The sequence below is a fragment of the Microcoleus sp. CAWBG640 genome (assembly GCF_020883015.1).
In the GTDB taxonomy this organism is placed as follows: Bacteria; Cyanobacteriota; Cyanobacteriia; order Cyanobacteriales; family Microcoleaceae; genus Microcoleus; species Microcoleus anatoxicus.
The window spans coordinates 57,672-115,342 of sequence record NZ_JAHRFC010000011.1; the positions used below are offsets into that span (position 1 = coordinate 57,672).

Genomic DNA, 57,671 nt, shown 5'->3' on the forward strand with positions numbered 1-57,671 from the left:
TCAAGCGAGGGAGGGCTTCTTCTGGCTGATTTTTGAGCAAAAAGACCAAAGCAGCCCCAGCTTGCTCAGCGGCGCGAGCAGGACGGTTATTCTTGAGACGATGCCAATCTTTTTCGGAGATGGCGAGGCGGGTGGCAAGAGCTTGGGCTAGTTCTACTGTGGTAAGCTCGTTGAGGTTGACAGTTTTAGGCGTTTGTGTAGTTTCAAGCATAGTTGGTAATCATAGCGATTTGGCTACAGTTCCTGAATTTAAAAAATATACTGCACATAATAACAACTAAATTTTAATTATTGTCAGATTTGCGTATCACAATGCCTCAACAGCCGTCAGAGTTTAATCCAGAGACACCAGGAGATGATGACAGCGAGTTTGTTCAAGCCCTCTCAACGGTGGAGCGATCGCTCGCAGCAGTCAAAGAACGTTACACTCAAATTCAGGTCGATCGCCAGCGCCAAGCGGAACTGGGGCATCGGCGCGAAGCAATCCACCAGCAACAGCGCCAAAATCGCTTACCGCAACTGAAGAAAGAATTGCGGGAAATTGAGCAAGAATTAGAAACGATCGAGTTAAATTTAGAAAGCAGTCTGTTTTCCTGGGCTAGCATAAAACAACCTTTTTGGCAAGCAGTTCGTTTTGGGGGACTTGGTATTTTGCTAGGTTGGATTTTGAAATCCTATGCGGGATAGTTGGTGATTTTTTTTACCGCAGAGGGCGCAGAGGGCGCAGAGGAAGAGAAAACAGAGAAATATAGTGCAAAATATTAAATAAACGGGAGTGGATATGACAAATCAACGAATTGCTGCTATTTTGCGGGGTGGTGAACCTGATGAAACTGTCACTGTTCAAGGCTGGGTTCGCACTAAGCGGGAATTGAAAGAATTTGCGTTTGTGGAAGTCAATGATGGTTCGGCGATGGCTAATTTACAAGTAGTCATCAATGCTGATTTGCCAGATTTTGAAAATGTACTGAAACAATTAAATACAGGTGCATCTGTGGAAGTGTCGGGGGTGTTGGTAGCATCTCCAGCAAAGGGACAGCGCATTGAGTTAAAAGCGTCTCAAGTTCAAGTTTATGGGGATGCCGACCCCCAAAGTTATCCGCTGCAAAAGAAGCGGCATTCTTTGGAGTTTTTGCGAACGATCGCCCATTTGCGGCCTCGTACTAATACCCATGGTGCTGTGTTTCGGGTTCGCAATGCTTGTTCCGCAGCCATACACCAATTTTTCCAAGAACGGGGTTTTTTGTGGGTGCATACTCCCATTATTGCTGCTAGCGACTGCGAAGGTGCGGGGGAAATGTTTGCCGTTACTAACTTCGATTTGAAAAATATCCCGCGCACTGATTCTCAAGAAGTTGATTATGCGAAAGACTTTTTTGGTAAACGCGCTTATCTGACAGTAAGTGGTCAGTTGGAAGCGGAAATTATGGCGATGGCTTTCGGCAATGTTTACACTTTTGGCCCGACTTTTCGAGCCGAAAATTCTAATACTTCCCGGCATTTAGCTGAGTTTTGGATGATTGAACCGGAGATGGCTTTTTGCGATTTGCAGGGTGATATGGATTTGGCGGAGGCGTTTTTAAAGTATATTTTTAAATACGTGTTGGATCGTTGTCCGGAAGATATGGACTTTTTCAACGATCGCATTGACAAGACGGTTCTGGCTACTGCGGAAAATATCATTAACAATCAGTTCGAGCGGATTACCTACACCGAGGCGATCGCACTTTTGGAGAAAGCAGACAAAAAGTTTGATTTTCCCGTCAAGTGGGGTTTGGATTTGCAGTCGGAACACGAGCGTTATTTGGCTGAGGAATTGTTTAAAAAGCCGACAATTGTCACCGATTATCCCGTGGGAATTAAAGCATTTTATATGCGGTTAAATGATGATGAGAAAACCGTGCGAGCCATGGATATTTTGGCTCCTAAGCTGGGGGAAATTATCGGTGGTTCCCAGCGGGAAGAGCGGCTGGATGTGTTGGAAAGACGCATGGAAGCTCAGGGGATGAACAAGGAGGAATTGTGGTGGTATTTGGATTTACGCCGCTATGGTACTGTGCCTCATGCTGGCTTTGGTTTGGGCTTTGAACGGCTGGTGCAGTTTATGACGGGAATGGGGAATATTCGCGATGTGATTCCGTTTCCGAGAGCTCCTTTGAGTATTGATTTTTAGGATTGTGTGTTTCTTGGTAAAGACTTGACGGGTGATATCCCCGTCAAAACGTTACAGCAGTCCAAATCGCACTGTCCTACTTTTTCGGTTTATCACCAAGCAATCTAAGAACGGTTTTTGCAGCAGTCTCACAAATTGTCGCACTGAGCTCAAAGAGCTTCTGCTTTTGGGGAGAAAGGGTTTTCTGAGAACCCAACGATACTGCACTTCCGCCTGATATGATCGTAAGAGCCAGTGCGATCGCAAGGGCAGGGTTCGGCTTTTTTTTGTTAGTCATCGGTTTTTTGCTAAGAGTATGGTTGGACGGTTTACTGTTGTTCATTTGGTTTTTTCCTAAACGGGTTATGGGTTGAACCCAGCAGTGGCCTCAACTCCCTTAGTCTCTCAAGTCTCTATCGATGGCGAAAGGATCGCTAAAATTTTCGGCAGATCATTGACAAATTGGAGGGTATGTAGTAGTGGGTTGGATATTGCGATCGGACAAAGTGGCATTAGTCAAGGAAAGGCGGACTCAAAAAGGTGGTATACAACAGGTTCGTTGGCAAGTTGCTCAATATAAAATTGCAAAATCTTTGGCTATTCGCGGAAAAACACTTGACTCAGGACTAGATAAAAAAGATTTTGAATACTTAACTCAGGAAGGTTTCACCATTAGTGAGAACTTGATTGAAATGATACAAAAATTAGGTAATAATACATCAAACTTGAAAGAAATTAAAGATTGCTTTCTTAGCGATTATGAGATTGGAAAGATTGGACTAAAAGAATTTTTCGATGCTCATCTGAAAATAGACAACTATGGTAGTGCAAGTTGGAATAGGTTTTTCAATGGAGAAATAAGCATTGAAGATGAGGTTTTTCAGATTGTTTGTGATTTTCTAGGTTTTGATTGCGATGAAATAGGTACGGAAGAACCAAAAACGCCTCACTACAAACAACTAGAAACTTTGTTGTGGAAATTCAATCATAATTCCGAAGTTGGAACATTCCGAGACTTAGCTACAAAGTCGCACAATTTAGTTTGTTTAAAATTGCGATCGGTTCCAGGGAAGAATATTTCTCTGTTTTGGTTACTGAAAGCTCTGGTACAACCAGTTGATGGTAATATCAAAGAAGCTAAAATCGTGTTTTCCACTTCCAGTTTGTTTTACTCAGATTCTAGAGATAAGTTGAATACTATTATTCAGAACTTAAGGCTTCCTGAAGCACTTGAAAGAAAACAAGATTTGGGCAAAATTGCTAAGGCAATTTATGAAAAAATGCAAAAAGAAAAGAAAAATATAATTTTATGCTTCTACACAGAACAAAAGCAACAATTAACCGAGTTTTATGATTTATTCAATTTATTACATAAACCGCTAGAAAAAGAATTGTCCACAACTAAAAATAAGCAAAAATTATTAATGGTATGGATTGACTCGCAACCACAAGATGAAGATGAATCTGAAGCTTTCAATTTGGATGACGACAGCGCTCTAATCCCTCCAATCCATGAAATGTATTTGAACGATCAATTCAACAACAATGATATAATGGAATGGACAAAACTCGAAGCAGTCAATAGATTTATCCAGAAAACCAGAAATAGTGATTCATCAAATGAGTCATATAACGGTAACAATATCGCGGAATTTATTTGGAATCAAAGCCAAGGAAAGCCAGAAGTTTTGCTAGAGTCTGTCTATAGTCTTTGTAATATAAAATGGGAGGAGCATCAAGGTTCATGGCGAAAAATTTAGACTCAATCAAGCTTCAACTTAAATTCACTGGAAATTCGGATTTCCAGCCTAAATCTGGCGAAGAAATATATATAGATGAAGAGACAAAAAAAACAGAAACTTTTTATCCCTATTTAACAGATATTAACAAAGGCTTAGTTAAAGCTGTTGATTTGGCCATTAAGCTAAACAGGCCATTGCTGCTCGAAGGGGAACCGGGCTGCGGTAAAACAAAGTTAGCAAAAGCTGTTGCTTATGAATTTAGCAAAAACTATAACAATGGCGCTGGATGGCCCTATGCTTATTGGTGCATTAAATCCACAGACCGAGCGAAAGATGGTTTCTATACTTATGATGCTGTCAAACGACTTTACCACGCACAGATTGCATCGGTAGACCTCTCACAAAAAAACGAGATTCAACAGTACCTTAATGACCCCCTCCATAAAGAATACATTAAATGGGGAGCGCTTGGCAAGGCTTTCAAAGCTTCTCAAGAAGGTAAAAGTAAGCGCATGATTGTGTTAATTGATGAAATTGATAAAGGCGATGTGGATTTGCCGAACGATTTGCTCTGGGAACTTGATGAAGAAAAAAGTTTCACTATCAGAGAAACTGGAGAGGAATTTCGAGTTCAAAAAGAGCTTGAACCGATTATTTTTATCACTAGCAATGCTCAGAAAAAACTGCCCGATGCTTTTTTGAGGCGCTGTTTATATTACCATTTTGAATTTCCAAAAAAGCAAAACTTACTCAAAATAGTCGAAGCTAGAATGGGTGAAAAATGGCAGCCAGAATTGACAGAAAAAGCTCTGGATAGATTTTTAGAGCTTCGCAAACTAATGGAGGAAGAGAGAGGAGATTCTGGGAAAAAAATTAGCATTAGTGAATTGCTAGATTGGTTTAAGGCTTTGCACCTAAACAAATCTAAGCAAGATATTGAGGAACTTTTAGGAGAGCGTGAAATACCCTATGATAATACATTACTCAAAAGTAAAGATGATTTGCGAATAGCTTATGGCGAAGGAGATGAAGATGAATGATCTGAGTCAAATCGACTTACCTTTATACGAATTATTCAACCAACTGCGGAAAGTAGGATTTCCGCTGGGTATCTGCGAGTATAATTTATTGATTGAGGCTCTAGAAACAGATGTTTATCCATTGGACCCAGAGTCTCTGAAGCAATTGCTTAAAACTATTTGGGTAAAAACTAACTCTCAAAGACAACAATTTGAAGCGATTTTTGACCAGGCATTGCCTCAAAAATTAGACTCTAGTGATAAGTCTCCTAAATTAACAAATTTAGATACTTCTAACTCGCCAGAAGCACGGCAAATTCCTACTTCCACAATACCTGTAACTCCCAGGGAATTGAAGGGAAAGTCTTTCTTTTTTCCCGCCACTTCTCAAGCACCAGTTTCTGCTTCTCCAAGCCAGGATAGTGATGGAGATGTGAAGGCTGTCAAAACACGACAACCTGATTATGTAGCTTTTAAGCCAACACAACACTCGGACGACTATTTGCCAGTTACGGGACAGCAAATGGTACAGGGTTGGTACAATCTCAGGCGATCGGTCCGTACCGGAAATAAGCTAGAATTAGATGTTGCTGCAACTATTGAACAAATCAAATCTCAAGGTAAATTTGTTCTGCCTGTCTTGAAGCCGCGCCGACTTAAATATAGTTCCTTGTTGCTGTTGATTGACCAGAAAGGTTCTATGCAGCCATTTCATGTTTTATCCAGACAGTTAGTCGCTACCGCTCAACAAACCGGATGTTTGGCATCTCAGTCTTGTTATTATTTTCATAATTATCCTAATGATGAGTTGTATTGTGACTCGCAGTTTAATACTGAAATTTCTGTAGAAGAAGTTTTAGCGGGGCTTTCTTCTCAACATACAGTAGTTTTGATTTTTAGCGATGCTGGTGCTGCACGACGAGACTATATACCTAGGCGGATTCGTGAAACAAAAGATTTTTTAAACAAACTAAAACAGGAAGTAAAAACAATTGTTTGGTTGAATCCTGTTCCAAAATCTGCTTGGGAAGAGACAACGGCTGCGGCAATTGCTAAATTGAACAATATAAAAATGTTTGCCGCAGATAGTGCAGGGTTTCAAAAAGCAATTAATATTATGTCCTGTTATACTGAGATCTTGCACCATTCTCAAAAACCTGTAGGGGCGGGTTCGCCAACAGCTTTAAAGCTTGCAAACAGGTTAAATAAACCCGCCCTCCCCCATCGAAAATCCCTTTATTGACATTGCTGCAAGATGTGAGGTTATATCAACTTTTATGAGGTTGCATAGAATTTCGATCCCCCCTAACCCCCCTTAAGAAGGGGGGGACAAGATTCCGATCAAAGTCCCCCTTCTTAAGGGGGATTTAGGGGGATCGAGACTTGGATACAAACGAGATTTATCAAGGATTTTAGTCGATTATTGACACCAAATGAATGAATTTACAGAAACGGTAAACGACCCAAAACAACAAGAAGCGCTTGAATCTATTAAAAGATTCAGAAATCGCTTTACTGAAACTCATTGGCAATTTGCTTGTTATGCAGCTTTTCCGCTGGCTTTGACACCTGATTTGCTCTATCGCTTGCGGGATTACCTTTTGCAGGAAGAGAAGCTACAAGTGCCTTGGATTGTGGTTTCTGATTTGCTATTGTCTGGTTTGTGTAGGGAAGTTGATCAGGAACTATATGAGATGGATATCGCTGTTCGCAAAGAACTTTTAAAGGGTTTGAGCAAACAGCGTTTGCAGAAGCTATCCGAGTTTTTGCTCAAGTATGTCAAACGCAACTTTCGATCAAATATTACAGGGTTAAAAGATGCTCAACGTTGGACAGCTTTGGCTTATGTAGAACCAAGTAAAGCAGCAGCAGAACTAACTGCGATGCTTGGTAAGTTATTGCTAAAGCCAAATCTTTCTCAATGGTTCCAAAAATCATCTCTAGTAGAAACTTTGGCTGAACCTTTGCGAGAACATAATTTTCAAGCTTTGCTGACTCTAGGGCAGGCAATGAAGGAAACGGCACTAGGGCATTATACAAAAGCAAATGATTTGTTTGATAGCTTACCCAAAACAGAAACAGGAAAAGCTGCGACTGTGGCGGGAGTGACAGTTAATTTGCCTTCTCATCCTGTTCCGGCTGATATTTTTAGCTTTGAGACTGTCACGGTGAATCCTGAAGGTGAAATTATTAAACGCGAAACCAAAACAACTGCATATTTTACCGAAGATTTAGGCGATAACACTCTAGAGATGGTTTACATCCCTAGGGGTAGATTTATGATGGGTGCGCCGGAAACTGAAGCGGAAAGCCGTGACAATGAAAGACCTCAACATCAGGTGACGATTAAACCCTTTTTGATGGGCAAATATGCCGTTACCCAAGCCCAGTGGAAAACTGTAGCAAATCTACCTCAAGTTAATCGAGAACTCAACCCAGATCCCTCCCGCTTCAAAGGCGTAAATCGCCCTGTAGAATGTGTTTCTTGGTATGATGCGGTCGAATTCTGTGCCAGATTGTCTCAACATACTGGAAAGCCCTACCGTTTACCCAGCGAGGCAGAGTGGGAATATGCTTGTCGCGCCGGGACAACCACACCGTTTCATTTTGGGGAAACGATTACGACAGATTTAGCGAATTATGATGGCACAGATGATAAAGAGGGCAAGTGGTCTGGTTCCTATGGTGAAGGGCCTAAAGGGGTTTATCGCCAAGAAACAACGCCTGTGGGTAGCTTTGGTGTAGCCAATGCTTTTGGACTCTATGATATGCACGGGAACGTCTGGGAGTGGTGTGCTGACCCTTGGCATGATAGCTATCAAGGTGCGCCTACGGATGGTACGGTTTGGGACGAAACTTGTAATGATAATCGTTATCAAAACAATGTTGACTTATTAATCAATACTAAGGAAGATAACCGAACCCGGCTGCTGCGCGGTGGTTCGGGTCGCTTCATTCCGAGGATTTGCCGGGCGGCGATTCGCGACGACGATGCGCCGGACTTCGACAACGACTTCATCGGTTTTCGTGTTGTGTGTGTGGCTGCGTGGACTTAATAGCTCTTTATACTTTTACCATCTTGCTCTTTACACTTCTTAATTTTTCACTTTTAGGTCGCCGAAGGTGACTCGATTTTTTTTATCAAAAACGACACTAAACGTGGTAATATGATCCAATGCAAGAACTACCAATTATTCAAAAAACCTACGATTTGATCAAATGGTACGTGCCGATATTAAATCGGTTGCCCAGAGATCATAAATTCATCTTGGGTGATAGAATGATTGCTAGATTGTACGAGTTCCTCGAAAATCTGATTCAGGCAAGATATACAAAAGAAAAACTAACTATCTTAGAGCCGCTCAACAGTAGTTTGGACATTTTGAGACATCAAACCAGACTTTTAACTATAATTTAGAAACCGAACTGCCAAAACTAAAAACGCAACTAATCGATAAAACTTACTGTCCTGGCAAGTATAGAACCTTTGAAATTGTCGAACCCAAAAAGCGATTAATTTCGGCTGCACCCTATAGAGATAGGGTAGTTCATCATGCCCTATGCAATATTATTACACCGATATTTGAACGGACTTTTATTGGTGATTCCTATGCGAATCGATTAGGTTTTGGTACGCACCGTGCTTTGCGCCGTTTCACGGATTTTGCTCGTTCTAGTCGCTATGTTTTGCAGTGTGATATTCGCAAGTATTTTGCTAGTATAGACCATGAAATATTAAAATCTTTACTGCACCGCAAATTGAAGTGTGCTGATACTCTGTGGCTGGTTGATAAAATTAAGGAAGGGGCAAATTTTCTCGGTTTTCGGATTTTACCCGATCGCATTCGAGTCAGAACAGAAAACTTGCGCCGAGCTAAGCGACGGCTGCAACAAATGCAGGTACAATATGCGAAGGGGGAAATGGAGTTATCTCAAATTACCCAGTCATTGCAAAGTTGGGCCGCGCATTTGAAACACGGCGATACTTGGCAACTGCGACAACAGATATTTGCTTCTCTCGTGTTTGCGAGAAAGTAGAGAGGGGATGGGCACTTTCGGCTGCTGCGCGGTGGTTCGGGTCACAACAATCCGAGGAATTGCCGAGCGGCGATTCGCAACAACAATGCGCCGGACAACGACAACAACAACATCGGTTTTCGTGTTGTGTGTGTGGCTGCGTGAGCTCTTCAATATCGGAACTGGCGGATGGGAATTCGTCGGGTGTATGTGGAGGAGTCCAGACCTATTCCTGTGATACTAGCGATCGTATCCGAAAATCAAACTGAGTCGGGTAGCCTGGTAAGTGGTGACATTGAATGGTTGCTCGATTCTATTCAAGATTTATGATTCGGCGGTTGAAACCGCTTCTAAAAAAACAAAGTCTGCCTCCGCAGACTAAGAAATAAATAAAATGGTATAGGCTCATGGTTCTTCAAATCTCGTCGAGTTCCAAAGCACCAACTGTCACCTGGGAAGCCCTACCAGCCGACTTTGTATTACCGGATGATCCCGTGGAAAATATTCAACAACCACCCCTTGCTGCTGCTCTTACCGATGCTCTGGGGGCCGCTGGACGCATTCAACCCATAGCCCTAATTGGTTCCAATTTTGGACTGGTAGCGACAGTAAATAAGCAGACTGTAGTCAAAGCACCGGATTGGTTTTACGTGCCGCAAGTGCATCCAGTTGCTGAGGGGACGATTCGCCGCAGCTACACGCCCAATCTGGAGGGTGCGCCGGTATCGGTGGTGATGGAGTTTTTGTCTAACGAAGATTACAGCGAATTGTCGGTGCGATCGACTCCTCCCTATGGCAAGCTCTACTTCTACGAACAGATTCTGCAAGTGCCCACCTATGTTACCTACGACCCCTACGACCCCAAGTTGGAAGTGCGATACCTGCAAAATGGGAGTTATCTAACCCAGACTGCTGATGCACAGGGACGGGTGCGGATTCCAGAGTTGGATTTATGGCTGGGGATTTGGCCGGGGGAACGTTTGGGGCAAACTATTAACTGGTTGCGCTGGTGGGATGAAGCTGGAAATTTGCTGCTGTGGAGTTCGGAACAAGCGGAATATGAACGGCTGCGGGCCCAACAGGAACGGCTGCGCGCGGATTTATTGGCGGCAAAGTTGCGGGAGTTGGGTGTTGATCCCGATCGGCTAACGTGAAAAGAGAGGACTAAAGTCCTAACTACGAACCTAAAAATGGTTTGTAGTTAGGACTTTAGTCCTGATTATGAACTTATAGCAACTGTCAACTGTCAACTGTCAACTGTCAACTGTCAACTGTCAACTGATTACCGATTAAGTTGCAGAGGGAATTGTGATATCCACAGATTGCACTTTTACCGAAGTTCCCAAACTCGATAATGGTGGTTGAATTGCCCCAGTATTTCCCACTACTAATGTCACCAAATTCTCCGGTTTCAAGTAAGTATTGGCGACGCGCTGTACGTCAGCAATTGTGGCTTTTTCCACGCTGCGACGGTAGCTAAAAATGAAATCTTGCGGATAACCGTAGTATTCGTAGTTCATTAATCGCGCCAAAGTTTGACTGGGGTCTTCAAATTTGAAGATGAAGGAATTGATTTTTGAATCTTTAGCAAAAGCTAATTCTTCTGGGGTAATTGCTTCGGTGCGAATGCGATCGATCTCCGTGTTAATTGCTTTGATAAATGGTACGGTTGCTTCCGATCGCGTTTGGCCTCCTGCGACGAATACCCCAGGATAGTCAAACCTCGCACTCCAAGCAGCATAGACTGAATAAGCTAAGCCTTGGCGCGATCGCACGTTATTGAACAAACGACCACCAAAACCGTTCAAAACCCCATTCATGACATCCAAAGCACCGTAATCTGGACTATTGAGCATTCCACCCAAATGTCCCATTTGCACGTAACTTTGAGTTAGTTGGGGCTGATTTACGAAAAATATGCCACCTTTATTGGCTGCTGATACAGTGGGTAAGGGTGGCACTTCTGCCATCTGAGTCGGTTGCCAATTGCCAAATTTTTGCTCGATGAGCGATCGCATTTTTGCCGTATCAAAGTCCCCAGAAATCCCCAAAATCATATTTTTAGGGTGAAAGTATTTCTGGTAGAAACCCACCAAATCTTCGCGGGAAATATTCGCCAAGGTTTTGTATTCTACCGTGCGGGCGTAAGGACTGCGATCGCCATAAATCAGTTTTTGAAACTCCCGGCTGGTAATGTCGTCGGGATTGTCATTGCGGCGCGCGATTCCACCTTGCTCTTGTTTCTTCGCTAAATCCAACTTTTCCTGAGCAAAAATTGGCTGTTGAATGACTTCGGCAAACAAGTCAAATACAGGCTCTATATCCTCAGCTAAAGCCGTAAAATTAGCGCTTCCCGAAGTAGAGCTAATCCCTGTTTCTACCGAAGCAGCCCGACGTTCTAGCAACTGATTTAGTTCGTCTGACGTATGCTTTTTCGTACCGCCAGTGCGCATTACTGTCCCAGTTAAATTTGCCAGTCCGATTTTTTCGCTTGGCTCAACTCTTTCTCCGGTGCGAAATAGCGCATTTCCTCCGACTAAGGGCAGTTCTTTGTCTTCCATTAAGTAGACTCGCATCCCATTTTTAAGTTCAAAGCGAGTGTATTTAGGTAGTTTCAATTCTGGCAGTGCCGGAAATGTCAATTCGTCGTAGTGCTTCGGTCCCGCCGCGAAGGAAGGTAATAAATTAAATGTTGATAATGAAACTGTAAACAAGCAAAGCGCCAGCAGAAATAACTTTACTTTTTTCAGTTTCAATTTAGTCCTTTTCATTCTTTCTCCTAAGTTGCCTGTGGTAACTATTCTATCTCTTAGTCTGCGGAGGCAGACTTCGTTTGTGTAGACGCGGTTTCAACCGCCGAGTATAAATCGAGGCAGAGCCTCTGGATATTCGTTCCCAGGCAGAGCCTAGGAACGAGTCTTCCTTCTTCCTTCTTCCTTCTTCCTTCTTCCTTCTTCCTTCTTCCTTCTTCCTTCTTCCTTCTTTCTTCCTTCTTCCTTCTTCCTTCCTTCCTTCTTCCTTCCTTCTTCCTTCTTCCTTCTTCCTTCCTTCTTCCTTCTTCCTTCTTCCTTCTTCCTTCCTTACTTACAGTGGTAAAAGCTTACCAATAGTCTTATTTTCAGGGCGGAAAGTTGTCTGGGCGACTCGTTGAATATCCGTGGGACCTACCTTAGCAATAGCATCCAATTGCTTAAACAAATTGCGCCAAGAACCAGTTTTTACTTGATAATCCAGCAGGGAAAATGCCATGCCCATGTTAGAATCGAGCGATCGCAATAAACCAGCCCTCGCCTGAGTTTTCACTTGCTCCAATTCCTCCGCAGAAACCGGCTCTGTTTTCAGGCGCTCGATTTCCTTGCTCAAAGCCACCGCCACCTCATCAACCGTGCGCCCCGGAGCAGTTTGAGCGTAAAATAACATTAAATTCGGATACTTTTCTCCCGGATAACCGCTAAAACCTTGAGCCGCCAAAGCTAATTGCTTTTCTACTACTAAAGATTTGTAAAGTCGAGAAGTGCGACCATCGCTGAGCAAAGAACCAATTATGTCATAAATCGCATTGTCGGGATGGTTCATCGCAGGTCTGTGGTATCCTTCCAAATACCAAGGTTGAGTTTGCAATTTCAGCGTTACTTCCTTAGTTTGGGTTTGGGGAGGTTCGACAATTTGCAATTCAGGAGCCGCTGGCTTCGCTTTATAGCGCCCGAAATAAATTTGCGCCAGTCGCTTCACCTCCGAGGCTTTCACATCTCCTACCACTGCCACAGTCAGCTTGCTGGGGACGTAATGAGTGTCAAAAAACTTTTGTACATCGCTACGGCTGAGGTTTTGAATGTCTTGAGTGTAGCCAATTACGGGGCGACGATAGGGATGGACAGAGAAAGCTTTGTCAGCAAAAAGTTCCACCATTTGTCCGATGGGGGAATTTTCGGTTCGCATTCGGCGCTCCTCTAGAATCACCTGTTTTTCTTTGTAAAATTCCCGAAATACTGGTTCTAGAAATCGCTCGGATTCCAGGGACATCCACAGTTCTAATTTATTAGCTGGCAGGCTATAAAAATACATTGTGGCGTCGGTAGAAGTGGCGGCATTGAGCCCTACTCCGCCTGCTTGTTCGACAATTTTGCCAAATTCGTTGCGTTTGACAAATTGCAATGCTTCGTTTTCAACTTTGTCAAATTCTGATTGGAATTTAGCGATTTCTGCGGTTTTACCGCTGGCTTTGGCTGCTTGGATTTGCTCGAAGAGTTTGTCTTGTTTGTCTAGGAGTGGTTTTTCAGCTTTGTAATCCGTAGTGCCAATTTGGGGCGTGCCTTTGAAGGCTAAATGTTCGAGGTAGTGAGCAACTCCTGTTTGCCCGTCGGGCTCGTTTGCTCCTCCTACGTCAGCATGAATTAGAAAGGATGCTACGGGTGCTCTTGGTCTTTCGAGTACGATGAATGTCATGCCGTTGTCAAGCTTAAATTCGGTGACTTGGCGAATTACTCGATCGAGCGATGGGACAACAGACGCTGCTGCGGAGCCGTTAGCAGGGTTTTCGCGGGCGAGGGCGATTTGGGGGCTAATTCCCCACCACAGCACCACAGCGGCTAGCAGGGAGGCTAGCAGTCGTGTTTTCGATGTGAAGGAGTCCCTAGGGGATAGCTTCGGTTCACGAGGTTGTTGAGACGGCGGGGTCATGGGATTTGAGATTTGAGATTTGGGATTGGGCATTGTCACACAGCAAGATGTTTATGCCGAATAAAAGAGATTCTTTTTTTAAGCATAAAGATTTTTTGAGTCATAAGCGATCTGTTGCGTCGCAAGTGCTACGCTGATACAGCCAAGCTCAAAAATGATCTAGGGTTGAACAATCAAGTTTTGAGTTTAAGATTAAAGTCACTTACAACTTAAAACTTAACATAATTTAGTCCCTAAGTCCCTAAGTCGATATTCCAATTCGCCAATTACCGATTACAAAGCTATGCGAATTTTTAATCAGTCTCCTCCTGCTGAAACAGAAACCAAGAAACGGATTTTACAAGCGGCTCAACGCTTGTTTGCTCGTAGTGGATATGATGGCACTACCACTCGCGATTTAGCAGCGGCGGCGGGAGTGGCAGAGGGGACTCTGTTTCGGCATTTTGATAATAAAAAAGCAATTTTGATTGAGGTAGCCACAGAAGGATGGGTGGAATTACTGACTGATTTGTTGACGGAATTAAGCGAAATGGGCAGTTACAAAGCTGTGGCTCAGGTAATGCGGCGGCGGATGCTGAATATCCGCGAGAATAGCGACATGATGCGGGTGTGTTTTTTGGAGGCGCAATTTCACCCAGATTTGCGCGATCGAATTCAGTTAGAAGTAATTGGCAAGATGAGTGAGGTAGCCGAGGCTTTTTTTGAAACGGCAATGGAAAAAGGAATTTATCGGCAGATGAATCCGAAAATTGTGGCTCAGGTGTTTTTGGGGATGTTTGCAGTGGCAGGTTTTAGTCAAAATACGATTATGGAACCCAATGCTTCTCCGCAGCAAATGCAGGAAATGGCAGAAGGACTCGCCGACATTTTTCTAAATGGGGTTTTAATTAAAGATGAGTAATTACTCGATAAATTCGTACATTTGTTGCACCCAATTCTCCCGGTATTCCTGCCATTCCTCCGTCACTACTTCCCAAGTTGTATTGCTTTCTAGTTCCAACAATAGACTTGATACTTCTTCAAGAGTAGATGCTATTTGACATCCTTTTATCCAACTTTTACGGAGCTTTTTCCATTGACTTTGTACGGCTTCTGGCTGAAAGTTTGATTCTAATTCAACTAGCAGCATTGCTAGTTTTTTTTCGTCAATGGCTGCTGAAACATCGCTCACCCAATCGTCGCGAATTTGTTTCCATTCTTCCGTCACTGCTTCCCATTCGAGGTTTGCTTCAAACTCTAACAGTAATTGGTTTAGTTCTACCATGTTAAATTTTGTCTTGTTTGCAGTTTGTGCTAGGATTATACAAAAAATATTGATTCATCCTGTGGATTCTTTATAATGATTAATGAATTTACTAAGATTCAGTGGGTTCAGAGAGTGTTGTGGATAGGGATTGGTTGTCAACATGGAACATCGAGAGAATTCATCGAAAACGCGATTCAACAAGTATGCCGCAGCTATCATTTAGCGTCAAGTGCGATCGCCGGTGTTGCGACAATAGACACGAAAGCCAATGAAGCTGGAATTATGGAACTTTGTCAAGGGCACAACTGGCCTTTGAAAACTTTTTCTGCTAGTGTCTTAAATTCTGTAGAAGTTCCCCATCCTTCAAATATGGTAGTGGCCAAAGTAGGGACTAAAAGTGTAGCAGAAGCCGCTGCACTTTGCGCGATCGAACTTAGCTCTTGTCCCATTGTCAAAAACAGGCAAGATGCCTGTTCCATAAAGAGTGAATATTGTTGTGGGGTGGGCAAAATGCCCACCCATGAAAGGCTTTTAGTTCCTAAACAAATATTTCGATCGGAAGAAAAAGCAGGCTCTGTAACTGTAGCCGTTGCAGTTTGTGCGATCGCACATCTAAGATCGGATGTTACAGATCCAAAGAGCGATCGGCATTCACAAATCGACCAATCAAGCCAGAAACAAAGGACAAAACAATTGAACCAAACAAAGCAGGCCAAAAACCATTAACGGCAAAACCGATACTGAAGACACCAGCCAACCACGACGCCAAGGAAAGCGAAATCGCATTCACCACAAATAAAAACAAACCCAAAGAAAGAATGCTCAAAGGCAGCGTCAACAATGTCAGAATCGGTTGCACCACCGCATTCACAAATCCGATCACCACGGCTGCTAGCATCGCCGCCGGAAAGCTAACTACTGTGATACCTGGTACAATGTTAGCTGTAATCACCAGCGAAACTGCTGCTACTACCCAAGTTAATAAAAAACTTAGCATATCGTTTTTTTCATCTCCATCACTATTAATTGAGATTTTAACTCTTTAGTCGATCGCCCAAAGTTCGGAATACACTACCAAATATCCACCTTGCGAGAACACCCAACTTATGAGACTCCGGCTACTAGCTACCTTCCTATTGACACTCTGTATCTTAATCTTCCCCCTGCCGGCTTGGGGCCAATCTAAATATTATGCCCCACCCCTGTCCTTTAGCAACGCCGAACTGACAAGACGCGATTTTTCCGGTCAAGTCTTGCGGGCTGCGGAATTTTCTAATGCTAACATGGACTTGACTAATTTTTCTAAGGCCGATTTGCGGGGAGCAATTATGAGTGCTTCGGTGATGACTCAGGCGAATTTGCATGGAGCAAATTTAACTAATGCAATGATCGATCAAGTTAAATTTACTAATGCAGATCTGAGTGATGCTATTTTAGCAGAAACTATTTTGCTGCGTTCTACCTTTGAGGGAGTTGACATCACCGGGGCTGATTTTACTGATGCCATTATGGACGGCGCACAAATCAAAGAATTGTGCAAAATAGCTAGTGGGAGTAATTCACAAACTGGCATTGATACTCGCGATTCTTTGGGATGTCGCTGAAGTCCTCGGAGGGCCAGCACGGCGGCACAGCCCCTACCAACAATGAAACCACCTTGGGGCGTTCTTCTTCCTTCTTCCTTCTTTTCCCCCCTTGGGGGGGGCAGGGGGGGGTTCTTCTTCCTTCTTCACATCGATCTTCTTCCTTCTTCACATCGATCTTCTTCCTTCTAATTATGAACACCAAAACTTCTAAATCTGGCAATTTGATGATGCGGTTGGCATTAAGCGCGATCGCCTTTTCCACTTTTTTCCTACCTCAACCAACCTTCGCTCAAGCTAGCGGCTTAACCAATGGCCAGCCCCTGCAAGACTTTCAAACTAACGACAATCCCGACCCTTTTTCCGGCGGCAATGGCGGCAGCCGAGTATTGGATTTAATTCACCGATCCCGATTGGGAAACGGCCGCAGCATGGAAGAATTTAGTAGCGAACAGCGACAAAATTTAAACGATGCAGCCGCCGAATTTCGGAATAAACAGCGCCTACTGCTGGAAAAACCAGCAGTACCTTCACCAGAGGGAACACCCACTGAAATTACCGCACCTGTTCCCTAAATTTCCTTCTACTCTCTTAGTGCGCGCGGGTGGACTTTGCTTATGTAGACACGGTTTTTAACCGCCTGGATTCGCCTTGACAAAACCCCCAAATACGGCCATACCGTAATATTTCCAAGGGACTGCGATCGCCTCAAATCCCGCTTGGGCTAGCATGGCCAAATGTGCATAAAGTGTCGCTAGGCGATCGGGATGAGAATACCCATAAGATACACTCGTCCCCACATTCCCGCGAATTTCTGCCAACTTTTCCCCCTGACTTGCAGCCCACTCTTCCCGCGCCACTTGATAAATCTTTTGCACGATCGCAGATTCTGCTAACATCGGATCGGCATTCCAAAAACAGCCATTAGGATTCAAATTTTCATAAATACGTTCAAACAATTTCAACTTCATTTCATCATCCAGATGATGAATTGCCAGAGATGAAATACAAGCATCAAATTTATCACGCAAACCCGAAAAATTGGGATTAGTCGCCCATTCTCCAAAATCCAACTCGACTCCAGTCCACCTAGATCCATATCCTGCCAACTCTATTTTGGCACGAGCAAAATCAAGCATTCGTGGTGAATAATCCAAAGCCACTATTTCCGCAGATGGATAGCGTTGCAGAACTTTTAAACTAAGTTCTCCGGTACCGCAACCCAATTCTAAAATCCGGTGGTTTGCATTCAATATACAACCTGCTAATACATCCAGCATTTCATCATATTTAGGCAAAATTCGCCGAATGCCGATATCAAAATCCGCAGTATTGATAAAAACTTCTCCCGGCAATATCTCCTTGTTTACAGGTGAGGCAGTAGAATCAGAATTCACGATCGCTAACCATAGACTACAATTGCCATCTTAACCGACATACATAAATAACTACAACTAGCGTTATTAAGTTATGCGTACTTTTACGGATAACTCAAGCCATTGCAGTAAACAATCATAAACAACCTCTGACACTCTACTGTCTTTCTTTAAATCTGATGCCCTAAAAATCCCCTAAAAAAGCAGTGTTATGTTGGTAGTAAATCAAAATAACCATCAAACCTCACACTTGAGGATACCATGCAACACTTAATTTCTGGCAGTCTGGCTGCGATGGGTCAATTAGTTTACAAACGAGTTATCCTAGCAGTAACAATCCTATTCTGTGTAGGTGTAGCCATAGCGATGACCAATATGTCGGAGCTTTCATCCACCCTAATTGCATCCCAAGCACTCCAAAATGCCACCCTCTATGCTCAAGCCATTAAAGAAGCCCGCACCCTTTACAGTTCCGATGCTATCAAACCCCTAACCACCGCTAATGCGATTAGCTTCACCCACGACTACAATCCCACAAAAACCAAAGTAACAGTACCAGTACCAGCAACATTTTTGATAGAACTCGGTCAACATATCACCCAAAAAAATCCAGAAGTATCAGTTCGTCTGTACAGCAACTACCCATTTCCTTGGCGGGAAAAAGAAGGTGGGGCTAAAGACAATTTTGAACGAGAAGCCCTCAGCTATTTGACGAAAAATCCCACAGCCAACTTTTTTAGAAGAGAAGATTATCTCGGTAAACCAGCATTTCGATATGCAGAAGCAGACATTTTAACTCCTAGCTGCGTTAATTGTCACAACACCAACTCCTACAGTCCCAAAAAAGACTGGAAAGTAGGAGATGTGCGGGGTATATTAGAAATAACTCAACCTCTCAATACCATCACTCAAAAGACTCACAGTGGACTCAAAAACTTGTTTTTCCTGTTAGTCGGACTTTCAGTATTAGGGATATCAGGCTTAAGTTTAGCTATCAGTAGATTGCGCCAAAACGCTAAACAATTAGAGCAGCGTGTCCGGGAACGAACTGCCCAATTGCAAGAGACAAATATAGAATTGGTAAAAGAACAAGAAAAGAGCGATCGCCTGTTGCTCAATATTTTACCAGAATCCATTGCCAACAAGTTAAAAGACGGTCAAAATACCATAGCTGATTCCTTTGCCGAAGTCACGATTTTGTTTGCGGATATCGTGGGCTTTACCGTACTCTCATCTCAGATATCTGCTGAAGAATTACTCATTTTTCTCAACGAAATATTTTCCGCCTTCGATAGTCTGACAGAAAAGTACGGTTTGGAAAAAATCAAGACCATTGGCGACGCTTATATGGTAGTTGGAGGCTTGCCAAATCCCAGTACCAACCACGCCGAAAATATTGCCGAAATGGCTTTAGATATGCAGCAGGAATTAGTTAAATTTAACGCCAAACATCAGGCGGCAATTAGTCTTCGCATCGGCATCAATACTGGTCCCGCAATCGCCGGAGTTATTGGTACTAAAAAATTCATTTATGACCTGTGGGGCGATGCCGTCAATACAGCGGCACGCATGGAATCTCATGGAACTCCTGGCACTATTCAAGTCACCAAATCAACCTACCATATTTTGCGAAATAAATATCTGTTTGAAGACAGAGGAATTATCCAGGTTAAAGGCAAGGGTGATATGAATACCTATCTGCTGTTGGGCAGATTAGTTAATTCACAGTCAGTTTAAATTGTATAGGATAATTCAGGGGGCATTTTCATAAATACTGACTGTTGACTTCTTCGTTCTCATAATTAGCCATTTGCCAAACAGTAATTTTATGTCATTCAGGATGTTGTCATTTTTAGGTTTTTTCAAATCTCGCTTATCTCGGCAAATAGCCCTGTGGGTATTTGCGAGCATTTTAGTAATAGAAGCAATTATTTTAGTTCCCTCTTATTTTCGGCGGGAAGATGAACTATTAATGCAATTAGAACAGGTATCTCGCGCTACTATTGATTCCCTAGTATTTTTGCTCAAACAAGATATCTCCGATCGCCTGTTTTTGGAAAACCAAGTAAAAACTGCTATCAAACAATCAAAAATCATCTTAGGATTATCTATTTACATGACCAATGGTCAGCTAATATATACATTTGGCGAACCACCAGAAATTAAATTAGAACAAACAAAAAATGAGCGAATTTTACGCAAGCACTCTCTTGATTGGAAACGCTATGATGTTGCTTGGACTAATGAATATCTGGGAGGAAATTATACTTTAATTGTGCGCCACGATGCTTCATCTGTTCAACCAGAATTATACGCATTTATCTGGCGAATCTCAATTTTAGTTTTGATTATAACAGCTTTTGTTACTACTGTGACCATGCTATTTTTAGGAGGAACAGTAATTGCACCTATCTTGAGACTGCGGGATGACTTGATAGCTGCGGGAGAGGCTTTAAGCCAAAATCGCATACAACCAGATTTCTATTCTTTTTCAGTCAAGCGCGATGATGAATTAGGAGAAGTAATGGTGGCTTTCAATCAAATGTTTTGCCGAGTCTATAAAGAAATTGCCCAGCGGCAAGCAGCGGAAGAAATCTTGCGTGCGGAACAAGAAAACTCCGAACGTTTATTATTAAATATCTTACCAAAAACTATTGCCGATCGCCTAAAAACAGGTCAAATCAACATAGCTGACGGATTTGCCGAAGTCACAATTTTGTTTGCGGATATTGTGGGATTTACTGAAATATCATCCCGCACATCTCCTCAAGAATTAGTAGAATTACTGAACAAAATATTTTCAGCCTTTGACCATTTGAGCGAGCAATACGGACTGGAAAAAATCAAAACAATCGGTGATAATTATATGGTAGCTGGCGGTTTACCAGTCTCCTGTGCAAATCACGCCGAATCTATTGCAGAAATGGCCCTAGAAATGCAGCAAGAAATTATGAAATTTAGCGACGAAAGCGGCCAACCACTCCAGATTCGGATTGGTATTAATACAGGCCCAGTAGTTGCCGGTGTCATCGGCACAAAAAAATTTATTTACGACTTATGGGGAGATGCTGTCAACACAGCAAGTCGCATGGAATCCCAAGGATGGCCTGGTAAAATTCAAGTGAGTGATTCCACCTATCAATTGTTGTGCCATAAGTATTTATTGAAAACACGCGGTACAATCAATGTCAAAGGTAAGGGAGATATGACTACTTATTATCTAATAGGCAGAAAAATTTAAAAAAGGAGAAGTGGTGGACAAAGGTGAGTCAGTAGAAAGCTAACAACAAATAACCAACAACAAATAACAAATAACCCTTCGACTTCGCTGGCTGGCGACGCCAATTACCAATTACCAATTACCAATTACCAATTACCAATTACCAATAACTACCACTGTGGCCGAGAAGCCATCAAAGCAGTGGCCGCCTCACTCGGTAAAGGCTTAGCAAAAAAGTAACCTTGGCCGTACTCGCAGCCGATCGCCCTTAACCTAGCCAATTGTGCCGCCGTCTCCACACCCTCAGCAATCACATCCATACCCAAAGCATGGGCGAGGGTAACAATTGTCCGCACGATCGCCACATTCTCCCCCTCGCTTTCTATCTCCATCAGCCCCACAAACGACTTATCAACCTTCAAAGTATCCGTCGGAAACCGACTCAAATAACTCAAAGAAGAATAACCAGTACCAAAATCATCAATTCCTAACTTGACATTCAGGGCTTTCATATGCTTTAAAACCGCGATCGCCGACTCCACATCATCCATCACCACACTCTCAGTAATCTCCAACTTCAAACTCTGGGCACTCAAACCCGTGGTTCCCAAAATCTCCTTAATTCGCGCCACCAAATCCGGCTGCGCAAACTGCTTCCCAGACAAATTTACACTCATCATCAAAGGTCGATCGAAATCAAACATCCCCTCCCACAGACGCAACTGACGACAAGCCTCCTCCAACACCCACTCACCAAGCGGTACAATCGCCCCCGTCTCCTCAGCCACCGGAATAAACTTCACCGGCGACACCAAACCCCGCACCGGATGCTGCCAACGCACCAAAGCCTCAAACCCAATAATCCTCCCAGTTGCCAAACACACAAACGGCTGGTAGTGTAGCAAAAACTCCCCACGCTTGAGCGCCATCCGCAAATCCGTCTCCAACTGCAACCTCTCCAGGGCCAAATCGTGCATCGAAGCATTAAACAACTGATACCTTCCCATCCCCAAAGCCTTCGCCCGATACATCGCCGTGTGGGCATCCCTGAGCAAATGTTCCGGCTGTTCCCTGACAGTAGCTGCGGTTTCGCCCCCCACCGCAATGCCGATGCTAGCGGTGACAAATACCTCTTGCCCTCTCAACTCAAAAGGTACAATTAAAGCTTGGTGAATGCGATCGGCCAAATTCACCGCACTATCAACATCGGTATTTCTCACCAAAATTGCAAAATCGTCACCCCCCACCCGCGCCACAGTCTCCCCATGGCAAAGACTAGCTCTCAAGCGCAGCACAACGCCCATCAGCAGTTCATCCCCCGCCAAATGACCCAAAGAATCATTAATCACCTTGAACCGGTCTAAATCCAAAAACAGCACCGCAAACAAATGGCTGTGGCGACCTCTAGTATTGCCGATCGCCCGCCCCAGACACTCCACAAACAAATCCCGGTTAGGCAAACCTGTCAGCGAATCGTGAAAAGCATCGTAAAGCTTTTTGTAAGCACTGACACCCACACCAGTCATCACCAAACCCAAAGTCGGCGACACCAGAGGCACCCACCCACCCACTGTAAAAATGCCAAAACTCACCCCCAACAGCCCCACCAATACCCCAACCCCACACAATCCAGCCCGCAGAGGGTGCTGAATCCGCCAAGCTATAGTCCCCCCCAGCACCGCCCAGGAAGCATTCCACAAAATTTCTGCCCAAGATGGCCACATCCAAAAAAGCGATCGCCCATCCAACACTGCACTCAACAATTGGCTCAGCATTTGAGCGTGCAGCAGCACCCCCGGCATTTTTGGACTTTGCTTAAGCCCTGGGCTATAGGGTGTTAGAAACAAATCTCTGGCACTAGGTGCTGTCGTCCCAATCAACACAATCTTGTCTTTCACCCAACTGGGGTCAATTTCTCCCTTCAACACCTGCGTGATACTCACCTGTCGCGCCACGTTGTTAGCAGAATGGTATTTGAGCAGAATTTGGTAGCCTTTGGTGTCAATATTGGCATAGCCACCACTGTTAGGTTTTAAAGGTTGGAATTGTGCCTTACCCCAGTTGATTTGGTTGGGATGAACAGGGCTATCTTCTGGTTGCAACCTGTCTTTAAGATAAAGCAAAGCTAGTTGTACAGAAAATGAGAAAGCGATGGTTCGATCGGGTTTCGACACAGAAATCAAATTGCGACGCACCACACCATCAGCGTCGAGCACGAAGTCGTTAAAGCCCACTCGCTCTGGTGGTATCCCCCGTGGTGCAGATACTCCCGGACTTTCCCCATCGCTCAATTTGTCGATCGCCACCACATTCGGTGTTTTCAATTGCGCCAACAATTCCTGATTTCCCGGTGCTTGTGGCAAATCACGGTACAAGTCCAAACCGATCGCCTTTGGATGATATTTTTGCAATTTTGTCAAGGTTTGAGCAAGGGTTTGATCGGTAATCGGAAATCTGCCCAAGGCTTGAATATCCGCCTCAGAAATGCCCACTACCAGCAGTCTCGGATCGGCACCCTTCGATGGCTGCAAGCGCACTAAGGAGTCAAAACTGCCTAATTCCCAGCTTTGGAACCCTCCCAACCGACGCACTCCCAGATTCAGTAGTGTTACTGTTGCGCCCGCCAATACAGCAGGCAAAACCCATACTCGCCCACCTTGACAACTCAAACCCATGGGAGTTAGGACAGAAAACAGCGATCGAATATTTTGAGATAATTTGGAAGTCATCCGAAAGTAAATCGCAGAAAGCAGAAGGTCGAAGGCATAATTAAACCTCATAAATTCAGAGAGAGAGCTTTGAGGCGGGCAGCAACTTCTGCCATCGGCAAAAATTGACCTATACAAATTTGCTTCTCCCAGTCTGTTTTCACAGAATGGTTTCAGAAATTGTGGCAAAAACGAGTTTGCCTCAAATAATTGCTTGATTTAACAAAGTTTATACGAACCTTAAGAGTGTGTCAGTCCTGGTAGGGTTAAAATTTAGTCGATAGACTTTCAGAATTTTTTTTGAGATTATGGCGAATCAACTTCCAATTCCGGTGATTGTTAACGGTGCTGCCGGCAAAATGGGCCGCGAAGTAATTAAGGCGATCGCCAACGCTCCAGACCTCACCCTATTCGGGGCCATAGACCACTCTCCTGAAGTCCTCAACGCCGATGCGGGAGAATTGGCGGGGGGCGCCGCGTTAGAAGTTCCCATTACCGACGATTTGCAAGGAATGCTCGTATTAGCAGCCCAGGAAAAACAGTCAGGGGTGATGGTAGATTTCACACACCCCAAGTCGGTTTACGAAAATGTGCGATCGGCTATAGCCTACGGCATTCGTCCCGTCGTCGGCACTACGGGTTTGAGTACCGAGCAAATTCAAAAATTAGCTGAGTTTGCCGACAAAGCCAGCATTGGCTGTCTAATTATACCCAATTTTTCCATCGGCATGGTTTTACTACAACAAGCTGCCGTCACAGCATCTCAATATTTTGAACACGTAGAAATTATCGAACTCCATCACAATCAAAAAGCCGATGCACCCAGCGGCACTGCCATTCAAACTGCCCAAATGCTAGCAGAAATGGGAAAAACTTTCAATCCGCCACAGGTAGAAGAAACCGAAAAATTGCAGGGAGCTAGAGGCTCTTTAGCCGACGAAGGAATTCGGATTCACAGCATCCGCTTACCCGGTTTAATTGCTCACCAAGAAGTAATTTTTGGCGGCGAGGGTCAAGTTTATACTTTGCGCCACGACACGAGCGATCGCGCTTGTTATATGCCCGGAGTCATACTATCTATACGCAAAGTAATTGAATTGCGATCGCTCGTTTACGGCTTAGAAAAAATACTCTAGGGAATGGGGAATTGGGAATTGGGAATTGGGAATTGGGAATAGAGGGGTGTAGATATGAGTAGACCAGATTTTGAGGATTTGGATGTTTACAAGTTGGCTGAAAAGTTAGCAAATGAGGTTTGGTTTATCGTCAAACAATGGGATTATTTCACGAAAGATACTATGAGTCAGCAAATTGTACGCTCCGCCGATAGTGTTTGTGCTAATATCGCAGAAGGACGTGGCAGGTATAATCATCAAGACAATCGGCGTTTTATTAAAATTGCCAGAGGCTCTTTATATGAAACAATCAGTTGGTTGAGATTGGCATACGCCAGACAGTTGTTAGCAGATGAACAAGTAAAAAAAAAATCAACCAATAATTGATGAACTGCCACCAAAACTCAATGCTTATCTAAACTCAATAGGTGACAAAAAAGATCGAATGAGTGATTAAAAACTTGGGAGAGATAGCCAATTCCCAATTCCCCAATCCCCAATCCCCAATCCCCAATTCCCAATCCCCAATCCCCAATTCCCAATTCCCAATTCCCAATTCCCCATTCCCCATTATGCTAATTCCCTTAACCCGCGAAACATTTCAAGAACTAATTCCCGCCGTCGCCACCGGAGCCCAATACAAATACTTCTGGGGAAAACCCCCCGACTTTCTCAGAAGAATGTTAATCTCTGCTGTCGCCGTAGTTTTTCTAGTTGTCCTCTACAACTTCGCCGGTTCCGATGTCGGGCCCCTAGTATTAATCACCGGATTAATCGCAGGCTTGTACTGGTTGTGGGGCCCGATTTTGTGGGCCAGTTTGCGCAATGCAGAATGCCGCAAATATAAATACTGTGGTTTTTGGCAAGGACGAGTTTTGGATATTTACATCACAGATGAAGTCACAAGTCAAGAAGAAACAGTCAATCAAAAAGGACAACTCGTAATTGTTGACAACTTAGAACCGCGAATCAACTTAGAAGTCGGCGACAAAACGGGATTTACTACCACACTTACAGCGCCATTGCAGAAAATTCACCAAGGAATTGTCCCCGGCCAAGCTGCTTTAATGTTAATCATGTCGAATCAAGAAGATTTGGGACGGATTGCCAAAGTTTCGGATATTTACATTCCCAGCCGCGAAGTGTGGGTTAGTGATTATCCTTATTTGCGTAAAGATGTATTTATTGAAATGAGCGAACAGATTAAAAAAGGTAGGAAAAAAGACCGCGATCGTGATAATAGCACAAAAAAGCGATCGCCCGCTGATTATTAATCCGACTTAAGCGCGGGTTGGTGGCCAGAAACCGGGTTTTTGCCAGAGTCTTTGTGACGATACGGAAATTTGATAAAAAACCCGGTTTCTTCCAATCGCCGGGGCCTTTAAATTCCGTTTGATTAACAATCACCCGGCGGTTCAAACCGCGTCTACACAGACAAAACCCACCTCCGTGGGTTGAAGATTTCACCCAATGATTTTCCATCCCCAAATACCATCTTCGTCCGCGGAGGCGGACATCGTTTGTGTAGCCGCGATTTCCAACCGCCGGGGCCTCCGCAACCAATCCATAACCAACCCATAAATCAACCCCAAATCCATCCGCTAAATCCGCTACAAAATCCGCTGCCAATCTTGCATTCCCCCCCACAAACAATGTAAAATATCCCAAACATGGGTATTCCAATGAACCAACAACCAACCTATCTCACCCTAATCCAATCTCTCCTCACCTGCCCCAGCGACGAAGAAATCACCATCCTCCAAGCCAATCTCGAATTATTAGACGAAGATTTTGCCCAATACTTGCGAGAGTGGGCAACTCAAACCCTCGCAGAAATGGAGTCAGAGGAAGCATACAATATTGCTAATATTTTATACGGTTTCAATATAACATTTTCAAGTCTTCAGCAAGGAAGTCGGGCAAGCAACATAGAGATTGCTATTGCTTGTTTAGAAGTAGGATTAATTATTTTTACTCACGAAGCTTACTTAGAAAAGTGGGGAATGCTTCAAAATAGCTTAGGTATTAAATACAGAAACAGAATTAGGGGAGACAGAGGTGAGAATATCGAAAAGGCGATCGAATGTTATGAAGCTGCTTTAGAAGTTTACACCCGCCCAGCTTTGCCTCAACAATGGGCGATGACTCAAAATAATTTAGCAGCAGCTTACAGAAACAGAATTAGGGGAGACAGAGGTGAGAATATCGAAAAGGCGATCGAATGTTATGAAGCTGCTTTAGAAGTTCGTACCCGCCCAGCTTTGCCTCAAGATTGGGCGATGACTCAAAATAATTTAGCAACAGCTTACAAAGACAGAATTTGGGGAGACAGAGGTGAGAATATCGAAAAGGCGATCGCATTTTATGAAGCAGCTTTAGAAGTTCGCACTCCCACCGCTTTGCCAATTGACTGTACCACCAGAAAATCCCCCCCACCAAATCAACAACAACTCTTCGCCCTCCAGAATCCCACCGAAGACTTATTCAACGCCGATATGGAAGTAGAAACCATCAAAACCCGATTCGACTTGCATCAAATATTACTCAAAAAACAAGCCACAAAAATCGCCTTCAACGCCAACGGAGAAAACATCGCAAATGCCAGCTACCTGCACTTTTCCTGTCACGGCGTATTCGACTTCGACTATCCGCTACAATCATCCCTAGTCTTAGCGGATTCCCTCGAACCGGTATTAGAAATTAACCCCCCCCAACCCCCAGAAATTAACCCCCCCCAACCCCCAGAAATTAACCCCCCCAACCCCCCCTTGCTAAGGGGGGGGCTAAGAGAAGAAAACTCCTTTGCTAAGGGGGGGGCTAAGAGAAGAAAACTCCTTTGCTAAGGGGGGGCTAAGAGAAGAAAACTCCTTTGCTAAGGGGGGGCTAAGAGAAGAAAAACCTCTTGCTAACGGTGGGTTAGAAAAAGATGGACTAGAAACTAAACGCTACGTCACCCTACGCAGCGGCAGAAAAGCCATCCCCGAAAAATGCCTCACCCTGCGCGACATCTTCGGCGAATTGCAGTTATCCAAGTGCAGTCTCGTCACACTTTCCGCCTGCGAAACCGGGTTAACAACTTCCACCGCCATGACAGATGAGTACATTGGTTTACCCAGCGGTTTCTTGTATGCGGGTAGCATGAATGTTGTCAGCAGTTTGTGGGCTGTCGATGATTTTGCCACGGCAATTTTGATGATTAAATTTTATCAGGAATTGCCGAAGGCAGATTCGGTTGCGATTGCTTTGAATGCGGCGCAAAACTGGATGCGCGCTGTGAGTGAGGAGGATTTTCGAGTTTGGGTAGGATTGTTAAATTTAGATGAAAAATCCAGACAAAGTGTGGAATTATGGTTAGTGTGTTCGAGTGAGGAACAGCCGTTCCGCGATCCGATATATTGGGCCGCATTCTGTGCGACTGGATATTAAGTTAGGTAGGAACACATGATTTTGTAGGGGCGGGTTTTACCAACAATATATAAGAATTACCAAAAATCTAAATAAACCCGCCCCACCCCACCAATAACCCCCATCAACCTAAAATTTACATCGAATGTTAAAATGTAGATGATTGAACATTTACCCAAATTTTGTAGGGGCGGGTTTTACCAACAATATATAACAATTACCAAAAATCTAAATAAACCCGCCCCACCCCACCAATAACCCCCATCAACCTGAAATTTGCACCAAATGTTAAAATGTAGATGATGATTTTTCGTTGGGTTGGGCGGGTTTTCGAGATTGTCGATTTCAGGCTATTATGGTTGGTGAACCCGCCCCTACGAATTTATATTTTTTAAATCACGGGAGTAATTACAATGGAACCTGACAAAATTATCTATGCTTTCCTGCAATGGCTGCACGAAAATCCCAGTATTTTCATGCCGACAGCATGGCAAGATTTACCTAAATTAAAAGCAGAAATAGCCGAATCAGCAGATGATGAATTGTTTCCCATTGCTATGACTATCAGCAAGTGGTGCGCCATTCATACATTGGGAGAGGAATTAAAAATTGCTGTTGCTAAATGCAAAAAAGAAATTGATGATCCGGGCGAACCCACCCCAACTACAATGCAGCCGCTAACCAATATTACTCAAATTCTGCGTACCAGCATTGAAGATAGCTACAAAAAACTTCAAGAAAGCGCCGCAGATAATCAATCAGATACCACCAATGACTCCAAGTAGCAAAATCTATGCCCCCAACGTCTATCTGTTTGCTTTTCACCTCTGCAACGCCCTAGATTCAGAGTCGAATTCCCCTGTGGAATTTGCAAGTTTGTGGCACAAATCCAACGAGATATTGCAAGATAAGTTGGCAGTCAATACGGAATTAAATGCCAACAATTTGTACATCAAAAACCCACCTGCGGGATTGCGAGTTAACCTGATCGACAAACAAGCGGTTGGCAACCGCAATTCTCTGCCTTTTGATAAGGAGATTTTCTTTGAAAATCAACTTATTCCTGTCAAGGGTTTCGCCCTACCGATGCGAATTGACGACAGCTATGCCCTGGGTTTACAAATTCGGATTCCCAAAAAAGTTAACAACATTAAAACACCAGATGTCGATGTTAGCATCTTGAAGCAGTTTAATCCCGATAACTGCTTGTTGCCAGATTTTGTGCAGAGTTATTTCGGGCAAACTTTGCTGCTTACGGCTTGGCTGAGTGTCGAACAAAATCGAGAGGCGCGGGAAAATCCACAGTTTATCAAAAATTTAGGTAAAGAGTGTCTGGAAAAATTGATTTCTGGTGACAATCTCCCGGATTTATGTCGTGAAGGCGAGTTATTTGGTAGTCCAATTTTGGAATATGGAAATCTTAATCAGCCCGATAGTTACTGTCACATTATTATCTGGTTTTTTAACAGTCCAACAACTGATGATATCTGGGATGAGACGCGCTACAGTGATTTTATGGATTTGTTTTTGTACCGCAATAAGATTCTTCGGGCTTATGGCGATTGCCGCAAACTTTACGCGGTGATTCGCGAGGAGTACAAACAAATTGACTTGGATATTGACAAGACTTTCCAGTATTTGCAGCGGGATAAAGCTCAGCAACGACAATCGAAAGGTGCTGGTTTAAATGAGGAGGAATTAGAGTTTCTGGAAACTCAGATGATTGAGCTTCCGCAGCGGGCTGTCAAGTATGCCCGGATGCTTAGTGATTTGCAGTTTCGCGAAAATACGATCGCCATTAATGCCCAAAATTACCAAGATAAATTAAATCAAATAAGTCTTGACATCAAAGCTTGTAAAAAGTATAATGATAGTGATGCCGATTTAAGTTTTCTCGCAACATTCAGCACGCAAAATTGCCCGCAGTTTCAAAGGCAGATTCAGGCAGATTTAGGCTATTTCCAACACGGTTCGGGTTTGCTAGATAAGGCAATGGAAGCAATTCGAGGCGTTGTCTCCATTGAAGAAGCTTATCGGGATGCGAAACTTGAAGTTACGATTCAAGCAGTGGGCTTTGGTTTGGGAGTAGCGGGAGTAGTGGCTGGTGGCGCTCCTTATTTGATTAAACAAGACGCGCCCGATCGCAAATTTTACTTGCCATTATTGAGTAGTGTTGAAATTCATCCTTTTGTGTTAGTGCTATTGATTAGTTTGGGAGCCGGTGGCGCAGTGTGGTTTGTGTTTATGTTTGGAATCAAAATCAAGCAACTACTGCCTAAAATCAAGCAGCAGTTGCCACCTTTCAGGTAATATCAACTATTCCCCTCTTGGCCGTAAGCCTGCCAAGCCAAATCCACCAGCCCATTCACAATCGCCACAGCCACCACCGCCGAACCCTTCCGCCCCTCAATCCGAATATGAGGAATCATCGAATCGTGTAAGCGAGACTTAGCCACATCCACCCCCACAAACCCAGAAGGAGTCCCAATCACCAAAGCAGGGCGAATTTCCTCAGCCTCAATTAAATCGACGATCGCCGACAGAGAAGTTTGAGCTTGGCCAACTACAAAAATTCCCTCTGGATAGCGTTTAGCCAAGGTTTCAATCCCCCAAGCAGCCCGCGTTTTTTCCTTTTGAGGGCGCGTCAAAGCTTCCATTGAACAGTACACCGGATTGGCAAAGGTACTTTGGAGCAGTGGCGTAATCCCCACCTGGACCATGGGCACATCTACCACAATCGTAGTCCGAGCAGCCAAAGCTGCCGCCCCAGCTTGCAAAGCCTGATCGGAAAAACTGATTAAAGACTTATATTCAAAATCAGCGGTTGCATAAATCACACGGCGGACAATTTCATATTCCGCCGCCGAAAAACCATGATCGCCAATTTCGTTATCGATTAATCCCAGACTCTGGGCATCGCTTAAGTGCCATTCCATGTGTTGAATAGCTGTCGCCTGTGAATTATCAAGTATCAGCTTATCAGCTTTTAGTTAACTGCCAACTCCCAACTGCCAACTGCCAAGGTAGAAACTAACTTTCTGATGAGGGTGAGGACTTGCCGAGTACGGGAGTGAGGAATGCCACCAAAGCCCCGATCGCAAAACCAGCCACATTCCGCACCAAAGGCAGCCACTCAGAAGTCCGAATCACCACAGGGCCGACACCGAAGGCAAAAAACAAGATGCCCCACAGAGGCGAAAAAATCAGCGCCCACTGCCAAGCCACCAACTGTCCCGGTTTCCGTGGTTGAGCTGCAAACCCGCAGATGACCCCGCCTAGCACCGAAGAAATTAAAGTCAAAATCCACTGTTCCCTAGGCAAACCGGGAACCACGCGACATCCACCTTGACGCAGACAGCCTTCGATCGACTCCAAAGATTCAATAATCGCTCGATCTTCCCCATTGTCCCGCACAAAAAACTGATTACCGTAGCGGGTTTGCAGTTCCACCCAAAAAGTGCGCGGCAACAGAGGATACAAAGAGTCTCCCACATTAAAGTTCAGGAGATTGCCACCTCGCGGATCGGCAACTAACAGCACACTCTTTTGATCTAAGCCCCAATAATTTTTGACGGCCAAACCGGGGGTGCGATCGTACTGAGTCAGCACTCGCAACTTCCAGCCAGTTTCCGCCTCAAAGGCACTTAAATTTTTTGCCAAGTCCTGTTCTTCAATCTCTGTAAGGGCTTTAGCTAAATCAATGATCGGAGTCTGAATTTGTGGCAACAAATCAGGATTGTTGAAAGCATGGGCTGCTGGTGCGATCGCCCATAGGGACAAAGCCAGGAAAAAGGCAGCAGCAGAGGCTAGAAATTGGCGTGGGGAAAACTGTGACATAGGAAGTTCTAATCTGGGTCTCAATTGTGAATGAATACTAGCTGGCAGTCTTAACCAGAGGATAAGAGAAAACTCATATTTCTTTACAATTATTTACTTTACAGGAAGCGGGGGGGAAGGGGAAGAGTTGGGATAAGGAAAGTTTGGAACAGGAAAGTAGCATCGGGCATCGGGCATGGGGCATTGGCAACTAATGACAACCGTCAACCTCCAACCGCCAACTGACTAAAACTGAGATTTAGGCGCTACCCCGTCGCAGAGGCGCCGATCGCGATCGCTGACATTGGGATTAGTCCTCAGATAATCCCCCACCCAATCGCAGCCCCTCACCAACAAATCGTCCAAGTCCAAATTCCACAAAATCACCCGATTATCCCTACCAGCAGAAGCCAGAACCTTCCCATCCGGGCTAAAACTCACACTCATCACACTGTCTTTATGTCCAGTCAAAGTTTTCAACAAAGTGCCACTACGACTCCACAACTTCACCTTGCGATCGTAACTACCCGAAGCAATCAACAAACCATCCGGGCTAAAACTGACGCTAGTCACGCTGTCGCTAGAACCCTTGAGTAGCGTCGCCACCAAAGTCCCATCCACATTCCACAACTTCACCGAATTGTCATAACCAGCCGAAGCCAGCATTTGCCCATCAGGGCTGAAAGCCACCCCCAACACAAAACTGTTGTGAGCCCCTTCAAAAGTCCTCAGCAAACGACCATCCCGATTCCACAATTTCACCGTACCGTCATCGCTAGCCGAAGCCAGCATGGAACCGTCGGGATTGAAACTAACGCTAGTCACCCAGCCTTTGTGTCCCGTCAAAGTTTTAATCAACCTACCGTTTCTAGTCCAGAGTTTAATAGTTTTGTCCTTACTCGCCGAAGCCACAATCTCGCTGTCGGGGCTAAAACTGACGCTAGTCACGCTGTCGCTGTGTCCATCGAGAGTGAACAACACAGAAGGAGAACAGGGGAACAGTGGAGCCGAAGGACAAGGCAACATATTAGTAATGCCATCTTCTTTTAAACTCCAGATTTTCACTGTTTTGTCATGACTTCCAGAAGCAAGCAGCAAGCCGTCGGGGCTGAAACTAAGGCTGGATACTCTCTGAGTGTGTCCCTCCAAGGTTTCCAACAACACCCCTGTACGACTCCAGAGCTTGATAGTTTTGTCCATAGAAGCAGAAGCCAGCCTTTGGCCATCGGGGCTGAAAGTAACGCTGAGGACGCGGTTGTGGTGTCCGTCAAGGGTTTTCAGAGGTACATCATCCAGTCGCCACAGCCTGATAGTTTTGTCAAAACTTGCGGAAGCCAGGGTTTTGCCATCCGGGCTAAAACTTACCTGAGTAACTCGATCGGCGTGTCCTTCAAAGGTTCTGAGCAAGCGGCCGACTGGTTTAAATTTGCCACCATCTAACAGGTGTTTTCCATGAATATCAACCAGACTCCAGAGTTTGACCGTTCTATCAGCACCACCAGAAGCCAGAGTTTGACCATCAGGGGAGAAGCTGACGCCAAATACCCATTTGCTATGTCCCCGCAAAGTTGTTAGCAGCAAGTCTGTTTTGTCGATTGAATTTAGTTGTGGATTGTTTTGAAGTGGGCCGACATTCCAAATTTTGACTGTGTTGTCCTCACCACCAGAAGCCAGGGTTTCATCATCGGGGGAGAAACTGACGGTGTAAACTTTAGAAGGTTTTCTATTTTCGCTGTGCCACAGATTCGCGATTAGCCTACCGTCAGAACTCCACAGTTTCACAGTACCGTCATCGCTGGCCACGGCTATAATTTGACCGTTGTGGCTGAGACTGACCCAATTTACGGGTGCTAGTTGTGGGATGGTTTGCAGGAGTGTACCATCGGTTTTCCAGAGTTTGACAGTTTTGTCTGTAGACGAAGAGGCGATCGTTTGTCCATCCGGGCTAAAAGTGACACTGGTAACACTATTAGTATGACCTTTAAAAGTTGCCAGTAAAGTGCCGTCGGTTTTCCAAAGTTTGATTGTTTTATCTAAGCTTCCGGAGGCGATCGTTTTGCTGTCAGGACTGAAAGCCACACTGGTAACGTTGTTAGTGTGGCCTTTAAAAGTTGCCAGCAAGCTACCACCCCTCGCCCAAAGTTTGACTGTTTTGTCTACACTAGCCGAGGCAATTGTTTGCCCATCAGGGCTAAAATTTAGACCCCAAACTACATCTCCATGTCCTTCTAATCGGTTGCGTTCTTTGATACCGTAAACCGCCTGTTGGAGGGAGGCAGAAATCAAAATTTCTGTGTCTTTGAGAGTGTGGGTTTCTTGGGAGTGTTCGATTTGCCTCCATTGTCTCCCCGCTCTCAAACTTTCCATCATGGCATCAAATTTGTTATTGGAAAAATAAAGTGCTTCAGAAGCCGCCGTTAGAGTGCTAATTTCGGCGCGCTGAGTTTGAGCTACAGCTAGTTGTTTTTGTCCCACTGCTCGCCACCAAAAGTTGACGGCGGCGACGGTGGAACTGGTTAGCAGCAGTACGCCGATCGCTGCTAATCCCAAAAGTTGTTTGAGAAAAATATTCGCCCGGTATAGCTGTGCTTGACTCATGTTTTTGTCAGCTTCTGCTTTGTGCAGTCTGGCTTCTAAGCCGAATCTATCGCGGATGGGGCGGACTAGATAGTCGTGAACCAATTGATAACGATCTTCGGGGGATTCCCGCAGCAAAAATAACAAACCATGACCGACTAAAATGTCTAAAATTAATTCGAGGTTATCGGTTTTTTTGGGTTCTATTTCTGAGTTTTTTCCCAGTTTGCGCTGTAGTGAAATTAGGCTGATTCTGCCCATCCCAGACAAATCTGGTTCCTCCACATCTTCGGGCTGCACCCCTGTAACTAATGAGAGTTCATGTTTGGTTTTGATCAGTCTGACCCCTCTTTCATCGGTCAAGGAAAATAAAATTTTCCAAGCTGCGTCTTCGTTGACAGGACCGCAGTCAGAAATGACTCGTTCGAGCGATCGCTTGACTAATTCTGCTTTGGGGTTGTCACCCAACTGCTGGTATTGTTCTATGGTCGTAATGTTTTCTTCTTGCAGTTGCGCTCCCACCACTTGCAATTCGATCGGTCGAATTTCTTGCAATTCGTCTGATAAGTCTTCGACGAAGGCATTAATTAGTTCTGGTTCTAAGTAAAATTCTGCGCGTTCTGTCAAGTGTCCGATCACAGCCCGCGCATCTTTAATGGAAAAACTTCGCAGTTGATAGCGGATGCTTTTGTCGAGAATATTATTATTAATTGCGTCGAGATTGGGAAAGCGATCGCAGTCTAGTAAATAATGTAAATAATCTTCTCTCAGGCAGAGGATTACTTTGACAAAAGGGAGATTTAAAAATAAGCGTAAAAACTTATAAAACAGTTGTCTTTGAGCTACCGAGGTTGAAACAAAGAAAAATTCTTCAAACTGGTCAAATATTAAAATAGTCAATAAATTATTCTGGGAATTTTGTCGCAATTGTTCAACCAAAAAAGATGAAGCTTCTTCGGTACGCCCTGGTATGACTAATTGATTTTTTCGAGAAAATTCCCCGACTCCATTTTGGATTAATTTCCTGTCTTCTTCGACTTGTTTTTCGTACAGCGCGCCATTCAAAGCATTTTCTAATTCTCTGAGCCAATCACTATAAACTTTGACTAATACAGGCAAAGTATCCCGTGCGCCCGGAGTGATATTTTTTAAAGCAGGTACTAATCCCGCATTGACTAAAGAACTTTTGCCAACTCCGCTGGGCCCGTGAATAATCGTTAATTTATGGTCGTCCCTGCTAATTCTTTCCAGCAAGTTATTGATATCTTTCTGGCGGGAGTAGGCTGTCATTTCCGCTGCAATTGCTGCTTGGTTTTTGGCTGAGGGACTCGACGGGTTGACGGCTTGTCGCTGCTGCTGCAATTGACTGGCTCCGATAAAAGCTCTAAATCCGTATTGATATTCGATCGATCGCTGGTTTTTTTTAATCCGAAAAGCCTTGAGGTACTCTCCCTGCTCGAAATAAACCGCTTGCAGTTCGGTCAAAATATCAATGTAAAGCCGGGGGTCGTACTTTGGCTCGCTTTGACTTTGAGCCAATTCCAAAGAATGAACTGCGGCTTCCCACTGTCCTAGTTGTCGCAAACTTTGGGCTAACAGTAAAAGATAGGAACTTCTGTCTGATTTGGGATGCTGGATTTTTGATTTGGGTTCGTTAATTGACTGGTTAGTCCCGACAAACTCTGGATAATTCCCGGAAAAACCCAATCTTAAATCTTCAATTAGCAATCTCAAATCGTTAGGGGTTTGATCTAGTATGGCTAAGGCCAATTCGGCTAGCTGACGGGCTTGACTCCACCTCGACTGTTGCAGCGCCACTTCTGCTAAAAAGCCGTAATCTTGAGCTAGCTGGCTCGGAGTTCCGTAGGTGAAGTGTAACTGCAAGGAATTTTCCGCCAATGCTTGCAATTCTCCCCAAGCTTCCAGGCGTTGCAATACCTCTCCTAGGTGTGCCGTTACCTCTGCTACTAATTCGGGGCGATCGGCAAGGGAGAAGGCATTTCTAGACTGTTCTAGGCTAATCCAGGCTTGCTCCCAATGCTGGCGGTTGGCTACTGGATTTCTGGCTGCTTGTAAGCGGTGACACAGGGCTATGTGAAACAGCACTATGCCCTCCCTCTCTAAAAAAAGAATATTAGGGACCGGATTAGACAAAGTGCAGGAAAGGTTTTGTGTTTCCCAGGACTTTTCCCAGTTTTTGAGTTCCCAATTGCCGGTTTGCTGCTGCCAAAATACTAAGCTTTGCTGGTAGTGGATCAAAGCGGTTTCGGTTTGGTCGCTGACGTAGTAGTCTCTACCAAGAACGAATTGCAGGCTGGCTTCGAGGGCTGGTTCTAATTCTTGGTCGCGATTTTGCAAATCTCTTAAAGCTATTTCGAGTTCTCGGCGCGATAAGGAACCGATCGCCAAATCGAGGTTATTTCCCGGACTCAAGGGCGAATAGGACTGGATATTCGATGTTTGGGAGTTTTGCGATCGAGGATGAGGTGTGAGAAAACGCTCCCCCTGCCGGATTTCGCTTTCCTGAGTGGGTTTTTCTAAGTCGGTGTCGTCGTAGGTGCTAAAGCCGGATTTGGCGGCTGTGCTGTTTCCCCATTGGGGGTTGAGTTCGCCTACTCGAAATATGCCATCAGCTCGCTGGGCGAGAAAATCGATCAATTCGTCCACGGCCATTTCAAATTTAATTGTGGCCGCGGCCCAACTCTTGAAATCCGGGGCCAGACGAATCATTTTGGTCACGATGTCATCTGTCACCCACAAAACCACGGGACAGGAAAAATTTTTGCGAAACTCGTCTCGCACTTGATTGGTAGATGCCATCACTTCGTCGATCGCTACTACCGTTTCTAAGCCGAACACCATCACAGCAGAGGCAGCAGCCCCTGGGAACTGCCCGTGGTTTTGGGTGTTGGCGAGCAAGGTACTGTAGAGGGTTTTGACTCCTGGCCGTAGGACTACATCTTGGATGGGCAGTGGGGACATTTCTCGCAGTCGCTTGACCATTTGCTGGCGTAAATGCTCGTAGTTGCAGCGCACCAAGATTAGGGAGAATTGCTGTTGAGACATCGCGATCGACCGTACCAGGGTTTTGAGCGATCGCTCGTTGTAGCTGGCAGTTTCTCGTAATTTAATCATGTCTGTCATGCGTGCACCCCATTTCCAGAAATAAACAACCTAATGATGACTGAAACTGTCTCTACTTATATACACTTATTTCCTTCAAGCACTTTATACCTTTATTACTACGTAATTTTTCGCACTTATCTAGTCTCTCCAGCCCTACTCTCCCTAGTTCAATCCAAACACATCATACCTCTCAATCTAATAGAAAGCTAGATTTATATATAAATATTAAATTAAAATTAATGTGTTTTTTAGTCAGCTACAGATAAATTTATCTAGGGGATGAATGGCTAGTTGCTAACCTATGATATCAACTCCGGTTAAGTGCTGATAAATAGTCTACTGGTATAGGCTTGAGAGCGGAACGAAGCAATGGTGTAACAGCAGTATTCTCAGTCTTGAATCTGACATCATCTGAGAACTCTCGGAGTTAGCTATTAGTGTCAACGCAGAATTATCTGTAGCAGGCACTCAGCCAAACCAAAGGACACAAAAATTTATGAGATAGGGGATAAGACTATGTGAGGTTAAAAGCAATAGTTAAAACCAGCCCTAGGGGGTCTGACATGGGAACATCCTAGGGCTGCAAATATCTCCTAAAGGATAGAGATTTTAGATGGGAGATTTTATAAGTAAAAAATTGCCCCCTCGATTGCTCCGGGGGCTGGTTCTAGTTTTAATTTCAAATCGGTCCGATCGGGAACAATCTCAAAACTTAAAACTATTTTTGGTGCACTCGCTGTTGCCACTCCTTATATTTTCTAGTTTCTGCTAGGGCTGGATTGATACCAAACCAGCGACCTTCGGGATCGCGATATTCAAAAACAAACATACTTCGCAATAAAATTTGAGACTCTTCTTCACCAGTCACTGTTTGTCGGTTTACGACTTGAAACAACAATTCCCATTCCATATCGTTGACTGCTCCCAACAAGTCGTCGCGATATTCTTGAATGACACTTTCCAAACATTCGCGAGTAAAAGGCGGGTCTTCGTGCTGCAAACAGCTATACAACAGCATCAGTAGATTGCGAACGTGACCGCCACTAATGCGGCAGAGTCTGTCTAAGGTTTCAGGAGAGTCGAACACCTTGGAAATCAAATCGAGGCGTTGGGAAGGAGCAACCTTGGGGAAGGCTCTAGCCAATACGAGCTGGCGTAGTAGGGCCATTCCTTCCGAGTGGTCTTCCCCCGATCGAATTTGTACCGGAACCATCGGCATCACCTTGGGTTTAACTCCAAATCTACTGGCGAGTCTACCGAAGTCATTGGAAAAAATTAAAGTCAGAGGAATAGTGTAGACTACGTGGCAATTGAGTTTTTTCAACTGTTCGCCACGGTCTAAAAAAAGGTATTCTGGCTGGGTGCGTCCGCTGGGTTTGAGACCTCCGTCGAGGCGATCGAGGTTATCAACAATCACTGCGAGTCCTTTTTTACCTTGACGTTTGAGTTCGAGGTTGGCTACATCCAGGAGTTCTTCGTTAATTGACTGCAAGATGCTATTAGTGCGGGGTTCGAGGTATTGTCTAAGCTGCGATCTTAGTTTGGGAGAGTCTTTAGTTTTAGCAGTAACTCTAGCAATCCCTACAGATAACTCTGCTTCTGCGGATAAATCAATGGGAGTCTGCAAAAATTCTGCGACTTCTGCAAACAGATTAGTGAAATAACTTGGTCTGAGTTTAATTTTGGCTGACTCCATCGTTTCGCTGACTTGGCGAGCAATGCTCAGCAAAATATCGCTGATGTCTACGTCACCCATATCTAAATCTTGAGAAGACTCAAAGTAAACGACGTAAAAACCCTCTTGCTCTAGCTCAGCTTTAAGTCGAAACAATTCAGTAGATTTGCCACAACCGATATGTCCTGTAAATAGTTGACAAGTAGGCTGGTCTGGGGAGATACGGGTAATTGTCCGCTGCAAAGATTCAATGATTTTACCGCCCCGTACCGAAGCAAAATCAATGTAGTATTGATAATCTCCTGGGTCGCCCGCGACAAGGGTCTTGCTAGGGTTGCAGGCTTTATAGAATCTGTCTAATTCCAGTGCGATCACAATTGAAGCTAACTAAAAGTTAAATTTCACAGAGAAAGTATATACTTTCAAACTCTAGTTTAGTTTGAATTTTAGCCTTTTGCCATGTGGGGTAATGCCCTCAATGACTCAACAACCTCTGTCTGCTTATCGGCTTTCCTAGGCTTAAATTCTGAATAATTAACTAATTTTTAGGGGCAAACTGAATCGGTAATCTTACGGAGCCGAACGTGAATTTGGGTAATTTTGCGGGGATCTGCTTAAATAGTAGGGGACAATCAGGCGACTTGAGAAAAATTCAAGAGTTTTGAATTGTCACTACTTTATAATTACCAATTTGTCAAGAGGTAGATGGCTAGTTTTGCATCAGTGTCAGAAACAGAGTTAGGGCACAGGCGCCAACAGTTGCAGCGGCTTCGTCGCGCTCGATTGGCGACTGTGGTGTGGCAAATGCTGGCTGCCTGTGGGATGGCTGGGGGTCTAGTGTGGTGGATAGCCCAGCCGACTTGGTTGATTGCTCGATCGGAACAAGTGAAGGTGGAGGGGAATCATTGGCTTTCGGACAAGGCAGTCCGGTCTTTGATGCCACTTTCTTACCCCCAGTCTCTGTGGGGGATTCAACCACAAGCCCTAGCTTCTAAACTTGAAGCCACCGGCCCGATCGCCAAAGCCAAGGTGACTCGCAACCTATTTCCGCCAAGTTTGACCGTAGAAGTGGCAGAACGGCTGCCAGTGGCAGTGGCCCAACCGAGGGCGGTGACTACCGCTGGCAGGGACAAGCAAAAAGTAGGGTGGCTGGATGCTAGGGGAGGTTGGATGCCCTTTGACAGCTATACTACTGACAAACAATCCCAAAGTAGCTCCCTGGGCAACAACAGTCAGGAAACACAGTCTCAGCGTTCTTTGCCAAGTTTAAAAGTCATCGGAGACTGGGAAGTCTATCGCGCCGAATGGCCGGAGTTTTACCAAGGGTTCAGCACTTTGGCGTTGAAAGTGTTTGAAATAGACTGGCAAGACCCGAATAACTTGATCCTGAAAACAGAGATTGGAACTGTACACCTAGGCCCCCATAGTTCCAGAACCATGGAGCAACTGAAAGTTTTAGACCGGATGCGACAATTGCCAAAACAGCTAGATGCAAGCAAAATAGCCTACATTGACTTGAAAAATCCGGCTTTTCCCGTCGTCCACCGAACCTCCATCCTCCGCAGTTGGTGAAAACTCAAGTCCCTCACCAACTCGCCTGCAGAATTAAGCTTCACCATCGCCCTGCTGAGACAGCCCCAGGGAGAAGTCAAGCAAAAATAATCAATCGAAAGATTTCGATGGATTTAACTCTCGGCTAGTTCCTAGACCAAATCCAGGCTTGCGAATATTTAGCCTTGCTTGCGCTAGTTTTTTGCGCAACTTAGCCTATAGTTGATTGTAAATTAGTGCTTAGCTAAAAAGCTGTAAAGTTCATACTCCTGGGATCTCTACTGACAACCAAGGCGCGCGCTAACCATACCGGAGAAATCCGGCGGGGAGAAATCCCCAAATCAAACGCCCTACCGAGGCGGATCTTTTGAGAATAATATCGGTAGTCTCTATCCTGCAATGTCAGCAGGTATGCCAAGGAGTTTCACCACTTTTGAGGCGCAACGGTTCCCTCACCGACCACAGGAATAGTTATGTCACCCTTACCATGCTTTCCTTTTCCTCTCATCGCCGCTCGGCTGAGCGCTCACGTCGAAGCCAAACTGAGTAAAGCATTGGCGGGAGTCTCCAAGGAGGAAGAGAGATGACCCTGAATCCTAAACAGGGGTCTGGCGAAGACAGTCCCCCTTCCGAAGAAGTCAAAAATTTTCCGGTGGCCTACGATTCCACCAATCCATTTAGACGCAAGTCTGGTTATGTAAATGTAGATAGTATTGATATCGATCCTATGGTCAATCCCAAAGAAATCATGCCCAGTAGTGCAGCCAAAATCAAAGTAATTGGCGTCGGCGGGGGTGGGGGCAATGCCGTTAACCGCATGATTGCTAGCGAGGTTTCGGGCGTAGAATTTTGGTGCGTGAATACTGATTCCCAAGCTCTAGTTCTATCCAACGCACCCAAACGCTTGCAAGTAGGACAAAAGCTGACTCGCGGTTTGGGTGCAGGAGGCAATCCTGCCATCGGTCAAAAGGCTGCTGAGGAATCTCGCGACGAAGTGGCCAATGCGTTAAATCACGCAGATTTGGTGTTTATCACCGCAGGTATGGGCGGCGGTACGGGTACGGGCGCGGCACCGATTGTGGCTGAGGTTGCTAAGGAAATGGGCGCTTTGACTGTGGGGATAGTCACCCGACCTTTTACTTTTGAGGGGCGGCGTCGTACCAGTCAAGCTGAGGAAGGCATCGCAGAGTTGAAAAGCCGAGTTGATACCCTGATCGTGATTCCCAACGATAAGCTGTTGTCGGTGATTTCCGAACAAATGCCTGTGCAAGAGGCTTTTCGAGTTGCTGACGATATCCTGCGCCAAGGGGTTCAGGGTATTTCTGATATTATTACTATTCCAGGTTTGGTAAACGTTGACTTTGCTGACGTGCGGGCTGTCATGGCTGATGCAGGTTCGGCGCTGATGGGTATTGGCGTGGGTTCTGGCAAGTCGCGGGCTAGGGAAGCGGCGATGCAGGCGATTTCTTCGCCGTTGCTGGAAGCTTCTTCTATAGAGGGCGCTAGAGGTGTAGTGTTTAACATTACTGGCGGTACTGATATGACCTTGCACGAGGTCAATGCGGCGGCCGAAACCATTTACGAGGTGGTCGATCCCAATGCCAATATTATATTTGGCGCGGTGATTGACGAGCGGCTTCAGGGCGAAATTAAGATTACTGTGATCGCTACTGGTTTTTCGGGGGAAATTCCAGCGCAGCAGCCGGTGAGTAGGACGCAAAATGCTAATGCTCCTTGGCGGGCTGCTACTGTTCAGGTGGCTCCGGCTCAATCGACGCCTGACCCGAAACAGCAACAGGATTCGGCATTGGATATTCCGGCTTTTTTGCGCAAGCGACTGCCACCAAGATGATTTGGGATTTGGGATTTGGGATTTGAGCTAGTACCTAGCTAGCTATTAAATAGACAAGGTGGTACACTTATAGACAAATCTACGATGTACCATTTTGTTCAAACCCTGCGCGATTCCCAAAAAAGCTTGGATTCTCAGTAAAGACACTCGCTTTCGCAGGGATGTTTCGGGGAAGTTACCAGCCAAACGCACCCTGTCGGGTCATCGGTGAAATCCAGTGTTGAGGTCGAACAATAATCTTAAATCTTAAATCTTAAATTTCTAGGGTTTGACCTGGTTCGGGTTCGAGAAATTGGGTTGTAAGTCCTGAATTTGTCAGTAAGTCCCGAAATTCGGCGATGCTGCCGATCGATCGCACCAACATTGGTAAAATACCCGTGGCTCGGATGTCTCCCATAGTTGTAGGTAGGAAAAACCTAGGCTTTAGGGCTTGGGCGAGGCTCAGGGCACCCGATGGCCCGATGATGATTTGTCCGAGGAATGGGAAAATTTGACCGATGACAGGGGCGATCGCTACGTCTACTGTCTCTATTTTTTGTTTAACTTTTTCTAAGTTTGGTAAGTGTGGTTCGTAGTAGAGTGTTTCGCCACTGGTTAAGTCTTTGAGCAAATAACCGTTTTCTTCCTGTCCCGGCTGGATTTCAGCTCCGGGAACTGCGGTTATTTGTAACTTTTCTTGATAATTAAATTCTTGCCAATTTGCTAAAGATGTGATATTTGTATAGCCTAAACTGCTGAGAACTTTGGCGGCGGTGGGAGATGCGATCGCAGGAATTGTGCGATCGAGCCGTTCGAGAGTAGGTTTGTGGCAGTGGTCGTCTAATCCTTGGGAAATCAACAACAAGTCGATGGGCGGTAAGGTGTCGGGAGTGAAAGCAACAGGCGTGTTGTGGTAGGCAGTGAACAGCCAGGGTTGACCGTAAAATACGAGGGGATCGACCAGCCAGGGATCGACCAGGATAGTTTTGTCTGCTAGGTGAAAAATCCAAGAATTGAGGTCAATTCGGGTGAGTTTCATGGCTGTTTTAAATAATACTTTACAATTCTTTCAATCATAGCAATTTAGTTGCGATTTTAAGAGGGGGCAGAGCCAGACCATCCCATCCTGAAAGGGAAGCAACCAAAAATCAGTCTGGGATGCTCTAGAAACAAATCATCGTAACGGGCTAGAATTTATACACTAACAAGATGCCCTACGGCTCTTTTAGGGCGATGGATTTTAAATTTTAGATTTTAGATTTTAGATTTTAGGATAAATCCCAGGGATAAATCTGGGGAGTTCTTATGGGATATAAAGCCTGGGGTTTATAGGAGAATTTTCAATGAGCGATTGTGAAAAAACTAAAGAACAACTTATGGATGAATTAGAAGCATTGCGAGCGGAATTAGCGACTCTCAAAAGCCTGAGATCGCCTCGTGAACAGCATAAACTCATAGTGGATGATGCGGCTTGCGATCGGCAAATCAGTTTACCTGAGTTACTGAATGCCCTCCAAAAGCTAATCCACGAACAAACATCCTACCTGAACAATATTAACGCTCACCTCCATGAAGAAATCGCAGAGCGTAAACTGCTAGAAAAAAAACTAGCCTACTCGGAAAATAAAATTAGGTCTATATTGGAAGCGATGACTGACGTGATCCTGATCGTGAATCTCCAAGGTGAGGATCTAAACAGTATCGAAATTGCTCCCATGAATAATCAAGCCCTTGATGCTGTCCGTAGTGAGATAGTGAATCAGACGATTAATCGCTTTTTTCAAGAATCATTGAATAGCGATTGGCTGCAACGAGTGCGACAAGTAGCGACAAGTAGAAAAACCGATCGCTTAGACTACTCTGTGTCTGTAGGAAGTCAGTTGTTATGGTTTTCAGCAATGATTTCTCCCATCAATGAGACAGCGGTAACTTGGGTGGCAAGAGATATTAGCGAGCGTAAACTAGCAGAAGCAAAACTCCAACAACTGAATACAGAACTAGAACAAAGAATTTTAGAACGCACCATCGCTTTACGACAGAGCGAAGCCCATTTACAAGAAGCACAAAAATTTGCCAAATTAGGGAGTTGGGAATTTGATGTATTCACAAACCAAGTTATTTGGTCTCCTGAAATATATCAAATCTATGGACTCGATACCCAGGATGCAGAATTCACTCCTGAACAAGTCTGGCACAAATTTTCTCCAGAGGATCGAGAACGTCTTAAGAATCATCTAAAAAATGCTATTCAGTGCCGACAATCCTATGCAACTGACTTAAAATTTATGCGGGCAGATGGTTCTTGTGGTTATATTTTTGCAAAAGGAGAACCTATTTGTAATGAGAGGGGAGAAGTTGTAAGAATTGTTGGCATTATGATAGATATCACCGAACGCAAACAATCAGAAATTATGCTGATCAATGCGGAAAAACGTTGGAAATTTGTTTTTGATAACGTGCAATTAGTGGTGGTGGAATTTGACATTAATGGTGTGATTAAGTATATCAATCCTTTTTTTTTAAATCTAACAGATTATACCGAAGCAGAAGTTTTAGGTCGGCTATGGCTGGAAACCTTTGTGCCTTGTGCTGATTGGCAACAATTTGAAAATGTGTTTTCAGAAAAATTAGGTTCTCAGAATCATTATTATTATGAAAATCGAATTTTAACAAAAGCAGGAAGTGAAAGATTTATTGTTGGGAATAATACTGTTTTAAAAGACTCATCCGGAAATACGATCGGTATCTTTAGTATTGGTGAAGATATTACCGAGCGGAAACGGATTGAAGAGGCACTACGAGAAAGTGAAGAGAGTTTACAGATAGCTCAGCGGGTGGCTCATGTTGGGAGTTGGGATTATAATATTTCCACGAACAAAATTAAATGGTCAGAAGAAATGTTTAGGATTTTTGGTAGAGATTTAGTCCAATCAGAACCAAGTTATCAAGAGTTTTTACAAATAATTTATTTAGAAGACCGCGAAAAATTAGACCGCCTGGTCACGCAGGCGATAGTGACAGGAGAACCCTATGAAATAGAGCATAGAATAATCCGTAAAGATGGTTCAATTAGATATTTACTGGGACGGGGAGAAGCACAACTAGATGCCGAAGGTAATACGATTGGACTCTATGGAACGGCACTAGATATTACCGAGCGCAAAGCAACGGAAACAGCGTTGCAAGAGTCAAAACAACAATACCAAACGCTTGTTGAAAATTCTCCCAATATTATAGAACGCTTCGATACGGAATTACGACATCTTTATGTCAGCCCGTCCTTGACAAAAATCACTGGGATTTCAGCGGAGGTATTTTTGGGGAAAACTTGTCGTGAATTGGGATTCCCAGAAGCGATGATTAATACTTGGGAAACTGCGGCGGAGACTTTGTTGACAACAGGGAAAAAACAGACTATTGAGTTTGAGACACTAACACTCAATGGCACCCGTTCCTTTGAGATGGAAATGGCTCCTGAACTGACAAGTCAAGGTATAATTGAGTCAATTGTCTGCATTTCTAGGGATGTCACCGATCGCAAACAAGCTGAAAAAGCACTGCGGGATAGCCAGCATTTGATTCAGAGAATTACAGACACTAATCCCAATCTCCTGTATATTTACGACTTGCTCGAACAACGCAATATTTATGCAAATCGTTCTGTAGCGGAAATGCTGGGCTATGGTACTGAAACTATTAAGTTGATGGGAGCCAATTTGTTGCCCACGATTTGTCATCCAGAGGATTTACCCATGGTATATGAGGCGATGCAAAAGTGCGCTACCCTCAAAGATAATGAGTTTGTGGAAATCGATTATCGTGTCAGAAATGCTCGGGGTGAATGGCGGTGGCTGCACAGCCGAGATACAGTATTTATGAGAACTGCTAACGGTGAGGTTAAACAAACTTTTGGTACTTCAGCAGATATTACCGATCGCAAACTTGCAGAAGAAACTCTTCAAAGAGTTAATCAAGAATTGCAAGAACGAGTTGCCGAACTCAAGCAAAGAAATGCTGAGATGTTTCTGCTCAATGGGATTGGCGATTACTTACAATCTTGTTTAACAGTGGCGGAAGCTTGCGCTACAATCGGCACCCTATCCCAACCCTTATTTCCTGAAAGTGGTGGGGCTATTTTTATGATGACCAACTCGCGGGATCTGTTAGAAATGGTAACATCCTGGGGGAATCCGCTGTATTCTGAAACCATATTTGTTCCCAAGGATTGTTGGGCTCTGCGACGGGGGAGACTGCATTGGATTGGTGACGAGCGACACGATCTATTCTGCAACCATATTGACCACCAACATCCCCCTGTAGAGTCTCTTTGTATGCCGATGATTGCCCAAGGGGAGACCATAGGGTTACTGTATTTGTGTGCTTCAAAACCACATCAAATGACTGAAAATAGGCAACTATTAGCACGGAGAGTAGCAGAACAGTTGGGATTGGCGATCGCCAATATTACCCTTAGAGAAAAATTAGTCAATCAAAGCATCCGCGATGCTCTAACAGGCTTGTTCAATCGCCGCTATCTGGAAGAATTTCTCACTAAAGAAATCCCTAGAGCAGACCGCAATCAATATAGTGTGGGTATGATCATGCTCGATCTCGATCGCTTCAGGGAATTTAATAACACCTTGGGTCATGATGCAGGAGATTTAGTGTTGAAAGAAATCGGTAAACTGCTAAATAATATGATTAGAGCTTCCGATGTTGCTTGTCGCTATGGTGGTGAAGAAATGACCATAATTTTGCCAGAAGCTTCTCTGGAAGGGACTTATCAAAAAGCCGAAGAAATCAGAAAGGCGATCGAAAAATTACAACTCAATTATCAAGGAAAAAAGATGACATCTATAACCGCTTCGTTGGGAGTAGCCTCCTACCCCGATCGAGGTAAGACTGGTTTTGCGGTGATTCAGGCTGCGGATGCTGCGCTGTATCGAGCCAAGGCTGCTGGACGCAATCAGGTGATTGTTGCCGATCGATAAGCCTGGAAGATAAATCTAACATACTCCTGTTTAGAGCCTGACTCAAAATAATCTACCAAAGTCACCTAGCAAATAGACAAACTGATACAATCGTGATGAGTAAATTAATTAAGGAGATGCTAGATATGGAAAAAACAAATACTATTTCTGATGTTCATGGGACAAAAGCTGTCATTTTATTGGCAGAGGATAATGAAGCAAATATTGAAACTTTTTGTTCGTATCTGAGTGCTTTTGGCTATGAAATTATTATCGCCAATAATGGTAAGGAAGCGATCGAAATTGCTACCACAGCCACTCTTGACTTAATTCTCATGGATATTCAAATGCCAATTATGGATGGTTTTGAAGCTATCTTAACCTTGCGTAAAGAACCAAAATTAGATAGAGTTCCTATTGTGGCACTCACAGCCCTAGCACTGGTAGGCGATCGCGAGAGATGTTTGGCTGCTGGTGCTAATGAATATTTGTCTAAACCAGTTAAAATGAAATTATTAGTAACTACTATCCGAGAATTGTTAGGAGAAATTTAAACGGGGATTGGCTAGTGTTGTCAGCTAATTTTTGTGGGTTTGCTTTCCTGGGCGAAAACATTAGGTATGTTCAGGGATTTTCAAAGCTGGTTGTCGATACGAGCGATAAATTTTTCCCAGTAGGAGTCAAATAAATCATGGTAAGTGAAAAATCTCGGATTCCTGTAGCTTTGACGATCGCAGGTTCTGATAGTGGCGGTGGGGCTGGGATTCAGGCGGATTTGCGGACTTTTGCCTTTCATTGCGTGCACGGTACGAGTGCTTTGACTTGCGTTACTGCTCAAAATACGTTGGGGGTGACGCGGGTGGATGCTTTGTCTGCTGAGGCTGTCATCGCTCAAATTCAGGCGGTGGTTGGGGATATTGGGGTGGATGCTGTGAAGACTGGGATGCTGTTAAACCGCGAAATTATGGCGGCGGTAGCTTCCGAGGTGGAGAGTTTTCAGATCCAGAATTTGGTTGTCGATCCGGTAATGGTATCCCGATCGGGCGATCGATTGATTGACGATGAGGCGATCGCCTATTTGCAAAATATTTTGATTCCCATGGCTGCTGTGGTGACTCCCAATCGGTTTGAGGCGACTATTTTGAGCAATTTAGAGATTAATTCTGTGGATGATATGCGATCGGCGGCCCAGAAAATTCATAGTTTAGGGGCGAAGGCGGTGTTGGTGAAAGGTGGGGGGATGAAAGGGGAGTTACGGGGAGTTGATGTTTGGTTTGATGGTAGGGGCTCCGAGGTTTTAAAGGCCGAGACTGTTGATACTCAGAATACTCACGGGACAGGATGTACTTTAAGTGCTGCGATCGCCGCCAATCTAGCATTAGGCAAAGATTTATTCACAGCAGTTACCTTCGCTAAACATTATGTGACCCATGCTCTCCAATATGCTTTAGATATTGGAGAAGGTCAAGGTCCAGTAGGTCATTTTTTCCCGCTGTTGAAGTCAGAAGTCTCTCCACAGTCTACAATCAGTTAATTTCTTAATTTTTCTGGCGATAGGGCGATCGTAATTAAATTTTCTATTTTTTTAATATTCGGATCGCCAGCTAAATAACCGATCCCACGGTGCAAGTGGAGGCGAAACTGTTTAGCGAGAGTATCTTTTTCTGTACCTAAGTTGTCATTGTGACAGCGCTGCTTCAGAGCAATTATCAAGATATCAGCCATGTCGCCACCAAAAACATCCCAACTTAATTCGACATTGCTGTCGCTAGGAATCGGTACGGGAGATGGGATGCTCGGCTCGGCTAGCGATCGGCAAAAACCCCACCGACATAGGATGTTCCACTGGTCAATTTTGGTTGCTCGTTTCAGTTTTGATAGTTGGTCTTTCCCTGTTTGGGAGAGGCGGATGCGATCGACTGGTGGTTCCATAGGTTGATGATTTTTTGATCTGTTGTATGATTGTTAATATTGAGCCGGCACAGCCTCTAGATAGGCTTTTCAAAAGGGTGCATCTCAATGAGTGCAAATATCTTCGTAGGCGAAGCATGACCGCTGTAAATCTCTGGTTATCACTAATAAATTGTCTGCGGTCATGCTTCGCCTATGCAAAGTCGGGATGCTCCCTTTCAAAACTCAGGTTGTCAACCAAAATTCACGAACAAAATTCACCACAAAATTTACATTTTTTTACACGGCGCTAGGTTGATATATACAGGGTTTTCTGCTATTGTGATTATATAAGGATAAATCCTACATAATGGGATGGTGGAAAAAATAAAATTTTCGCAACCATCCCATTATCCTATATATAGTACCGCAACCCCAGGGCAAAGTCAAGGGGTTGCGTCTATTTTTTAGGGCGAATTTTTATGTCCAAAAGTAACCAGTTTCGACGGTGGTTTGGCGTTTGGCGGAATCATATTTAAGGATGTAGCTGTGGGCGATCGCCTCTAATTCTTGCAGCTTATCATATTCTGTTTTGCCAATTTCTGTATCTGTTGATAGTAGGATGACTTGGTGGCTGGCTGAGGGGAAATAGCGTTCGACTAGGTTGTTGCGATGGGAGGAGTCGAGGCGGCCTAGGGGAGTGTCGATGGCGACTGGTAATTGTCTCCCGGATACCCTGGCTAATCCCCACAAAAAGGCGATCGCCAGCAGTTGTTTTTCTCCTGCTGACAGTCGGTGTTTCGGTACTTGTTTCCCTTCGGTGTCGTAGATGGAAAGGCTAAAGGTTTGGGTATCTATGGCTACTCTATGTACCAAGTCGGTTTTGTGCAGCAGGTAACGGAAACATTCGGTGATTTCTACTTCGAGTTTATTGAGCTTTTTGAGGGTGAGTTTTTCTTTGAATTGTTTGAGGGTGGCTTGGGCTTTGGCGATGGATGCGATGATGTGTTGGCTGTTTCTGATGGTGATGTATTCGCTGCTGTAGTTTTCTAATTCTTTTTTGGCTTGGGTTAATTCCCTGTCTAATTCTTCGATGTAGCGGTTAACCGATTCCAAGTCGGCGGCTGCATTAGCCACTGCTTGTTGCGTGTTTTTTACCTCTATTTCTAGTTGTTTGTAGGCTTCGGGAGAAGCTGCGGTGGCTAATTGTCTGTCTGTAAAGTCGATTTCTGTTTCGATATTTTGGATTTTTTCTATTGTTTCAGTGGCTGTGGTTTGCTGGAATTGGATTTGGTAGTTGAGGATATTTTCTAGTTGCTGGATGTTGTCATCATCCGCAGCTAACCAGGGCGGGGTATCGGAGCCAATTTGCTGTTCTAGTTGTCTATTTTCTTGGTGGATGAAGTCTTGTATTTTGTCTAGTTGTTCGGGGTTCAATGAAATTTCAGCGATGTAGTTGAGGAGACGATCGCTTTTTTCTTTGATAATATTTTGGGCAATTTTGGCTCGCTGCTGGCTGGCTTCTGTTTCTGCTTGGGTTTTGGCTTGGCTGAGTAGGGGGGAAATTAGGGCTAAGGGGAGGGTATTTGATGCTAGTTCAATCATCGCTTCACGGGATTTTTCAGCAGCAGCTCTGTAGTCGTTTAGTTGTCTGTCTAGTTGGCTGCGATCGGCTGCGATTTTCCCACCTTCGTAAATAAACTTATCTGATGCTTGTTGCTGATTTTTTTGAGCTTGCTCTAACTTGTTTTTTAAGTTAGCTGCATCTTGCTCGGCATCGGTCTTTTTATCAGTAATTTTATTTAATTTTTCTTCAATTTGTTCTAAAGCTGCCAAGTCTTTTTTGCCGGACATTTCTTTACGTTTGCGGCTGGCTAATATTTCTAAGTCAACGGCGAGGCGTTCGGCTAATTCTAAACCTAAAAGAGATTTAATTGCGCCCACTACAAATTCTGGTGGAGTTTCGAGTTCCGCTAGTTCTTTTACTTGTTCGCCATCAAAAAGAAACAGGTTAGATATGCCGACTGGTAGCATGGTTTCGATGTATTCATCCCAGGTGTTGCTCAGGGCTTTGTCTGCCCACCAATCGGTAACAAATTCGCTATATATGAGAATACTTAGGTTGTCTTTTGTATCGGTTTTTTTCCAGTATCTAACTATTTTAAATTTGGTTAATTTGTCATCTTGAATTTGTTCAAATATTAATTCAACCCTGGTATCGTCTAAGGGTGGAGTGTGGCGATTGACTGATTGATTGAGGAAGTCGCTGTAGCTTAAATTGCCTCTGGTGGAACATTGAGCTCTGCCGCCGTAGAGGGCGAGGCGAATTGCATCCATGAGGGTAGTTTTGCCACCGCCATTCATGCCCCCAAATAGGACTATGGGGCATGGATTACCGTCTTTTTCGGGGCGGAGATTGATGGTTTGAGTGCCTGCATAGGGACCGAAGTTTTTGAGGACGAGTTCGAGGAATTGCATTGTAGATGTTGTTGAGATGGGTGGAGAATTCTAAGTGCGATCGGCAGTCTCAAATGACGCAAGTCCTAATGATATCATTTTGTATAGGGGCAATCGCCGCTTAACGATCGCTCAGATGGCTAAGGGGTCAAAAGCCGATCGCCAAAATCTGCAATTAAATTACGATGGACTAATTGCGATCGCCATTTTTCCGGGAGGCCACCTTCACCATAAAAAGCCCCAGCCAACTGTCCGTAAACCGCACCAGTCGTATCAGCATCATCACCCAAATTCACAGCTAACAAGCACCCTTGAGCAAAAGAATCACTGTTATAAAACGCCCAAAGCGCCGCCTCCCAAGACTTGACAACATAACCCGTACCTTTAACTAATGACTAATGACCGATCGAGCTAAGATTGATCGTAACTTGTCCCTACCCGAACTCAGACCCGTTCCCATGATACCCGATGCCTTTCCCGGAGCCACTTCCGCCCCCGACTCTCAAGGGACACCTGAAGTCAGCCTCGATATGCAAGTCCGTCTGAAAACTGAAGATGGACAGCTACTGCTGCTGTTACCCTCAGAAACTAACACCAGTGAAACACCCACCGTCTCCGCCTCTAGTTGGACTGAAATTTGGCAACAGTTAAAGGTGAGGCTGAATGCAGGAGAACGCTTTTGGCAGGCGAATGCCGAAGTACAATTGATGGCGAGCGATCGACTTTTGGATATTCGCCAACTGCAAGAAATCGCCGAAGCCCTATCGGAAGTAGAACTTCAACTCAAACGAGTCCACACTAGCCGCCGTCAAACTGCGGTTGCCGCCGCCACTGTCGGGTATTGTGTAGAACAGCAGCCTCCTGTTTCATCCCTGAGTAAAGCCCCCACGGACAAACCGCAATCCCTGGCGGAACCTTTATATTTGCAGATGACGGTGCGATCGGGCGTAGAAATTCGCCATCCGGGTACCGTCGTACTTTTGGGAGATGTGAATCCAGGTGGTTCAGTCATCGCTGGGGGCGATATCCTAGTTTGGGGGCGTTTGCGGGGGATTGTTCATGCTGGTGCTGGCGGCAATACCAAAAGTGTGATTATGACCTTGCAGATGGAACCGATGGTGATTAGGATTGCTAAGTATGTTGCCAGAGGTCCAGAAGCTTCGCCGGCTCAGTTTTTCCCGGAAGTCGCCTATGTGACAGATAAAGGGATTAGGATTGGCAGAGCTTCTGATTTTGACAAATCTCTTTTAATTGGTTAGTTGTTATTGGTTGGTTGTTATTGGTTATTTGTTACCAATGCGCCATGCTCCATGCCCCATGCCCCATACCTAACGCCCAGTCTATAAATCTCAAATCTAAAATCGCTTATGGCTCGCATTATTGTTGTTACATCAGGGAAAGGCGGAGTTGGTAAAACCACCTCCACTGCTAATCTTGGTATGGCTTTAGCTAAGCGGGGGCGCAGCGTTGCGGTGATTGATGCCGATTTTGGCCTCAGAAACTTAGACTTGCTGCTGGGCTTAGAAAATCGCATTGTTTATACTGCACTGGAAGTGCTGGCTGGAGAGTGTCGCTTAGAGCAAGCTTTGGTGAAAGATAAGCGTCAGCCACGTTTGGTATTGTTGCCGGCGGCCCAAACTCGCATGAAAGATGCCATTAGTGCCGAGCAAATGAAGCAACTTGTGGGGATGTTGGGGACAAAATATGATTATATTTTAATTGATTCTCCTGCGGGCATTGAACAGGGTTTTCAAAATGCGATCGCCCCGGCTACTGAAGGTGTGATTGTGACTACTCCAGAAATCGCTGCTGTCAGAGATGCCGATCGAGTTATCGGTTTGCTGGAAGCTAATAATGTCAAGAAAATCAACCTGATCGTCAACCGGATCAGACCGGCAATGGTACTCGCCAATGATATGATGTCGGTGCAAGACGTGCGGGAAATCCTCGCCATTCCGCTGCTGGGCGTAGTCCCTGACGATGAGCGCGTCATTGTTTCCACCAACCGAGGAGAACCATTAGTTTTGTCCGAAACAGCTTCTTTGGCTGGAACCGCTTTTGACAATATTGCTCGTCGCTTGGAAGGGGAAAAAGTCGATTTTCTCGATCTCAATCCTCGTCCCGAAACCTTTTTTAGTCGCCTCCGCAAATTCTTCAATACTAAAATTATTTAATCTGCGGCCCCTAGGGGCGATCGACTTTCATCCATAGGGACTAAATCTAACACCATCGTCTAGATGTTCCCAAAGTTCACTTTTTCTAGGTATAACCCTTGACAAATGAGTACCAATCATGATATATACACTCCTCGAACGACTTTTCCCGCGCACGTCTGATAACAGCCGCGATGAGGTCAAACGCCGCCTGAAACTGGTTCTAGCGCACGATCGCTCAGAACTCAGTCCCGAAATGGTTGAGGCGATGCGCCGAGAAATTTTAGAGGTGGTGTCGCGTTATGTGGAAATTGATACTAGCGAGTCAGAGTTTTCCCTAGCCAGCGACCAGCGGGCGACATCCTTGATTGCGAATCTGCCGATCCGGCGAGTCAGGGTGGATAAAGTACCGGAAGAGGTACCCGAAGAGGTACCCGAAGAGATGCCGGATGAGGATTAACTACCAGCCGGGAAGTCCCTAGTAAGATTTCTAGGCTCCATCAGTTCGTAGCTAGAGCTAGATTGGATTTTCAATTTAAAACGGCACAGGAGTTATACAGCAAGTGTGATGTTTTAGTTGTTGAAGATTTGAACCTAAAGAATCTGACCAGACGCGCCAAGTCTAAAACTGATATTGACAGTGGCAATAACTTGGTTTATTTGCCAAACGGTCAATCGGCTAAAAGTAGCCTGAATAAATCAATGCTTGATGCTGCTCACGGTCAATTTGCCAATGTTCTCAGGTATGTTGCTTGGAAGTTGGGTAAGAGTGTTTTATTTGTTGCTCCGAAGGGAACCTCTCAGTATTGCTGGAATTGCCTCAATAAAGTACCGAAAGAGTTGTCGGAAAGATGGCATTCCTGTCAGTGCGGAGCATCTTTGGATCGAGATGAAAATTCAGCGAAACTTATTAGAAAAATTGGTCTGAGTTACGAAAGTGGCGGGGGAACTCCGTCACTCAAAAAAGCCTTTGCAAAAAAGGAAAAAGAAGCCTGCGGTCTAAATGTACTCAGTTGACCGTCAGGTTTGTTCACTAATTCATCGCTCTTTCTAAAGGTGATTGTAACTGGATTTGTAAAGGTCGATCGGACCGAATTTCGAGACCAGGAAAATCATTTTTTACTAATATTTTTTCGCCGATTTCCGTACTAGGTCTGGGCCAGAGTACCCAACGACTACCTTGGGTAAGAGTGCTTAAACTTGCAGAATTTTGAGTCAGCCAAATTAGCGGCAGTTTAGGTCTGTTTTGCACAACATCTTCCGCTGCATTAACTGCTGCTAAAGTTTCCAAAACTACCCGGTTCCCCGATACGATTCCAGTTCCGGTTGTCCAAAGTTTGACGTTTAACAAGCGCTTGCTAGCATAGAAGTAAAGGGACGCAGCGACTGTCACGGCTCGTTCAAATTCCTTTGGTTCCCAGGTGGCACCGCTGTCGAGAGCAATCATAATTTCTTGACCACCGGCTGCAACTTCCAACTCCCGCACCCGCAATTCCCCGTGGCGGGCGCTGGTGCGCCAATGAATCAGTCTGGTGGGGTCTCCGTGTCGGTAGGGTCTGAGGTTACGGGTGAGTCCTTCTGTAGCATTTTGCGATCGGCTACGATCGTACAATTGCGGACTATCTTCTTGACCGATGCGATCGATCAAAGGACAAGTGCTCAAGGGTAAAACCTGGGGATAAACCACCGCCTTCGCCGGAACCGGGCGACTGCGCCGACACCAAAACAACCCCAAAGGTGCTGCTGTCCTCAAGTGCACCTCTAACCAGCGATAGACACCCCGCTGCTGCGCTTCCACATAGTATGTATCCCTGTAAATACTTTTGGGTGCGATCGCCTCAAGGGGGCGAACTACGGGCTCTGTGAGTACAAAGGGCAAGACATCTATGACTTGCAACAGGGTTTGAGGTTGGTCGGAGCAATTTTCGATTTCAAGTTCGATCGTAATTTTATCGCCCACACTCACAGGTTCGATCGCGCGACGGCGGACTTCCAAAGCACGGAGCGATCTCGTAGATAAAAAAGCCGCAATTCCCAACAGCGCCAAACTCCCACCGCTGAGTACGTAAAGCCACCCAGCCATTGTATTAGTAGCAGAGCCAAAAAAGAAAACAGTCAACCCGATCAGCACCCAAGCACCGTAAGACGGTGTTGCAGCGCGACTTTCGAGCCAGTTGGCAATTTTTAGACCGATGTTCATAGCACTTTCAAGGGTGAGGAATGGTTAATCAATCGCACTCAAACTAGCAAGAAGATCGGATTTAGCCTCTTGACTGACCAACTTTTTGAGCCCGGTCTAGTCACTGAGGAATCTCGCCAAGTCCTCAAAAGCTAATTGTAAAATCTTCTAATAACTTAGCAGCGAATTAGATATTAGCGATTAGATTAGAAGTCAGCCATTTTTTAGCAAAAAATCTACATTCAATGGAGACCAAAAAATGAACCCATTAGATAATCCTACACCCGTTAGACCAGAGGTTCAAGCACGCCGCACACCGCCACCGCCACCGCCCTTAGCAGCCCCTCCTGCGCCTCCGGCTGCGGCAGTCCCGCGACAGCCAGAAGTTCCCCTCAGTACGATCGAGCAAATGGTCAGAGATGCCCATGCCGCTGGGGCTTCCGACATTCACATTCGAGTCGGTCAAGTGCCAAGATTTCGGATTCGGGGCACGATGCAAGTAGCTATGAGCCACGTCAAAGTAACTCCAGAAATTTTTGAACATTACTTAGCAGAAATTCTTTCTCCCCAACAGCGCAAACAGTTCGCAGATAGCAAAGAATTAGATGCAGCAATTTTCTATCCTGGTTTTGTGCGGTGTCGGGTAAACTGTTTTGATTCCCTCAGTGGCGGTGCTATAGTATTGCGTTTGATCGATCTGCAAATACCGAGTATCGACGCGATGAGATTGCCAGAAGTTCTCAAAAGCATTATCCTGCGATCGCAAGGGTTAATATTAGTTACCGGACCGACCGGTTCGGGAAAATCGACCACCGTGGCTGCGATGATCGACCACCTGAACCAGATGGAGCAAAAACACGTAGTTACCATTGAAGACCCGATCGAATTCATTCACCCTTCCAAGAAATGTTTAGTCAGCCAGCGGGAAGTGGGCTTGCACACCCACGAGTTTCAGCAGGCGTTGCGGGCTGTGTTGCGGGAAGATCCAGATGTGATTCTGATTGGGGAAATGCGCGATCGTATTACCATCAATACAGCTTTGCAAGCAGCTCAAACAGGTCACTTAGTCTTGGGTACTCTCCACACTCGCAGCGCCATTAACGCTATCAACCGCTTGTTGAATATGTATCCCCCAGAAGAACAGCAGGCCATGCGGATTCAAATCTGCGACTCGTTGGTAGCA

Annotated in this window: 49 protein-coding genes and 4 pseudogenes (2 of these 53 cut by a window edge); 35 read left to right on the forward strand and 18 right to left on the reverse strand. The window is 44.8% G+C overall.

The window, feature by feature from the left end; all coding sequences use genetic code 11:
- A protein-coding gene (locus tag AAFP11_RS08350) for a DUF6439 family protein (protein ID WP_341736624.1) crosses the window boundary here: on the reverse strand, positions 1-211 show its 5' portion. 71 nt of this gene lie to the left of the window's left edge; 211 of the gene's 282 nt are visible here — the first part of the coding sequence; its start codon is at positions 209-211; its stop codon lies beyond the left edge, outside the window.
- Positions 212-312: 101 nt separating this feature from the next.
- Between AAFP11_RS08350 and AAFP11_RS08355 the strand changes: the two genes are divergently transcribed.
- Complete coding sequence (locus tag AAFP11_RS08355; protein WP_341736625.1) at positions 313-687, forward strand: DUF2203 domain-containing protein; 375 nt, start codon at positions 313-315, stop codon at positions 685-687.
- A gap of 94 nt (positions 688-781) precedes the next feature.
- On the forward strand, positions 782-2,173 hold the full coding sequence (gene asnS, locus AAFP11_RS08360; RefSeq protein ID WP_341736626.1) for an asparagine--tRNA ligase: 1,392 nt from the start codon (positions 782-784) through the stop codon (positions 2,171-2,173).
- Positions 2,174-2,249: 76 nt separating this feature from the next.
- Here asnS and AAFP11_RS08365 read toward each other — a convergent pair whose 3' ends face one another.
- Positions 2,250-2,495 (reverse strand): hypothetical protein, encoded by a 246-nt coding sequence (locus AAFP11_RS08365; RefSeq protein WP_341736627.1) that lies wholly within the window; start codon positions 2,493-2,495, stop codon positions 2,250-2,252.
- Positions 2,496-2,658: 163 nt separating this feature from the next.
- On the opposite strand from AAFP11_RS08365, the gene AAFP11_RS08370 reads away from it, so the two are divergent.
- The 9 genes and pseudogenes from AAFP11_RS08370 (at position 2,659) to AAFP11_RS08410 (ending at position 10,084) form a co-directional block, all read left to right on the forward strand.
- Entirely contained in the window at positions 2,659-3,912 is a 1,254-nt protein-coding gene (locus AAFP11_RS08370) for a hypothetical protein (RefSeq protein WP_341736628.1), read from the forward strand.
- Positions 3,897-4,934, forward strand: a complete 1,038-nt coding sequence (locus tag AAFP11_RS08375) for a MoxR family ATPase (protein WP_341736629.1) — start codon at positions 3,897-3,899, stop codon at positions 4,932-4,934. The genes AAFP11_RS08370 and AAFP11_RS08375 overlap by 16 nt, the downstream gene beginning before the upstream one ends.
- Positions 4,927-6,156 (forward strand): hypothetical protein, encoded by a 1,230-nt coding sequence (locus tag AAFP11_RS08380; protein WP_341736630.1) that lies wholly within the window; start codon positions 4,927-4,929, stop codon positions 6,154-6,156. The genes AAFP11_RS08375 and AAFP11_RS08380 overlap by 8 nt, the downstream gene beginning before the upstream one ends.
- 190 nt (positions 6,157-6,346) lie before the next feature.
- Positions 6,347-7,969, forward strand: a complete 1,623-nt coding sequence (locus AAFP11_RS08385) for a formylglycine-generating enzyme family protein (protein ID WP_341736631.1) — start codon at positions 6,347-6,349, stop codon at positions 7,967-7,969.
- Positions 7,970-8,088: 119 nt separating this feature from the next.
- Positions 8,089-8,331 (forward strand): diversity-generating retroelement protein Avd, encoded by a 243-nt coding sequence (gene avd, locus AAFP11_RS08390; RefSeq protein WP_341736632.1) that lies wholly within the window; start codon positions 8,089-8,091, stop codon positions 8,329-8,331.
- Positions 8,332-8,558: 227 nt separating this feature from the next.
- Complete coding sequence (locus AAFP11_RS08395) at positions 8,559-8,951, forward strand: hypothetical protein (protein WP_341736633.1); 393 nt, start codon at positions 8,559-8,561, stop codon at positions 8,949-8,951.
- 18 nt (positions 8,952-8,969) lie between these two features.
- Positions 8,970-9,095, forward strand: a pseudogene (locus AAFP11_RS08400) (SUMF1/EgtB/PvdO family nonheme iron enzyme); the annotation flags it as partial.
- A 24-nt stretch (positions 9,096-9,119) separates the two neighbouring features.
- A complete protein-coding gene (locus AAFP11_RS08405) occupies positions 9,120-9,260 on the forward strand; it encodes a hypothetical protein (protein ID WP_341736634.1) in 141 nt (46 codons plus the stop codon).
- 77 nt (positions 9,261-9,337) lie between these two features.
- A complete protein-coding gene (locus tag AAFP11_RS08410) occupies positions 9,338-10,084 on the forward strand; it encodes a Uma2 family endonuclease (protein ID WP_341736635.1) in 747 nt (248 codons plus the stop codon).
- A gap of 135 nt (positions 10,085-10,219) precedes the next feature.
- Here the strand turns inward: AAFP11_RS08410 and AAFP11_RS08415 are convergent, their stop codons facing one another.
- Both AAFP11_RS08415 and AAFP11_RS08420 read right to left on the reverse strand, forming a co-directional pair.
- Positions 10,220-11,701 (reverse strand): pitrilysin family protein, encoded by a 1,482-nt coding sequence (locus tag AAFP11_RS08415; RefSeq protein ID WP_341736636.1) that lies wholly within the window; start codon positions 11,699-11,701, stop codon positions 10,220-10,222.
- Between the two features lie 313 nt (positions 11,702-12,014).
- On the reverse strand, positions 12,015-13,610 hold the full coding sequence (locus AAFP11_RS08420; RefSeq protein ID WP_341736637.1) for a pitrilysin family protein: 1,596 nt from the start codon (positions 13,608-13,610) through the stop codon (positions 12,015-12,017).
- A gap of 283 nt (positions 13,611-13,893) precedes the next feature.
- On the opposite strand from AAFP11_RS08420, the gene AAFP11_RS08425 reads away from it, so the two are divergent.
- On the forward strand, positions 13,894-14,511 hold the full coding sequence (locus tag AAFP11_RS08425; RefSeq protein ID WP_341736638.1) for a helix-turn-helix domain-containing protein: 618 nt from the start codon (positions 13,894-13,896) through the stop codon (positions 14,509-14,511).
- On the opposite strand, the gene AAFP11_RS08430 is transcribed toward AAFP11_RS08425, so the two are convergent.
- Positions 14,512-14,874, reverse strand: a complete 363-nt coding sequence (locus AAFP11_RS08430) for a hypothetical protein (protein ID WP_341736639.1) — start codon at positions 14,872-14,874, stop codon at positions 14,512-14,514. It lies immediately after the preceding gene.
- 75 nt (positions 14,875-14,949) lie between these two features.
- Here AAFP11_RS08430 and AAFP11_RS08435 point away from each other — a divergent pair, with 75 nt between their 5' ends.
- On the forward strand, positions 14,950-15,582 hold the full coding sequence (locus AAFP11_RS08435) for a cobalamin biosynthesis protein (protein WP_341736640.1): 633 nt from the start codon (positions 14,950-14,952) through the stop codon (positions 15,580-15,582).
- Here AAFP11_RS08435 and AAFP11_RS08440 read toward each other — a convergent pair.
- Complete coding sequence (locus AAFP11_RS08440; protein WP_341736641.1) at positions 15,482-15,853, reverse strand: phage holin family protein; 372 nt, start codon at positions 15,851-15,853, stop codon at positions 15,482-15,484. The genes AAFP11_RS08435 and AAFP11_RS08440 overlap by 101 nt on opposite strands.
- A 109-nt stretch (positions 15,854-15,962) precedes the next feature.
- Here AAFP11_RS08440 and AAFP11_RS08445 point away from each other — a divergent pair, with 109 nt between their 5' ends.
- A complete protein-coding gene (locus AAFP11_RS08445) occupies positions 15,963-16,460 on the forward strand; it encodes a pentapeptide repeat-containing protein (protein ID WP_341736642.1) in 498 nt (165 codons plus the stop codon).
- A gap of 173 nt (positions 16,461-16,633) precedes the next feature.
- Positions 16,634-17,014 (forward strand): hypothetical protein, encoded by a 381-nt coding sequence (locus AAFP11_RS08450; protein ID WP_341736643.1) that lies wholly within the window; start codon positions 16,634-16,636, stop codon positions 17,012-17,014.
- A 57-nt stretch (positions 17,015-17,071) separates the two neighbouring features.
- On the opposite strand, the gene AAFP11_RS08455 is transcribed toward AAFP11_RS08450, so the two are convergent.
- Positions 17,072-17,836 (reverse strand): class I SAM-dependent methyltransferase, encoded by a 765-nt coding sequence (locus tag AAFP11_RS08455; RefSeq protein ID WP_341736644.1) that lies wholly within the window; start codon positions 17,834-17,836, stop codon positions 17,072-17,074.
- Positions 17,837-18,190: 354 nt separating this feature from the next.
- Here AAFP11_RS08455 and AAFP11_RS08460 point away from each other — a divergent pair.
- The 3 genes and pseudogenes from AAFP11_RS08460 to AAFP11_RS08470 form a co-directional block, all read left to right on the forward strand.
- Positions 18,191-18,697: pseudogene (locus tag AAFP11_RS08460) on the forward strand (DUF3365 domain-containing protein); the annotation flags it as partial.
- 141 nt (positions 18,698-18,838) lie between these two features.
- Positions 18,839-19,552: pseudogene (locus AAFP11_RS08465) on the forward strand (adenylate/guanylate cyclase domain-containing protein); the annotation flags it as partial.
- A gap of 91 nt (positions 19,553-19,643) precedes the next feature.
- Positions 19,644-21,056, forward strand: a complete 1,413-nt coding sequence (locus AAFP11_RS08470) for an adenylate/guanylate cyclase domain-containing protein (protein WP_341736645.1) — start codon at positions 19,644-19,646, stop codon at positions 21,054-21,056.
- 149 nt (positions 21,057-21,205) lie between these two features.
- Here the strand turns inward: AAFP11_RS08470 and AAFP11_RS08475 are convergent, their stop codons facing one another.
- Positions 21,206-23,764 (reverse strand): EAL domain-containing protein, encoded by a 2,559-nt coding sequence (locus tag AAFP11_RS08475; RefSeq protein ID WP_341736646.1) that lies wholly within the window; start codon positions 23,762-23,764, stop codon positions 21,206-21,208.
- A gap of 287 nt (positions 23,765-24,051) precedes the next feature.
- Here AAFP11_RS08475 and dapB point away from each other — a divergent pair, with 287 nt between their 5' ends.
- Positions 24,052-24,879, forward strand: coding sequence for a 4-hydroxy-tetrahydrodipicolinate reductase (gene dapB / locus AAFP11_RS08480; RefSeq protein ID WP_341736647.1), 828 nt, complete (start codon positions 24,052-24,054; stop codon positions 24,877-24,879).
- A 54-nt stretch (positions 24,880-24,933) separates the two neighbouring features.
- Entirely contained in the window at positions 24,934-25,245 is a 312-nt protein-coding gene (locus AAFP11_RS08485) for a four helix bundle protein (RefSeq protein WP_341736648.1), read from the forward strand.
- A 34-nt stretch (positions 25,246-25,279) separates the two neighbouring features.
- Here the strand turns inward: AAFP11_RS08485 and AAFP11_RS08490 are convergent, their stop codons facing one another.
- Positions 25,280-25,429, reverse strand: coding sequence for a hypothetical protein (locus AAFP11_RS08490; RefSeq protein ID WP_341736649.1), 150 nt, complete (start codon positions 25,427-25,429; stop codon positions 25,280-25,282).
- Between the two features lies 1 nt (position 25,430).
- Between AAFP11_RS08490 and AAFP11_RS08495 the strand changes: the two genes are divergently transcribed.
- The 5 genes from AAFP11_RS08495 to AAFP11_RS08515 all read left to right on the forward strand — a co-directional run bounded on the left by AAFP11_RS08495 (position 25,431) and on the right by AAFP11_RS08515 (position 30,573).
- Positions 25,431-26,132 (forward strand): phosphate ABC transporter permease, encoded by a 702-nt coding sequence (locus AAFP11_RS08495; RefSeq protein ID WP_341736650.1) that lies wholly within the window; start codon positions 25,431-25,433, stop codon positions 26,130-26,132.
- A gap of 408 nt (positions 26,133-26,540) precedes the next feature.
- Positions 26,541-27,701, forward strand: a complete 1,161-nt coding sequence (locus AAFP11_RS08500) for a CHAT domain-containing protein (protein ID WP_341736651.1) — start codon at positions 26,541-26,543, stop codon at positions 27,699-27,701.
- Positions 27,661-28,284: a CHAT domain-containing protein gene (locus AAFP11_RS08505; protein WP_341736652.1), complete on the forward strand. Its 624-nt coding sequence runs from the start codon at positions 27,661-27,663 to the stop codon at positions 28,282-28,284. The genes AAFP11_RS08500 and AAFP11_RS08505 overlap by 41 nt, the downstream gene beginning before the upstream one ends.
- Before the next feature lie 392 nt (positions 28,285-28,676).
- Positions 28,677-29,048 carry a hypothetical protein gene (locus AAFP11_RS08510; protein WP_341736653.1) on the forward strand — a complete coding sequence of 124 codons (372 nt, stop codon included), beginning with the start codon at positions 28,677-28,679 and terminating at the stop codon, positions 29,046-29,048.
- Positions 29,035-30,573, forward strand: coding sequence for a hypothetical protein (locus AAFP11_RS08515; RefSeq protein WP_341736654.1), 1,539 nt, complete (start codon positions 29,035-29,037; stop codon positions 30,571-30,573). The genes AAFP11_RS08510 and AAFP11_RS08515 overlap by 14 nt, the downstream gene beginning before the upstream one ends.
- Before the next feature lie 2 nt (positions 30,574-30,575).
- Here AAFP11_RS08515 and AAFP11_RS08520 read toward each other — a convergent pair whose 3' ends face one another.
- From AAFP11_RS08520 to AAFP11_RS08535, 4 genes are all read right to left on the reverse strand, one after another.
- Positions 30,576-31,199, reverse strand: coding sequence for a precorrin-8X methylmutase (locus AAFP11_RS08520; protein WP_340522437.1), 624 nt, complete (start codon positions 31,197-31,199; stop codon positions 30,576-30,578).
- Between the two features lie 94 nt (positions 31,200-31,293).
- On the reverse strand, positions 31,294-32,100 hold the full coding sequence (locus AAFP11_RS08525) for a TPM domain-containing protein (protein WP_341736655.1): 807 nt from the start codon (positions 32,098-32,100) through the stop codon (positions 31,294-31,296).
- 225 nt (positions 32,101-32,325) lie between these two features.
- Entirely contained in the window at positions 32,326-37,800 is a 5,475-nt protein-coding gene (locus AAFP11_RS08530; protein WP_341736656.1) for a hypothetical protein, read from the reverse strand.
- A gap of 700 nt (positions 37,801-38,500) precedes the next feature.
- Positions 38,501-39,832, reverse strand: coding sequence for an ATP-binding protein (locus AAFP11_RS08535; protein WP_341736657.1), 1,332 nt, complete (start codon positions 39,830-39,832; stop codon positions 38,501-38,503).
- A gap of 330 nt (positions 39,833-40,162) precedes the next feature.
- Between AAFP11_RS08535 and AAFP11_RS08540 the strand changes: the two genes are divergently transcribed.
- Together AAFP11_RS08540 and ftsZ are read left to right on the forward strand one after the other, a co-directional pair.
- Positions 40,163-41,029 carry an FtsQ-type POTRA domain-containing protein gene (locus AAFP11_RS08540; protein ID WP_341736658.1) on the forward strand — a complete coding sequence of 289 codons (867 nt, stop codon included), beginning with the start codon at positions 40,163-40,165 and terminating at the stop codon, positions 41,027-41,029.
- A 562-nt stretch (positions 41,030-41,591) separates the two neighbouring features.
- Positions 41,592-42,860: a cell division protein FtsZ gene (ftsZ, locus tag AAFP11_RS08545; protein WP_341736659.1), complete on the forward strand. Its 1,269-nt coding sequence runs from the start codon at positions 41,592-41,594 to the stop codon at positions 42,858-42,860.
- 253 nt (positions 42,861-43,113) lie between these two features.
- On the opposite strand, the gene AAFP11_RS08550 is transcribed toward ftsZ, so the two are convergent.
- Positions 43,114-43,878: an MBL fold metallo-hydrolase gene (locus AAFP11_RS08550; RefSeq protein WP_341736660.1), complete on the reverse strand. Its 765-nt coding sequence runs from the start codon at positions 43,876-43,878 to the stop codon at positions 43,114-43,116.
- Between the two features lie 304 nt (positions 43,879-44,182).
- Between AAFP11_RS08550 and AAFP11_RS08555 the strand changes: the two genes are divergently transcribed.
- The 3 genes from AAFP11_RS08555 (at position 44,183) to thiD (ending at position 49,343) form a co-directional block, all read left to right on the forward strand.
- Positions 44,183-47,830 (forward strand): PAS domain S-box protein, encoded by a 3,648-nt coding sequence (locus tag AAFP11_RS08555; protein ID WP_341736661.1) that lies wholly within the window; start codon positions 44,183-44,185, stop codon positions 47,828-47,830.
- A 125-nt stretch (positions 47,831-47,955) separates the two neighbouring features.
- Positions 47,956-48,363 carry a response regulator gene (locus AAFP11_RS08560; protein WP_341736662.1) on the forward strand — a complete coding sequence of 136 codons (408 nt, stop codon included), beginning with the start codon at positions 47,956-47,958 and terminating at the stop codon, positions 48,361-48,363.
- 137 nt (positions 48,364-48,500) lie between these two features.
- On the forward strand, positions 48,501-49,343 hold the full coding sequence (gene thiD, locus AAFP11_RS08565; RefSeq protein WP_341736663.1) for a bifunctional hydroxymethylpyrimidine kinase/phosphomethylpyrimidine kinase: 843 nt from the start codon (positions 48,501-48,503) through the stop codon (positions 49,341-49,343).
- On the opposite strand, the gene dndE is transcribed toward thiD, so the two are convergent.
- The 3 genes and pseudogenes from dndE to AAFP11_RS08580 all read right to left on the reverse strand — a co-directional run.
- Complete coding sequence (dndE, locus tag AAFP11_RS08570) at positions 49,340-49,741, reverse strand: DNA sulfur modification protein DndE (RefSeq protein WP_341736664.1); 402 nt, start codon at positions 49,739-49,741, stop codon at positions 49,340-49,342. The genes thiD and dndE overlap by 4 nt on opposite strands.
- A 438-nt stretch (positions 49,742-50,179) precedes the next feature.
- Entirely contained in the window at positions 50,180-52,177 is a 1,998-nt protein-coding gene (dndD, locus tag AAFP11_RS08575) for a DNA sulfur modification protein DndD (protein WP_341736665.1), read from the reverse strand.
- A gap of 119 nt (positions 52,178-52,296) precedes the next feature.
- A pseudogene (locus tag AAFP11_RS08580) lies at positions 52,297-52,530 on the reverse strand (ADP-ribosylglycohydrolase family protein); the annotation flags it as partial.
- Positions 52,531-52,614: 84 nt separating this feature from the next.
- Between AAFP11_RS08580 and minC the strand changes: the two are divergent.
- The 4 genes from minC (at position 52,615) to AAFP11_RS08600 (ending at position 55,326) form a co-directional block, all read left to right on the forward strand.
- Positions 52,615-53,415: a septum site-determining protein MinC gene (gene minC, locus AAFP11_RS08585; RefSeq protein ID WP_341736683.1), complete on the forward strand. Its 801-nt coding sequence runs from the start codon at positions 52,615-52,617 to the stop codon at positions 53,413-53,415.
- Positions 53,416-53,523: 108 nt separating this feature from the next.
- The gene (gene minD, locus AAFP11_RS08590) at positions 53,524-54,330 is read left to right on the forward strand and encodes a septum site-determining protein MinD (protein ID WP_340520546.1); all 807 of its coding nucleotides are present in this window, start codon (positions 53,524-53,526) and stop codon (positions 54,328-54,330) included.
- A 118-nt stretch (positions 54,331-54,448) separates the two neighbouring features.
- Positions 54,449-54,769, forward strand: a complete 321-nt coding sequence (gene minE / locus AAFP11_RS08595; protein WP_340520543.1) for a cell division topological specificity factor MinE — start codon at positions 54,449-54,451, stop codon at positions 54,767-54,769.
- A gap of 26 nt (positions 54,770-54,795) precedes the next feature.
- Positions 54,796-55,326 (forward strand): transposase, encoded by a 531-nt coding sequence (locus tag AAFP11_RS08600; RefSeq protein ID WP_341736684.1) that lies wholly within the window; start codon positions 54,796-54,798, stop codon positions 55,324-55,326.
- Between the two features lie 16 nt (positions 55,327-55,342).
- On the opposite strand, the gene AAFP11_RS08605 is transcribed toward AAFP11_RS08600, so the two are convergent.
- Positions 55,343-56,509, reverse strand: coding sequence for a DUF58 domain-containing protein (locus tag AAFP11_RS08605; protein ID WP_341736666.1), 1,167 nt, complete (start codon positions 56,507-56,509; stop codon positions 55,343-55,345).
- A gap of 238 nt (positions 56,510-56,747) precedes the next feature.
- Between AAFP11_RS08605 and AAFP11_RS08610 the strand changes: the two genes are divergently transcribed.
- Positions 56,748-57,671, forward strand: partial view of a PilT/PilU family type 4a pilus ATPase gene (locus AAFP11_RS08610; protein WP_341736667.1) — the 5' portion only. It continues 336 nt past the right edge of the window; only the first 924 of its 1,260 coding nucleotides appear in the window; its start codon is at positions 56,748-56,750; its stop codon lies beyond the right edge, outside the window.

Coding starts and splice junctions, on each gene's coding strand:
- AAFP11_RS08355 (WP_341736625.1), top strand. CDS start 313: ATGCCTCAACAGCCGTCAGAGTTTAATCCAGAGACACCAGGAGATGAT.
- asnS (WP_341736626.1), top strand. CDS start 782: ATGACAAATCAACGAATTGCTGCTATTTTGCGGGGTGGTGAACCTGAT.
- AAFP11_RS08365 (WP_341736627.1), bottom strand. CDS start 2,495: ATGAACAACAGTAAACCGTCCAACCATACTCTTAGCAAAAAACCGATG.
- AAFP11_RS08375 (WP_341736629.1), top strand. CDS start 3,897: ATGGCGAAAAATTTAGACTCAATCAAGCTTCAACTTAAATTCACTGGA.
- AAFP11_RS08380 (WP_341736630.1), top strand. CDS start 4,927: ATGAATGATCTGAGTCAAATCGACTTACCTTTATACGAATTATTCAAC.
- AAFP11_RS08385 (WP_341736631.1), top strand. CDS start 6,347: ATGAATGAATTTACAGAAACGGTAAACGACCCAAAACAACAAGAAGCG.
- avd (WP_341736632.1), top strand. CDS start 8,089: ATGCAAGAACTACCAATTATTCAAAAAACCTACGATTTGATCAAATGG.
- AAFP11_RS08405 (WP_341736634.1), top strand. CDS start 9,120: ATGGGAATTCGTCGGGTGTATGTGGAGGAGTCCAGACCTATTCCTGTG.
- AAFP11_RS08410 (WP_341736635.1), top strand. CDS start 9,338: ATGGTTCTTCAAATCTCGTCGAGTTCCAAAGCACCAACTGTCACCTGG.
- AAFP11_RS08415 (WP_341736636.1), bottom strand. CDS start 11,701: ATGAAAAGGACTAAATTGAAACTGAAAAAAGTAAAGTTATTTCTGCTG.
- AAFP11_RS08420 (WP_341736637.1), bottom strand. CDS start 13,610: ATGACCCCGCCGTCTCAACAACCTCGTGAACCGAAGCTATCCCCTAGG.
- AAFP11_RS08425 (WP_341736638.1), top strand. CDS start 13,894: ATGCGAATTTTTAATCAGTCTCCTCCTGCTGAAACAGAAACCAAGAAA.
- AAFP11_RS08430 (WP_341736639.1), bottom strand. CDS start 14,874: ATGGTAGAACTAAACCAATTACTGTTAGAGTTTGAAGCAAACCTCGAA.
- AAFP11_RS08435 (WP_341736640.1), top strand. CDS start 14,950: ATGATTAATGAATTTACTAAGATTCAGTGGGTTCAGAGAGTGTTGTGG.
- AAFP11_RS08440 (WP_341736641.1), bottom strand. CDS start 15,853: ATGCTAAGTTTTTTATTAACTTGGGTAGTAGCAGCAGTTTCGCTGGTG.
- AAFP11_RS08445 (WP_341736642.1), top strand. CDS start 15,963: ATGAGACTCCGGCTACTAGCTACCTTCCTATTGACACTCTGTATCTTA.
- AAFP11_RS08450 (WP_341736643.1), top strand. CDS start 16,634: ATGAACACCAAAACTTCTAAATCTGGCAATTTGATGATGCGGTTGGCA.
- AAFP11_RS08470 (WP_341736645.1), top strand. CDS start 19,644: ATGTCATTCAGGATGTTGTCATTTTTAGGTTTTTTCAAATCTCGCTTA.
- AAFP11_RS08475 (WP_341736646.1), bottom strand. CDS start 23,764: ATGACTTCCAAATTATCTCAAAATATTCGATCGCTGTTTTCTGTCCTA.
- dapB (WP_341736647.1), top strand. CDS start 24,052: ATGGCGAATCAACTTCCAATTCCGGTGATTGTTAACGGTGCTGCCGGC.
- AAFP11_RS08485 (WP_341736648.1), top strand. CDS start 24,934: ATGAGTAGACCAGATTTTGAGGATTTGGATGTTTACAAGTTGGCTGAA.
- AAFP11_RS08490 (WP_341736649.1), bottom strand. CDS start 25,429: ATGGGGAATGGGGAATTGGGAATTGGGAATTGGGAATTGGGGATTGGG.
- AAFP11_RS08495 (WP_341736650.1), top strand. CDS start 25,431: ATGCTAATTCCCTTAACCCGCGAAACATTTCAAGAACTAATTCCCGCC.
- AAFP11_RS08500 (WP_341736651.1), top strand. CDS start 26,541: ATGAACCAACAACCAACCTATCTCACCCTAATCCAATCTCTCCTCACC.
- AAFP11_RS08510 (WP_341736653.1), top strand. CDS start 28,677: ATGGAACCTGACAAAATTATCTATGCTTTCCTGCAATGGCTGCACGAA.
- AAFP11_RS08515 (WP_341736654.1), top strand. CDS start 29,035: ATGACTCCAAGTAGCAAAATCTATGCCCCCAACGTCTATCTGTTTGCT.
- AAFP11_RS08520 (WP_340522437.1), bottom strand. CDS start 31,199: ATGGAATGGCACTTAAGCGATGCCCAGAGTCTGGGATTAATCGATAAC.
- AAFP11_RS08525 (WP_341736655.1), bottom strand. CDS start 32,100: ATGTCACAGTTTTCCCCACGCCAATTTCTAGCCTCTGCTGCTGCCTTT.
- AAFP11_RS08530 (WP_341736656.1), bottom strand. CDS start 37,800: ATGACAGACATGATTAAATTACGAGAAACTGCCAGCTACAACGAGCGA.
- AAFP11_RS08540 (WP_341736658.1), top strand. CDS start 40,163: ATGGCTAGTTTTGCATCAGTGTCAGAAACAGAGTTAGGGCACAGGCGC.
- ftsZ (WP_341736659.1), top strand. CDS start 41,592: ATGACCCTGAATCCTAAACAGGGGTCTGGCGAAGACAGTCCCCCTTCC.
- AAFP11_RS08550 (WP_341736660.1), bottom strand. CDS start 43,878: ATGAAACTCACCCGAATTGACCTCAATTCTTGGATTTTTCACCTAGCA.
- AAFP11_RS08555 (WP_341736661.1), top strand. CDS start 44,183: ATGAGCGATTGTGAAAAAACTAAAGAACAACTTATGGATGAATTAGAA.
- AAFP11_RS08560 (WP_341736662.1), top strand. CDS start 47,956: ATGGAAAAAACAAATACTATTTCTGATGTTCATGGGACAAAAGCTGTC.
- thiD (WP_341736663.1), top strand. CDS start 48,501: ATGGTAAGTGAAAAATCTCGGATTCCTGTAGCTTTGACGATCGCAGGT.
- dndE (WP_341736664.1), bottom strand. CDS start 49,741: ATGGAACCACCAGTCGATCGCATCCGCCTCTCCCAAACAGGGAAAGAC.
- dndD (WP_341736665.1), bottom strand. CDS start 52,177: ATGCAATTCCTCGAACTCGTCCTCAAAAACTTCGGTCCCTATGCAGGC.
- minC (WP_341736683.1), top strand. CDS start 52,615: ATGATACCCGATGCCTTTCCCGGAGCCACTTCCGCCCCCGACTCTCAA.
- minD (WP_340520546.1), top strand. CDS start 53,524: ATGGCTCGCATTATTGTTGTTACATCAGGGAAAGGCGGAGTTGGTAAA.
- minE (WP_340520543.1), top strand. CDS start 54,449: ATGATATATACACTCCTCGAACGACTTTTCCCGCGCACGTCTGATAAC.
- AAFP11_RS08605 (WP_341736666.1), bottom strand. CDS start 56,509: ATGAACATCGGTCTAAAAATTGCCAACTGGCTCGAAAGTCGCGCTGCA.